Source organism: Streptomyces sp. NPDC051217, from assembly GCF_044455465.1.
Taxonomy (GTDB): domain Bacteria; phylum Actinomycetota; class Actinomycetes; order Streptomycetales; family Streptomycetaceae; genus Streptomyces.
The window spans coordinates 57,672-109,486 of record NZ_JBITEV010000022.1 but is presented as its reverse complement, the minus strand read 5'-3'; the positions used below and the strand labels follow the sequence as shown (position 1 = coordinate 109,486).

44 protein-coding genes, 1 tRNA gene and 1 other RNA gene (1 of these 46 only partly in view) are annotated in these 51,815 nt (G+C 70.8%); 11 read left to right on the top strand and 35 right to left on the bottom strand.

Going from position 1 to position 51,815, the window contains the following annotated elements:
- Window positions 1-48: 48 nt before the first annotated feature.
- The 4 genes from ACIBBB_RS33940 to hppD form a co-directional block, all read right to left on the bottom strand.
- Window positions 49-3,876, bottom strand: a complete 3,828-nt coding sequence (locus ACIBBB_RS33940) for a CHAT domain-containing protein (RefSeq protein WP_398988904.1) — start codon at window positions 3,874-3,876, stop codon at window positions 49-51.
- Window positions 3,873-5,108 carry a hypothetical protein gene (locus tag ACIBBB_RS33935; protein WP_398988902.1) on the bottom strand — a complete coding sequence of 412 codons (1,236 nt, stop codon included), beginning with the start codon at window positions 5,106-5,108 and terminating at the stop codon, window positions 3,873-3,875. Before ACIBBB_RS33935 ends, ACIBBB_RS33940 begins: the two co-directional genes overlap by 4 nt.
- Before the next feature lie 2 nt (window positions 5,109-5,110).
- A complete protein-coding gene (locus ACIBBB_RS33930; RefSeq protein ID WP_398988900.1) occupies window positions 5,111-5,380 on the bottom strand; it encodes a hypothetical protein in 270 nt (89 codons plus the stop codon).
- A gap of 123 nt (window positions 5,381-5,503) precedes the next feature.
- Window positions 5,504-6,658: a 4-hydroxyphenylpyruvate dioxygenase gene (hppD, locus tag ACIBBB_RS33925; RefSeq protein WP_398988898.1), complete on the bottom strand. Its 1,155-nt coding sequence runs from the start codon at window positions 6,656-6,658 to the stop codon at window positions 5,504-5,506.
- A 132-nt stretch (window positions 6,659-6,790) separates the two neighbouring features.
- Between hppD and ACIBBB_RS33920 the strand changes: the two genes are divergently transcribed.
- The 8 genes from ACIBBB_RS33920 to ACIBBB_RS33885 all read left to right on the top strand — a co-directional run bounded on the left by ACIBBB_RS33920 (window position 6,791) and on the right by ACIBBB_RS33885 (window position 13,412).
- Window positions 6,791-7,294 (top strand): Lrp/AsnC family transcriptional regulator, encoded by a 504-nt coding sequence (locus tag ACIBBB_RS33920; RefSeq protein ID WP_398988896.1) that lies wholly within the window; start codon window positions 6,791-6,793, stop codon window positions 7,292-7,294.
- A 30-nt stretch (window positions 7,295-7,324) separates the two neighbouring features.
- On the top strand, window positions 7,325-7,972 hold the full coding sequence (locus ACIBBB_RS33915; protein WP_398988894.1) for an ABC transporter permease: 648 nt from the start codon (window positions 7,325-7,327) through the stop codon (window positions 7,970-7,972).
- Between the two features lie 139 nt (window positions 7,973-8,111).
- Window positions 8,112-9,311 (top strand): ABC transporter ATP-binding protein, encoded by a 1,200-nt coding sequence (locus ACIBBB_RS33910; RefSeq protein WP_398988916.1) that lies wholly within the window; start codon window positions 8,112-8,114, stop codon window positions 9,309-9,311.
- Entirely contained in the window at window positions 9,308-10,150 is an 843-nt protein-coding gene (locus ACIBBB_RS33905; protein WP_398988891.1) for an ABC transporter permease, read from the top strand. The genes ACIBBB_RS33910 and ACIBBB_RS33905 overlap by 4 nt, the downstream gene beginning before the upstream one ends.
- Before the next feature lie 23 nt (window positions 10,151-10,173).
- Window positions 10,174-11,136 (top strand): glycine betaine ABC transporter substrate-binding protein, encoded by a 963-nt coding sequence (locus ACIBBB_RS33900; RefSeq protein ID WP_398988914.1) that lies wholly within the window; start codon window positions 10,174-10,176, stop codon window positions 11,134-11,136.
- Window positions 11,137-11,221: 85 nt separating this feature from the next.
- A complete protein-coding gene (locus ACIBBB_RS33895) occupies window positions 11,222-11,845 on the top strand; it encodes an ArsR/SmtB family transcription factor (protein ID WP_398988889.1) in 624 nt (207 codons plus the stop codon).
- Between the two features lie 50 nt (window positions 11,846-11,895).
- Window positions 11,896-12,081 carry a hypothetical protein gene (locus ACIBBB_RS33890; RefSeq protein WP_398988887.1) on the top strand — a complete coding sequence of 62 codons (186 nt, stop codon included), beginning with the start codon at window positions 11,896-11,898 and terminating at the stop codon, window positions 12,079-12,081.
- Window positions 12,078-13,412, top strand: a complete 1,335-nt coding sequence (locus ACIBBB_RS33885) for an MFS transporter (protein ID WP_398988885.1) — start codon at window positions 12,078-12,080, stop codon at window positions 13,410-13,412. The genes ACIBBB_RS33890 and ACIBBB_RS33885 overlap by 4 nt, the downstream gene beginning before the upstream one ends.
- Here ACIBBB_RS33885 and ACIBBB_RS33880 read toward each other — a convergent pair.
- The 4 genes from ACIBBB_RS33880 to ACIBBB_RS33865 all read right to left on the bottom strand — a co-directional run bounded on the left by ACIBBB_RS33880 (window position 13,342) and on the right by ACIBBB_RS33865 (window position 18,605).
- Complete coding sequence (locus ACIBBB_RS33880) at window positions 13,342-14,139, bottom strand: S16 family serine protease (protein WP_398988883.1); 798 nt, start codon at window positions 14,137-14,139, stop codon at window positions 13,342-13,344. The genes ACIBBB_RS33885 and ACIBBB_RS33880 overlap by 71 nt on opposite strands.
- Window positions 14,140-14,206: 67 nt before the next feature.
- Window positions 14,207-14,848 carry an IclR family transcriptional regulator gene (locus ACIBBB_RS33875; RefSeq protein ID WP_398988881.1) on the bottom strand — a complete coding sequence of 214 codons (642 nt, stop codon included), beginning with the start codon at window positions 14,846-14,848 and terminating at the stop codon, window positions 14,207-14,209.
- Between the two features lie 365 nt (window positions 14,849-15,213).
- On the bottom strand, window positions 15,214-16,998 hold the full coding sequence (locus tag ACIBBB_RS33870; protein WP_398988912.1) for a DEAD/DEAH box helicase: 1,785 nt from the start codon (window positions 16,996-16,998) through the stop codon (window positions 15,214-15,216).
- Window positions 16,999-17,135: 137 nt separating this feature from the next.
- Complete coding sequence (locus tag ACIBBB_RS33865) at window positions 17,136-18,605, bottom strand: MFS transporter (RefSeq protein WP_398988879.1); 1,470 nt, start codon at window positions 18,603-18,605, stop codon at window positions 17,136-17,138.
- A 169-nt stretch (window positions 18,606-18,774) separates the two neighbouring features.
- On the opposite strand from ACIBBB_RS33865, the gene ACIBBB_RS33860 reads away from it, so the two are divergent.
- Window positions 18,775-18,846: transfer RNA gene (locus tag ACIBBB_RS33860), tRNA-Cys, on the top strand.
- 66 nt (window positions 18,847-18,912) lie between these two features.
- Here the strand turns inward: ACIBBB_RS33860 and ACIBBB_RS33855 are convergent.
- The 6 genes from ACIBBB_RS33855 to ACIBBB_RS33830 all read right to left on the bottom strand — a co-directional run bounded on the left by ACIBBB_RS33855 (window position 18,913) and on the right by ACIBBB_RS33830 (window position 26,784).
- Window positions 18,913-21,219, bottom strand: a complete 2,307-nt coding sequence (locus ACIBBB_RS33855; protein ID WP_398988876.1) for a xanthine dehydrogenase family protein molybdopterin-binding subunit — start codon at window positions 21,217-21,219, stop codon at window positions 18,913-18,915.
- Entirely contained in the window at window positions 21,216-22,691 is a 1,476-nt protein-coding gene (locus tag ACIBBB_RS33850) for a 2Fe-2S iron-sulfur cluster-binding protein (protein ID WP_398988874.1), read from the bottom strand. Before ACIBBB_RS33850 ends, ACIBBB_RS33855 begins: the two co-directional genes overlap by 4 nt.
- Window positions 22,688-23,584 carry an FAD binding domain-containing protein gene (locus tag ACIBBB_RS33845; RefSeq protein WP_398988872.1) on the bottom strand — a complete coding sequence of 299 codons (897 nt, stop codon included), beginning with the start codon at window positions 23,582-23,584 and terminating at the stop codon, window positions 22,688-22,690. The genes ACIBBB_RS33850 and ACIBBB_RS33845 overlap by 4 nt, the downstream gene beginning before the upstream one ends.
- Before the next feature lie 254 nt (window positions 23,585-23,838).
- Entirely contained in the window at window positions 23,839-25,485 is a 1,647-nt protein-coding gene (locus ACIBBB_RS33840) for a beta-N-acetylhexosaminidase (RefSeq protein WP_398988871.1), read from the bottom strand.
- Between the two features lie 346 nt (window positions 25,486-25,831).
- Window positions 25,832-26,134 carry a DUF3039 domain-containing protein gene (locus ACIBBB_RS33835; protein WP_189106896.1) on the bottom strand — a complete coding sequence of 101 codons (303 nt, stop codon included), beginning with the start codon at window positions 26,132-26,134 and terminating at the stop codon, window positions 25,832-25,834.
- Window positions 26,135-26,223: 89 nt separating this feature from the next.
- Window positions 26,224-26,784, bottom strand: a complete 561-nt coding sequence (locus ACIBBB_RS33830) for a YqgE/AlgH family protein (protein WP_189106895.1) — start codon at window positions 26,782-26,784, stop codon at window positions 26,224-26,226.
- Between the two features lie 284 nt (window positions 26,785-27,068).
- Between ACIBBB_RS33830 and murA the strand changes: the two genes are divergently transcribed.
- Window positions 27,069-28,409, top strand: a complete 1,341-nt coding sequence (gene murA, locus ACIBBB_RS33825) for a UDP-N-acetylglucosamine 1-carboxyvinyltransferase (protein ID WP_398988869.1) — start codon at window positions 27,069-27,071, stop codon at window positions 28,407-28,409.
- A 69-nt stretch (window positions 28,410-28,478) separates the two neighbouring features.
- Here murA and ACIBBB_RS33820 read toward each other — a convergent pair whose 3' ends face one another.
- The 18 genes from ACIBBB_RS33820 to ftsE all read right to left on the bottom strand — a co-directional run bounded on the left by ACIBBB_RS33820 (window position 28,479) and on the right by ftsE (window position 48,779).
- Window positions 28,479-28,760 carry an HU family DNA-binding protein gene (locus ACIBBB_RS33820; RefSeq protein ID WP_003954777.1) on the bottom strand — a complete coding sequence of 94 codons (282 nt, stop codon included), beginning with the start codon at window positions 28,758-28,760 and terminating at the stop codon, window positions 28,479-28,481.
- A gap of 270 nt (window positions 28,761-29,030) precedes the next feature.
- Window positions 29,031-30,464, bottom strand: a complete 1,434-nt coding sequence (locus ACIBBB_RS33815; protein ID WP_398988867.1) for an NAD-dependent malic enzyme — start codon at window positions 30,462-30,464, stop codon at window positions 29,031-29,033.
- 362 nt (window positions 30,465-30,826) lie between these two features.
- On the bottom strand, window positions 30,827-33,388 hold the full coding sequence (locus ACIBBB_RS33810; RefSeq protein WP_398988865.1) for a HelD family protein: 2,562 nt from the start codon (window positions 33,386-33,388) through the stop codon (window positions 30,827-30,829).
- 61 nt (window positions 33,389-33,449) lie between these two features.
- Entirely contained in the window at window positions 33,450-34,331 is an 882-nt protein-coding gene (locus ACIBBB_RS33805) for an anti-sigma factor family protein (RefSeq protein ID WP_398988863.1), read from the bottom strand.
- Complete coding sequence (locus tag ACIBBB_RS33800; RefSeq protein ID WP_398988861.1) at window positions 34,328-34,960, bottom strand: sigma-70 family RNA polymerase sigma factor; 633 nt, start codon at window positions 34,958-34,960, stop codon at window positions 34,328-34,330. Before ACIBBB_RS33800 ends, ACIBBB_RS33805 begins: the two co-directional genes overlap by 4 nt.
- 113 nt (window positions 34,961-35,073) lie before the next feature.
- The gene (locus ACIBBB_RS33795) at window positions 35,074-35,676 is read right to left on the bottom strand and encodes a CGNR zinc finger domain-containing protein (RefSeq protein ID WP_398988859.1); all 603 of its coding nucleotides are present in this window, start codon (window positions 35,674-35,676) and stop codon (window positions 35,074-35,076) included.
- A 201-nt stretch (window positions 35,677-35,877) separates the two neighbouring features.
- Window positions 35,878-36,405 (bottom strand): GNAT family N-acetyltransferase, encoded by a 528-nt coding sequence (locus tag ACIBBB_RS33790; protein ID WP_398988857.1) that lies wholly within the window; start codon window positions 36,403-36,405, stop codon window positions 35,878-35,880.
- A 93-nt stretch (window positions 36,406-36,498) separates the two neighbouring features.
- Entirely contained in the window at window positions 36,499-37,641 is a 1,143-nt protein-coding gene (locus tag ACIBBB_RS33785; protein WP_398988855.1) for a uroporphyrinogen-III synthase, read from the bottom strand.
- A 50-nt stretch (window positions 37,642-37,691) separates the two neighbouring features.
- Window positions 37,692-39,098, bottom strand: a complete 1,407-nt coding sequence (locus ACIBBB_RS33780; protein WP_398988853.1) for a nitrate/nitrite transporter — start codon at window positions 39,096-39,098, stop codon at window positions 37,692-37,694.
- 141 nt (window positions 39,099-39,239) lie between these two features.
- Window positions 39,240-40,157, bottom strand: coding sequence for an MBL fold metallo-hydrolase (locus ACIBBB_RS33775; protein WP_398988851.1), 918 nt, complete (start codon window positions 40,155-40,157; stop codon window positions 39,240-39,242).
- A 233-nt stretch (window positions 40,158-40,390) separates the two neighbouring features.
- Entirely contained in the window at window positions 40,391-41,638 is a 1,248-nt protein-coding gene (locus tag ACIBBB_RS33770; protein ID WP_398988849.1) for an acyltransferase, read from the bottom strand.
- Window positions 41,635-43,755, bottom strand: a complete 2,121-nt coding sequence (locus tag ACIBBB_RS33765; protein WP_398988910.1) for a glycosyltransferase — start codon at window positions 43,753-43,755, stop codon at window positions 41,635-41,637. The genes ACIBBB_RS33770 and ACIBBB_RS33765 overlap by 4 nt, the downstream gene beginning before the upstream one ends.
- A gap of 89 nt (window positions 43,756-43,844) precedes the next feature.
- A complete protein-coding gene (locus tag ACIBBB_RS33760; RefSeq protein WP_398988847.1) occupies window positions 43,845-44,528 on the bottom strand; it encodes a hypothetical protein in 684 nt (227 codons plus the stop codon).
- A gap of 341 nt (window positions 44,529-44,869) precedes the next feature.
- Window positions 44,870-45,256, bottom strand: a transfer-messenger RNA (tmRNA) gene (gene ssrA, locus ACIBBB_RS33755).
- Window positions 45,257-45,371: 115 nt separating this feature from the next.
- A complete protein-coding gene (gene smpB / locus ACIBBB_RS33750) occupies window positions 45,372-45,857 on the bottom strand; it encodes an SsrA-binding protein SmpB (protein WP_078077082.1) in 486 nt (161 codons plus the stop codon).
- 18 nt (window positions 45,858-45,875) lie between these two features.
- Window positions 45,876-47,069, bottom strand: a complete 1,194-nt coding sequence (locus tag ACIBBB_RS33745) for a S41 family peptidase (protein WP_398988844.1) — start codon at window positions 47,067-47,069, stop codon at window positions 45,876-45,878.
- A 67-nt stretch (window positions 47,070-47,136) separates the two neighbouring features.
- A complete protein-coding gene (gene ftsX, locus ACIBBB_RS33740) occupies window positions 47,137-48,054 on the bottom strand; it encodes a permease-like cell division protein FtsX (protein WP_398988842.1) in 918 nt (305 codons plus the stop codon).
- Window positions 48,055-48,089: 35 nt separating this feature from the next.
- The gene (gene ftsE, locus ACIBBB_RS33735; protein ID WP_078077079.1) at window positions 48,090-48,779 is read right to left on the bottom strand and encodes a cell division ATP-binding protein FtsE; all 690 of its coding nucleotides are present in this window, start codon (window positions 48,777-48,779) and stop codon (window positions 48,090-48,092) included.
- 269 nt (window positions 48,780-49,048) lie between these two features.
- On the opposite strand from ftsE, the gene ACIBBB_RS33730 reads away from it, so the two are divergent.
- Window positions 49,049-49,246, top strand: a complete 198-nt coding sequence (locus tag ACIBBB_RS33730; protein ID WP_398988840.1) for a hypothetical protein — start codon at window positions 49,049-49,051, stop codon at window positions 49,244-49,246.
- An 87-nt stretch (window positions 49,247-49,333) separates the two neighbouring features.
- Here the strand turns inward: ACIBBB_RS33730 and ACIBBB_RS33725 are convergent, their stop codons facing one another.
- From ACIBBB_RS33725 to ACIBBB_RS33715, 3 genes are all read right to left on the bottom strand, one after another.
- Window positions 49,334-50,182 (bottom strand): hypothetical protein, encoded by an 849-nt coding sequence (locus tag ACIBBB_RS33725; RefSeq protein ID WP_398988838.1) that lies wholly within the window; start codon window positions 50,180-50,182, stop codon window positions 49,334-49,336.
- Window positions 50,183-50,505: 323 nt separating this feature from the next.
- A complete protein-coding gene (prfB, locus tag ACIBBB_RS33720; RefSeq protein ID WP_398988836.1) occupies window positions 50,506-51,612 on the bottom strand; it encodes a peptide chain release factor 2 in 1,107 nt (368 codons plus the stop codon).
- An 87-nt stretch (window positions 51,613-51,699) separates the two neighbouring features.
- Window positions 51,700-51,815: the end of a protein kinase gene (locus ACIBBB_RS33715; protein WP_398988834.1), read on the bottom strand. 1,135 nt of this gene lie beyond the right edge of the window; the window shows 116 of its 1,251 coding nt (coding positions 1,136-1,251); the start codon falls outside the window, past its right edge; its stop codon occupies window positions 51,700-51,702.

The window sequence follows — 51,815 nt, the reverse complement described above, 5'->3', positions numbered from 1 at the left end:
AATCGTAAGAGCGTCCAGTAGTTAAAGACAGTTACACGATGTGTAGATCTATGTGGTCGACGTATCATAAAAAAAGAATAGGGGGGTTTGGGGGGGGGGGGGGGGGGGGGGGGTTGGTGTGGGGGGGGGGGGGGGGGGGGGGGGGGGGGGGGGGGGCGCGGCGGCCCCCCCCCCCCCCCCCGCCACCAGACCGGCCCAGAGCGCCGGGTCGGCCGGGTCGCGGCCCGCCTTGAAGAGAGCGCCGAGCAGTTTGTCCGCCAGCGGGCGTACGGTCTCCGGGAACGCGGCCTCCACGCTCCGGGCCGGATCGATCATCCACAGCTGGGCGTTTCGCAGGGCGTGCGCGGGCGCGTCGCCCTCCCGCAGCCGGTGGTGGAACAACAGGTCGAGCAGCGCGGTCGCGTGGAGCCGTACGGGCCACAGCGAGCCCAGCACGAACGAGGCACCGCCCGCCAGGAACGCGGCGGCCATGGTGAAGGACTCGTCGTGGTGCCGGCGCGGCAGGCTGTTGATGCACGAGGCCAGCGAGACGCAGAGCCCCGGTCCGGCGGCCGGCACGGTGAACCGCTGGGCGGCGATGGTCTGCACGGACAGCCGGTCGAAACCCGCGCCGGGGGCGGTACCGGTTCCGGCGGAGGACCCGGTGTCGCCGAAGGCCAGATGGCTGCGCCAGCTGTCCGACGGGTCCGGCATCAGATGGGCCGAGATGTCCACGATCCCGTGCTCGTCGCAGGCGGACTGGATCTCGGCGAGGATGGTCGCGGGCCGGGTGTTCCACTCCCGGCCCCCGTCGGGGGCCAGCAGGCGCCGGCGGCCGTACAGCAGGTTCAGCCCCCGGCTCGACGAGACCTGGCCCTCCTCCCCCATCAGGCCGAGCACCAGCAGAGCCGAGTCGGCGGCGCGTACGGAAGGCCGGGCCGCCGCGGCGGCGAACATACGGGCGGACGGCGCCGACGACAGGACGAGGGTGTCGACCGCGAGCCGGCGGCGGCCGGTGGTACGACCGGTGGTACGACCGGTGGTACGGGCCGCGGTCCAGGGGACGGCCGACAGCCGGCCGAGCGGCACAAGCACCAGGTGCGGCACGCCGTCCGGCCCCGCGCCGGGCCCCAGCTGCCGGGTCAGCGGCTCGATCACGGCCGGTCCGGCCCACGCGCACAACTCCCGGAGCCTCGCCTGCCATTCCTCCGGCGCGTCCCGTGAACCGGGCTGGGCGAGCAGCGACTCCAGCGCGGTGAGGTACGCGTCCAGGTAGGAGGTGGTGACCAGTTCCGGGAGCGCGCTCCACCGGACCCTGCCGTCGCGGCCGACGCGCAGCGCGCCACCGGAGTCCGCGCCGGACCCGGCCGGCAGCAGATACACCAGTTCGTCCGCCCCGGCGCGCCGCAGCGCGGCCGCGACGTCCGGCACCGACGGCGGACCGAGCAACTCCTCGATGACGCCGTGCTGTTCGAGCACGTCGCGTACCCGGACGCCGAGCTGGTCCGGCAGGGGGTGTTCGACGTACGAGTCCCAAGGGGTTCCGGGTGTGCCTGGGGTTCCCGTCGTGCCGCGGGTGCCGGGCGCCGCCGGGTCCGGGGCGCGGGAGTCCGTGCGCCAGGCATGCCACTGCTCGGCCAGTTCGGCGTGCCCCAACTCGGCCAGCCGCGCCCGTACATCGGCTCCCGCCATCTCGGTGTGCAGCGCGAGTGCCCGGCCCCGTTCCAGGACCGCGACCGCCTCCTCGTACATCCCGTCCTGGACGCACCATCCGGCGATCTCGCGCGACAGGGCGCCGGCCCGCTCGGCGGTGAGTACGGCGTCGGCGGCCACGCCCTGCACGAGCGCGCGACGTGCCAGCATGCCGAGCACCTCGGTGCCCAGCTCCCTCGCGCGGCGCCGGTCGGCGCCGCCGGCACGCCTCCCGGGCGCCACGTGCCCCCGCACCGCCGTGAGCAGGGCACCGAGCGGACCGGCCGAGGCCGACGCTTCGTCGTCGGTGCGGTAGACGCGCGCCAGATGCATGCGCACCTCCACCGCCGCCGCGTGCACGGCGTGCGGATGTGCGGCGCGGCGCGCCTCAAGTGCCCGCAGCTGCTCGGCGCGTGAGAGGGCCGCTCCCGCACCCGTACCCGCGCCCGAGGCGTAGGAGTGCGCCGAGCGGACGATCTCCTGGAGCGTCGGGCGGGCCACCACGTCGGGGCGCTCCGCGAGCAGCGCCAGCGCCTCGATGTGCTCACGGGCGGCGCCTTCGCCGCCGGGTCCGTTCCGCGCCTCCGTCAGCGCGGCGATGCGGAAGTACAGTTCCCGGCCCGCCCAGTTGGGCGATTCCCGGGCCGTACGCGCCAGCGAGTCGGCCATCACCTGCCGGGCCTCGCCCACCAGGTCGTAACGCGCGGCGCCCCGGTGCGGACCGGCGCCGGGCCCGTCGGGGTAAGTGGCGGCGAGCAGCAGGGACCCGCCGAGCATCTGGAGGATCAGGGCCAGCACCTCGTCCGCGTGATCCTTGCGCTCGGCGGCCAGGGTCCGCGCCTCGTCCGCGTAGAGGCGCAACTGCTGGTGCGTACGCGCCGAGTGACCGGTGCGATGCTCCGCCGGGCCCGCCTCGTCCTCGGTGCCCGTGCAGTCCGCGTCGTCGGATCCGGCGTGGAAGTGGAAACGCAGATGCGTGGAGGCGAACGCGGAGTCGACGTACAACCGGTGCAGCGGGTCCGTCAGTTGCTCCGCCCGGACCCGGCGCAGCAGCGTGAGCGCGGAGCGGATGTCGCTGAGTGAGCCGGTGTGATCGGCTCGGGAGGTGAGCAACTGGCCGAGCGCGAGCAGCAGGTTGATCATGTGCTCGTGCTCGGGCGGCAGCAGGGCGCGGGCGGCGTCGAGCTGTCTCAGCGCCTCGTCCACCTCACGGTCCGCCGACACGCCGATGGCGACGGACTGCGCGTACGCGAGGGCCCGTACGGTCAGCAGCTCGGGAAGTTCCGGGAAGCCGGAGTCCATGTCGTGTACGGCGGAGTCGAACGCGGCGAGGGCGTCCGCCAGGCCCAGCCCGTCGACGGGTATGCCCAGTTGGACCGCGCGGAACAGCTCGCCCCCGAACCGGGCGGCGGCCAGGGGATTGCCGGGTGCCGCGAGCCAGTTCGCCCGGTGGTCGAGGACGTCCTGGGCCAGGCCCGTCGTACGGCTCGGGTCTCCGCCCGTGTGGATGTACGTGGTGAGACTCGACGCGATCTCGCGCAGTTGTTGGCGTACGTCGTCGTCCAGCACGCTGCCCGCCCGCCGCAACTCCTGTGCCTCCGCGTGCGCGCGGACCAGTTCGGTGCGGCTCGCCGCGTCGTACTCGGCGAGCCGCTGGGTGAGGAAGGCGTTGACGTACCGCCACTGGTCCCGGCGCGCGTCGTCCTTCCGCAGGAGTCCCAGACAGAGCCGGACGACGCGCTGGTGGGCCGATCTGGCGCCCACCATGCGCTCAAGGGTTCGCGCGGGCGGGATTCCGTCGTGCCGGGCGACCAGCGTGCGCAGGCACCGGTCGGTCTCCTCGTGCACGTCGCAGAGCGTGCCCAGATAGGCGACGCAGTCCTCGTACGGGTCCTGGTCCCGCACACCGGGGATCCGGCCGCGGTCGTCCAGCAGCCGCCGGTAGGGGTCGAAACAGCGCGTGGCCAGCGCGAGCCACCTCTCCAGGGCGTCGGCCAGGGGAACGGTCGGCGGACCCTGCCGGCCGGCGAACGCGTCGGAGGCGGCCCGCACCTCGCCGAGCGACCACTGGAGGGCGTCCAGCACACGCATGTTGTCCGGGGAGCCGAGGAATTCCTCCGCGCGTGCGGAGGAGGTACGCAGAACGGCGGCGAGTTCGTCCTCGTCCGGTGCCGGGTGCCGTCCGGGACGGTTCTGGTCGATCACTGGGCGGAGCCTTCCTGCTGGGGCGGAAGCCGAGGAACGGGCTGCGGGGTGGACGGGGGCGGCTGCGGCGGGAAGGGCTCCGGTGGCGGCGGGCGCTCGAAGGTGACCTGTGGCCGTGCCCGGCCGACGCGGCTGAGGTAGGCGGTGAGTTCGGCGCCGGTGAGCCGTGCCGCCTCGGAGTCCGCCGGGAGCGGCCAGCGGGCCGCCTCGTACAGCGCGTCCTGGTGGCGCAGGACGGCCGCCTCCACCGTGTCCGTGTACTCGTCCACGCTGTTGCCGAGGCCGACGAGGAGCAGGAGGGCGATCACGCATCCGGTCCCCGCGACGAGCCCGGCCGGCAGGTCGTGGACCCGGCCGAGGAAGGCGGCCGGGACGGTGACGAGCACCGTGAGCACCGCCCAGAGAAGATTGCGGACGCGGCTCAGGACCTGGTCCGAGCCCCGTTCGAGCTGCCGGCGCGCCGCGTCGTCGAAGAGCTGTTCCAGGAGGGGCCAGCTCAGGCTCGGGTCGATCCCGTGCCGTCCGAGGACGCGTCCGTTCATGGCGGCGAAGCTGTTGCCGATCCGGGTGGGCAGCATCAGGTCGTCATGGACGGGCAGACGGAACAGCTTCCGACGGGCGCGGGCGGCGCGGGTCGCGGTCTGCGCGCGGCGTGCGGCGTCCGCCGGAGTCGGCTGCCCGCGGGCGTCGGGCGGGCCCGCGTGCGCTGTGCCCGCGTCGGTCGTGGCCGCGACGGCCGGGACCGCGACGGCGGGGTCCGCATCGGTATCCGGGCCCGCGACGGCCGATCCCGCGTCAGCCGTACCCGCGTCGGCCGCCGGTGCCGCCGTGTCCGCCTCCGCCAGCACGGTCAGCCGGCGCTTCACCGCGTACCGCCGCCGTAACGCCAGCCGGACCAGCGGCGCGAGGAGGACACCACGCGTGGGCAGCGAGGTGCCCGCGAGCAGCCGGAGAACCGGCGCCGCCAGCGCCGCGACGACGAGGGAGAGGCCGCTGGCCGCGACCACGGCCAGGACGCCGAGGGCGGTCACCGCCGGCGGTCCCCCGTCGGCGAGGTCGGCGAGATCGCATGTCGCGGCGCGCAGTCCGTCTCCCGCACAGGCCGTGGCGGCCGGGGCCGCCCATGGGCGCAGCAGCAGGACGACGACGGCGAGAAAGGCGTACGCTCCCCCGCTGATCAGTGCCGTCCAGCGCTTCGCGGGCCCGGACGCGAGCGCTTGGATGACCCCCACGGTCAACCGCGGTCGCGGAGACGGTAGACGAGCCTGCCGTGCTCGCAGGTGCCGTCGCCGGACTGCGGGAAGTCCATGCTGCCCGGGACGTCCACGGAGCAGGGATTCACCCTGTCCCGACACTGCCAGCTGTACGGGGAACTGCCGGTGCCTCCGGAGGCCACCGGAGTGAGCGCGGCGGTGTTCTCGGCGGACGCGACGTCGATGGGTGTCTCGTCCCGGAAGTAGCGGTCCTGGTCACGGCTGTCCTGGTTCTGCTCGTGCTGTGCCATGTGCCCCAGTCTGACGGAGAGGCGCCCACATGGCCCATGAAGCGAAGAAAGCGCGGCCCCACGGTGAACTCCCGTGGGGCCGCGCCGTGTTCAACCTGCCGGACGACGTGTCGAACGGACCTCTCAGAGGTTGCCGCGCCTCTCCTGCTCCCGCTCGATCGCCTCGAACAGGGCCTTGAAGTTGCCCTTGCCGAAGCCCATCGAGCCATGACGCTCGATCATCTCGAAGAAGACCGTCGGCCGGTCCTGGACCGGCTTGGTGAAGATCTGGAGCAGATAGCCGTCCTCGTCACGGTCCACGAGGATCTTCAGCTCGCGCAGGGTCTCCACGGGCACCCGGGTCTCGCCCGCCCACTCGCCGAGGGTGTCGTAGTACGAGTCGGGGGTGTCGAGGAACTGGACACCGGCCGCCCGCATCGTGCGTACGGAGCTGACGATGTCGTTCGTCGCGAGCGCGATGTGCTGGACGCCCGCGCCGCCGTAGAACTCCAGGTACTCGTCGATCTGCGACTTCTTCTTCGCGACCGCCGGCTCGTTGATGGGGAACTTCACCTTGAGGGTGCCGTCGGCCACGACCTTCGACATCAGGGCGGAGTACTCGGTGGCGATGTCGTCACCCACGAACTCCTTCATGTTCGTGAAGCCCATGACCTTGTTGTAGAACGCCACCCATTCGTTCATCCGGCCCAGTTCGACGTTGCCCACGCAGTGGTCGATGGCCTGGAAGGTCCGCTTCGCGGGGGCGGCGGCCACCGGCTCGGCGGCGGCGAAGCCCGGCAGGTAGGGGCCCTCGTACCCGGTCCGCTCGACCAGGGTGTGGCGGGTGTCGCCGTAGGTGGCGATGGCGGCGAGCACGACCGTGCCGCTGTCGTCCTTGAGCTCGTACGGCTCCTGGAGGCCGGTCGCGCCGTTCGCGGTGGCGTAGGCGTACGCGGCACGCGCGTCCGGCACCTCGATGGCGAGGTCGACCACGCCGTCGCCGTGCTCGGCGACGTGGTCGACGAGGAAGCGCCCCCACTCGGTGGACGCCTTGATGACGGAGGTGAGGACGAAGCGGGCCGAGCCGTTCGTGAGCACATAGCTCGCGGTCTCGCGGCTCCCGTTCTCGGGGCCCGAGTAGGCGACCAGCTTCATGCCGAACGCCGTCGAGTAGTAGTGGGCCGCCTGCTTGGCGTTGCCGACGGCGAAGACGACGGCGTCCATTCCCCTGACCGGGAAGGGGTCTGCGTCGCGCGCGGTGGACGGGGCGGAGTCGAGGTTCACCGAGGTGTCTGCCATGACGGCAGCGTCTCGCCGTTCCGCAAGGTGCGCAACAGTTCGCGCATTCGCTGGGCAGTCTGTACAGCCGGGGACGAGGATGACCGGACCATCTGCACAGGATGACCACCGCGAACCGCCTCGGGAGGCGCCATGGGTATCGACGGGCTCGACGGCAGGCTCATCGCCCTGCTGGCACGGGAGCCGCGCATCGGGGTGCTGGAGGCGTCGCGCCGGCTGGGGGTGGCGCGCGGCACCGTGCAGGCGCGGCTGGACCGACTTCAGGCGAACGGCGTCATCCGGGGGTTCGGTCCGGACGTCGATCCGGCCGCTCTCGGCTACCCAGTTACGGCCTTCGCAACCCTGGAGATCAAGCAGGGTCAAGGTTCGGATGTTCGAGCACATTTGAGTGGCGTTCCAGAGGTTCTCGAACTGCATACCACCACCGGAACCGGGGATATGCTCTGCCGACTCGTCGCTCGTTCGAACGCCGATCTCCAACGGGTGATCGACCGGGTTGTCGGTTTCGCCGGTATTCAGCGGGCCTCCACGGCGATCGTCATGGAGAACCCCGTTCCGCTGCGGATCATCCCGCTGGTGGAGCAGGCCGCCCAGGACACCGACGGGGACCGGCCGGACGACCGGCCGGACGACTGAACCGACTCCGACCCACCAGAGAGGAGCGCCGTGGACTTCTGGGACTATCTGGCCAATCGCCACCAGCAGTTGCTCACCGACTCGTTCCAGCACGCCAGCGCCGTCTTCCAGTGCATGGTGATCGCCACCGTCCTGGGTGTCGTCATCGGCGTACTGACCTACCGCAGCCCCTGGGGCGGCAATCTGGCGATCCTCTCCACCGCCGCCATCCTGACCATTCCCTCGCTGGCGGCCATCGGTCTGCTCATCCCGCTGGTCGGTCTCGGCGTCGCGCCCACGGTGATCGTGCTGACGCTTTACGGGCTGCTGCCCATCGTCCGTAACGCGGTCGTCGGACTGCGCGGCGTGGACCCGGACCTGGTGGACGCGGCCAAGGGCATCGGCATGTCACGTACCGCCCGGCTGCTCAAGGTCGAGCTGCCGCTCGCCTGGCCGCCGATCCTCACCGGCATCCGGGTCTCCACCCAGATGCTGATGGGCATCGCCGCCATCGCCGCGTACGCGTCGGGGCCCGGCCTCGGCAACGAGATCTTCCGTGGCATCGCCTCGCTGGGCAGCGCCAACGCGATCAACCAGGTACTCGCCGGAACGATCGGCATCGTCATTCTCGCCCTGCTCTTCGACGCCGCGTACGTCCTGCTCGGCCGACTCACCATCCCGAGGGGGATCCGTGTCTGAGACCGCTGACCCGACGCCGGCCGGGGCCGCGGACGAGGCCCCGAACGGTGCCAGGGCCGAGGCCACGGCCCGCGCCACGGCCGAGGCCGCGTCCACGAACACCACCACCGGCGGCACCGCCTCCACGAGCGGCGCCACCATCCAGCTCGACGGACTCACCAAGCGCTATCCGGGCAGTGCCAACCCGGCCGTCGAGAACGTCTCGATGGAGATCAAGGCGGGCGAGACCGTCATCCTCGTCGGCCCCTCCGGCTGCGGTAAGTCGACCACCCTGAAGATGATCAACCGGCTGATCGAGCCCTCCTCCGGACGGATCAGGATCGGCGACGAGGACGTCACCGACATGGACCCGGTGAAGCTGCGCCGGCAGATCGGCTACGCGATCCAGTCCTCCGGTCTCTTCCCGCACATGACGGTCGGCGAGAACATCGCGCTCGTACCGAAGATGGTCGGCTGGTCCAAGTCGAAGGTGAAGGGCCGGGTCGAGGAGATGCTCGACCTGGTGGGGCTCGACCCCCGCGAGTTCCACGGCCGTTACCCGCGCCAGCTCTCCGGCGGCCAGCAGCAGCGCGTGGGCGTGGCGCGGGCGCTCGCCGCCGACCCGCCGGTGCTGCTGATGGACGAGCCGTTCGGCGCCGTCGACCCGATCACGCGCGACCATCTCCAGGACGAACTGATCCGGCTCCAGCACGAGTTGCACAAGACGATCGTGTTCGTGACGCACGACTTCGACGAGGCGATCAAGCTCGGCGACCGCATCGCGATCCTGCGGGAGCGCTCGCACATAGCCCAGTTCGACACCCCCGAGGCGATCCTCACCAACCCCGCCGACGACTTCGTGTCCGGCTTCGTGGGCGCGGGGGCCGCGCTGAAGCGGCTGAACCTCACGCGTGTACGGGAGGTGGAGATCGCCGACTTCCCGTCGGTGACGGTCGAGGACCCGCTCCAGTCGATCTTCAACAGGCTGAGCAGCGGCCCGCACAACGAGCTGCTGATGCTGGACCGGAAGAACCGCCCGTACAAGTGGCTGCGCCGCGGCGACCTGTCGCGAGCCAAGGGCTCGCTCGCCAACGCCGGGCAGCTGGTGCACCACACGGTGACCAGGGACGCCACCCTGCACGACGCGCTGGAGGCGGTCCTGACCGAGAGCGGCGGCCGGGTCGCGGTGACCGGCAGGCGCGGCGAGTACATCGGTGTCGTCGACATGGAGACGCTGATGACGTCCGTCCAGGAAATGCTGGAGGCGGACCGGCTCACCGCCTTCGAGCACCAGCACGAGCTGGCGGAGCGGCGCCGGCAGCGGACCGGCCAGGAGCTGGAGGGCGGTGCGGACGCATGACCTCTCCCGCGCGGAACCAGCGCCCACCGGGCGAGTACGACGTCAAGGGCCACGCCTTCCGGGACGAGGAGTCGCGGCCTGCCCCGCCGCCCCCCGCGCCGAAGCGCCGGATAACCCGGGCCAAGCTGCTGACGGTGCCCGCCGTGGTCGCGGTCGTCCTGCTGGCGACCTTCGCCTGGATCACGAACGTCTCGCTCGACTCGATCGCCACGAACTCGCTCGCCAACGGAAATGTACGGCTGCGGCTGTGGCAGCACATCGAACTGACCGCGGTCTCCACCTTCTGGGTGCTGATCATCGCGATCCCGCTGGGCATCGCGCTGACCCGGCGCGGGCTGTCCAGGGCGGCGCCGGCCGTGACCGCGCTCGCCAACATCGGGCAGGCGACCCCCGCCCTCGGACTGCTGGCGCTGCTGGTGATCTGGCTGGGCATCGGCCCGTCGACGGCGATCATCGGCATGGTCATCTACGCGGTGCTGCCGGTGCTCGCCAACACCGTGGCGGGTCTCAAGGCCATCGACCCGCAGTTGGTCGAGGCGTCGCGCGGCATCGGGATGTCGCCGCTCGGGACGCTGGGCAGGGTCGAACTCCCGCTGGCCGTACCGCTGATCCTGGCGGGCGTACGGACGGCACTGGTACTCAACGTGGGTACGGCGACACTGGCGACCTTCGGCGGTGGCGGCGGGCTCGGTGACCTGATCACCTCGGGCATCCAGACGCAGCGCATGCCGGTCCTGATCCTGGGCTCGGTGCTCACGGTGACGCTGGCGCTGCTGATCGACTGGCTGGCGTCGCTGGTCGAAGTGGTCCTCACCCCGCGCGGACTGGAGGAGCGCTGATGCGGTACGTCAACCGAAGGCTAATGACGGGCGGGGTCGCGCTGCTGCTGAGCGCCGCCACCCTCAGCGGATGCGGCCTCAAGAGCGGCTCCCCGCTCGTGGACGACGTCGCCCCCGGCTCGGTCGGCCAGGGTGAACCCCTCAAGGGCGCCTCGCTGACGGTGACTTCGAAGAACTTCAGCGAGAACATCATCCTCGGCCAGATGATCGGCCTGATCTTCAAGGCGGCGGGCGCGGAGGTCCTGGACCGGACGAATCTGCCGGGCTCGATCAGCGCGCGCGAGGCGATAGTCAAGGGCGACGCCGACGCGATGTACGAGTACACGGGCACGGCCTGGATCACCTACCTCGGCAACGAGAAGCCGATCGTCGGCTCGCGGGACCAGTGGACGGCCGTACGGGACGCGGACCGCTCGCACGACGTCAGCTGGCTGGCGCCGTCCACGCTCAACAACACCTACTCGCTGGGCATCAGCAAGAAGAACAACGCCAAGTACAAGCTCAAGACGATGTCGGACGTCGCCGCGCTGTCGAAGAAGCAGCCGGGCGGGGTCACGATCTGTGTGGAGAACGAGTTCGCGTCGCGGGACGACGGGCTGCCGGGGATGGTGAAGGCGTACGGGATGAAGATCCCGGCCTCCAGCGTGAAGAAGATGGACGCCGGGATCATCTACACGCAGGCCTCCAAGTCCAACTCCTGCCTGGTGGGTGAGGTGTTCACGACGGACGGCCGGATCAAGGCGATGAATCTGGACACGGTCGCCGACGACAAGCACTTCTTCCCGAACTACAACGCGGCGCCGGTGATCCACAGTGCGACGTACGAGAAGTACCCGGAGATCGCCGGTCTGCTCGATCCGCTGAGCGAGCGGCTGAACACCGGGATCGCGCAGGAGCTGAACGCCAAGGTGGACGTGGACGGCCAGGATCCGCACGAGGTGGCGAAGGACTGGCTGATCGAGGAGGGCTTCATCAAGGAGGGCTGAGCACTCGGCCTCCGGCCCGGACTTGCAAAGAAGTAGTTGCAAAGCAACCCTTGCAACTACTTCTTTGCATCTCTACGCTGAGGCCATGCCCGAGAACCCCGACGCCCCCGCACCAGAAGTCCCCGTGCAGGATGTCCGCACCCTGGACCCGCGCTCGCTGCGCGGTCTCGCCCATCCCCTGCGGATGCGGCTGCTGACCGCCCTGCGCCACGACGGCCCGGCCACCGCGTCCCAGCTCGCCGACCGGCTTGGCGAGTCGAGCGGCGCCACCAGCTACCACCTGCGCCAGCTCGCCGAACACGGGTTCGTCGTGGACGACCCGGGCCGCGGCAAGGGCCGGGAGCGCTGGTGGAATGCGGCGGACAAGGGGATCAGGGTCAACAACACGCTGCACCAGGACCCCAATCCCGAGGTACGCGGAGCGCTGCACACCTTCATGCACGAGGTCGCCTCCATCCACGACCGGGAGGTGAGCACCTGGCTGGGCACCATGCACGACTGGCCGGAGGCCTGGTCGGCGAAGGTCGACCTCAGTGACTACACCCTGCGACTCACGCCGGAGCTGCTGGCCGAGCTGGGGAGCCGGATGCACGACCTGATCTCCAGCTACGAGGACCGCGCGGTGCCCGAGGGCGAGGAGTCCGTGGCACAGGTCCGGATCCATCTGCACGCGCTCCCCCAGAAGCAGCTCAACGACCCGAACGCCTGACCCGCCCCGCCTCCTCCCCTCATTCCTGAAGCGCGAAGGGCCGATTTGTCATGCCATTTTCTGATGTGCACCTCCAGCTCCACTCCATACGCGCGACCGAACTGCGAGCCGAAGCCGCCGCGTACCGCTCGCCCTCCCCCGCCCCGCGATGGCAGACCCGGCTCGGCTGGCTCCTCGTCGAGTACGGCCTGCGCCTGGTCAACCGCCCCGCGCGGGTCCGTCTCAGCCCCGTATGAGCACCGGGCCGGTACGGCGGTGGCCACTCACCGCCGTCCTGACCGCCAACGCGATATCCGCCCTGGGCCGGACCCTGAGCCTGATCGGCATCCCCTGGTTCGTCCTCCAGACCACCGGCAGTGCGGGCCGCGCGGGCGTGGTGGCCTTCTGCGCCACCCTCCCTGTCGTGCTCTCCGCGCTCATCGGCGGCCCCGTCATCGACCGGATCGGCCGGCGCCGCGTCTCGATCGCGTCGGACGTGCTGTGCGCGCTCTCCCTCGGGGCGATCCCCCTGCTGCACCGCGCCGATGCGCTCCCGTTCTGGGCGCTCTGCGCACTGGTGGCGCTCCACGGCCTCGCCTACACGCCCGGCGACACGGCCCGCTACGTCCTCGTACCGGATCTCGCCGCACACGCGGGCACCACGCTCATCCGCGCCGCGAGCCTCTTCGACGCGGTCGAGCGCGGCGCCCGGATGCTCGGCGCGGCGCTCGCGGGCCTGGTGATCGCACTGCTCGGCGCCGAAGTCGCCCTGTTCTTCGACGCGTTGACGTATCTGCTGTCGGCGCTGCTGGTCGGCGCGGGGCTGCGGGGCGTACGGGGAGCGCAGCCGGTCAAGGACATGCCTCCGGTCTCGCCGCGTACGTACGCCGCCGAACTGCGCGAGGGTTACGCCTACTTGGCGCGCACCCGGCTGCTGGCGGCGGTCGTCCTCATGGCGATGTTCATGAACGGCGTAGACCAGGGCTGGAACGGGGTCCTGCTCCCCGTCCACGCCGACCGCAACCTCGGCGGCGGCGCCGAACTGGGCCTGCTCACCGCGGTGTTCGGGGCCGGAGGCCTGCTGGGCGCGCTGCTGTACGGCGCGGCGGGCCACCGCTTCACCCGCCGGGCGGTCCTCGCCGCCGCCGTCCTGCTCTGCGGCGCACCACGCTTCGCGGTGGCGGGGCTCACCGACTCCACGGTGGCACTCGCGGTGACCATGGCCGCGGCGGGAGTGGCGGGCGGCATGATCAACCCGATCCTGACGACGGTGACGTACGAACGCGTCCCGGACGAACTCCGCAGCCGGGTGGCGGGCGCGATGACGGCCGGCTGCGAGCTCACGATGCCCCTGGGCGCCCTGACGGCGGGCCTCCTGGTCGAGGGCACCGGCCTGACACCCGCCCTGCTGCTGATGGGCGGCATCTACCTCCTGGCAACGCTGAGCCCGTCCCTGCTCCCGGTCTGGCGCGGCCTGGACACGGTGAGCCCGGCGGCCGGGGACGCCGGCGACGGCGTCAGCAGTCCGGGACCTTGCCGCCCTGTTCCAGCGCCCGCAGCGACGACACCGCGTCCTTCAGAGTCCTGACCGGGATCAGGCGCATTCCGGAGGGGAGTTCGGACTGGGCGTCCGCGCACTCCGCCTCCGGGACCAGGAAGACCGTCGCGCCGTCGCGGCCCGCCGCCTGGGTCTTGAGGGAGACGCCGCCCACCGCGCCCACGTCACCGTTCGGGCTGATCGTGCCGGTGCCCGCGATGGCGCGGCCGCCGGTGAGGTCGCCGCCCGAGCCGTCGCCGTCCAGCATGTCCACGATGCCGAGGGCGAAGAGGAGGCCCGCGCTGGGGCCGCCGACGTCGGCGAGGTGGAGGGTGACATCGACGGAGTCCGGCTTCCGGCCGAGCTGGGCGAGGGCCGCGTCGACGGCGACGTTCTGCGACTTCACCATCTCCTCGGTGTTGTGCCGCTCGATCTCCTTGTCGGACTGGCCCGCCGGGTACACGGAGTTACGCGGCAGCACGGCGCGGTCGGTCCGGATCCAGCCGTCGAGCACGTCCCCGAAGTCGACGTCGGCGGAGGGTCCCGTCGCCAGGATCGTCGTCATCCGGAGCTCCCCCTGCGGCTCTCGGGTCTCCGCGCCCTTGATCGAGATGACGGGCTCGCCCTCGTAGGCGCCGAGAACGTTCGCGGTCAGGCCCGGCTGGGCCACCGCGTACGGCAGCGGGGCGACCCCGACGACGACGAGCAGCGCGACGACGGGGACCGCCGAGAGGGCGAGGGAGCGGGGGCGCGAGAGGCCGGAGAGACGAGAAAGCACAGCGCCAATCTATCGGCCGGTCCGCCGGCCCGGTCCAGAGCCCGTCCCGGGGCCCTCGGTGGCCGCCTCAGCGCAGTGCGTCGGCCACCTCGCGCGCGGCGTCGACCACGCGTGGGCCCACCCGCTCCGGTACCGCGTCGGCGAGCATCACCACACCCACGCTGCCCTCGATGCCGGTCACCCCGACGAGCGCGGCGGCGGCGCCGCTCGCGCCCGCCTCCAGTTCGCCGTGGGTGAGAGTGCATCTCGCCTCGGTGTACGAGCCCTGCCGGGCGGCCAGGATCGCCTTGCCCGCGGCGCCCCGGTCCAGCGGGTGCCGGAAGCCGGCGCGGTAGGCGACGTGGTAGTCCGTCCAGGTCGGCTCGACGACCGCGACGGCCAGCGCCTCGGCGCCGTCCACGAGGGTGAGGTGCGCGGTGGCCCCGATGTCCTCGGCGAGCGAACGCAGGGCGGGCAGCGCGGCTTCCCGTACGAGCGGATGCACCTGGCGGCCCAGGCGCAGCACCCCCAGGCCCACCCTGGCGCGTCCGCCCAGATCGCGGCGGACCAGCGCGTGCTGTTCGAGAGTGGCGAGGAGTCGGTAGACCACGGTGCGGTTGACGCCGAGTTTGTTGGACAACTCGGTGACGGTCAGCCCGTGGTCGGTGTCGGCGAGCAGTTTGAGGACGCGCAGTCCCCGGTCGAGCGTCTGGGAGGTCTCCGCGGTCACGACGCCCTCTCCTTCGGAGTATCGGAGTGAGTGACGACGGCACTCTCACGGAGCCCGCGGCGCCGGTCCCAGCGGCGACACGGAGAGAGGCCGCCGGCAGGCCATGGCGCACCGGCTGCGCTCCGCGGCGGCGCTGCCACGGCGCGTATGTGATGACGGGACATTAGCGATCCGTACCGCTCAGCGGAAGACCTCGTCCAGAATCCGGTCATGGACGGGCAGTTGCTCCCTGTTCGGGTCGGAACAGGCACCGAAAAGGGAATCGCTCTGACCAATCGCATGATTTCCCATGAATGGACGCGCGTAGAAACGCCTCTTCAGACGCTGCGGTGACATCTGAAAAGGCGGAAAACAACCCTTCGCGCTCAGCGCATCCGGGTCGCCCACTCCTGAACTTTTCTGATCCGCTCCCGGAGTTGGCCCCCGGTCGCCTCCGCGCTGGGGGGTCCGCCGCACACGCGGCGCAGCTCGGTATGGATCACTCCGTGCGGTTTGCCGCTCTGGTGGACGTACGCGCCGACCATCGTGTTGAGCTGCTTGCGCAGCTCCAGCAGCTCCTTGTGGGAGACCACCGGGCGCCGGGCGGCCGGCAGCTCCAGCAGATCCGCCTCGGAGTCGGGCTTCTTGCGGCTGTGCGCGATCTGCCGGGCCTGCCGCTTCTGGAGCAGCATCTGCACCTGGTCGGGCTCCAGGAGGCCGGGGATACCGAGGTAGTCCTGCTCCTCCTCGCTGCCCGGGTGCGCCTGCATGCCGAACTCGGCGCCGTCGTACAGCACCCGGTCGAAGACCGCGTCGGACTCCAGCGCCTCGAAGGGCAGCATGTCCTGCTCGCCGGTGTCCTCGTCGAGTTCGCGCTCGGCCTCCGCCATCTCCTTCTCGGACTCGGCGTACGGGTCCTCCTCGCTCTCCTTCTTGGGCTTGTCGAGGACGTGGTCGCGCTCCAGCTCCATCTCGTTGGCGAAGCCGAGGAGGTTGGGGATGGTGGGCAGGAAGACGGACGCGGTCTCGCCGCGCCGCCGGGAGCGGACGAAACGGCCGACGGCCTGGGCGAAGAACAGGGGCGTGGAGATGGTGGTGGCGTACACGCCGACGGCGAGGCGCGGCACGTCGACACCCTCCGACACCATGCGGACGGCGACCATCCAGCGCTCGTCGCTCGCGCTGAAGTCGTCGATACGCCGCGAGGCGGCGGCCTCGTCGGAGAGCACGACGGTCGCCTTCGCGCCGGTGATCTCGCGGATGAGCTTGGCGTACGCGCGAGCCTGGTCCTGGTCGGTGGCGATGACCAGACCGCCGGCGTCCGGGATGGACTTGCGTACCTCGCTCAGCCGCTGGTCGGCGGCGCGCAGCACATTGGGCATCCAGTCGCCGCGCGGGTCGAGCGCGGTGCGCCACGCCTGCGAGATCGCGTCCTTGGTCATCGGCTCGCCGAGCTTGGCGGCGACCTCGTCACCGGCCTTGGTGCGCCAGCGCATGTTGCCGCTGTAGCTGAGGAAGATGACGGGGCGCACGACGCCGTCGCCGAGCGCGTTGCCGTAGCCGTAGGTGTAGTCGGCGGAGGAGCGGCGGATACCGTCCTTGCCCTCCTCGTACGCCACGAACGGGATCGGGTTGGTGTCCGACCTGAAGGGCGTCCCGGTCAGCGCGAGGCGCCTGGCGGCCGGCTCGAAGGCCTCAAGACACGCCTCGCCCCAGGACTTGGAGTCACCGGCGTGGTGGATCTCGTCGAGGATCACCAGGGTCTTGCGCTGTTCGCAGCGGTTGCGGTGGAGCATGGGGCGTACGCCGACGCCCGCGTACGTCACGGCGACGCCGTGGTACTCCTTGCTCAGCGGTCCCGCGCTGTACTCCGGGTCGAGCTTGATCCCTGTCCGCGCGGCGGCGTCCGCCCACTGCTTCTTCAGATGCTCGGTCGGCGCGACGACGGTGATCTGCTGCACGACGTGGTGGTGCAGCAGCCAGGACGCGAGGGTCAGCGCGAAGGTGGTCTTCCCGGCGCCGGGGGTCGCGACGGCGAGGAAGTCACGTGGCTGCTCCTGGAGATAGCGCTCCAGCGCCTTCTCCTGCCAGGCGCGCAGCTTGTTGGCCGTGCCCCAGGGGGCGCGGCCGGGAAAGGCGGGTGAGAGGTGGTGGGAGGCGGTAGTAGTCACGGTCTCCGCTTCGCGGACGCTCGGGTACTCGGGCTGGACGACGATACGCGGGCTCGGATACGACAACCGGGCCACCCTACCGGCGGCCCGGCCCGATCCTCGTACGAACACCTGTCCCCCACCGGTTGGGACGGGGATCACACCCCGCCGTGCGCGGTCCGCACCCGCGTGGCCACCCATACCCCCGCCAGCGCCACCGCCGCCATCGGGAGGAACACCGCCGCGAAGGCCGCCGGGTGGGAGGCGTCCGCCGCGGAGAGGTCGTGGGCGCCCACCGCGCCGCCGCCCAGGGCCGCGAACGCCGCGCCGCCCGCCGAGAGCAGCAGGACGTTCGAGAGGCCGTCGGAGATCTGGAGCGCCGCGGAGTTGGTGCCCGCCTCCTCGGGAGGCGAGAGCTTCAGCAGCAGCACGCTCGTGGACGCGATCACCGCGCCCATGCCGAGGCAGCCGACCGCCCAGGCGACGCCCACGATCCAGACCGGGACCGAGTCGATCAGCACGCTCGGCGCGGCGGCGATGGCCGCCGCGACCAGCACCATGCCGCCCATCAGCAGCCGTTCGCGGTGCGGCTCCACGCGGGGGCGGGACTGGATGTACGAGCCGAGCGCCCAGGTCGCGCCGCCGACGGCCAGCGAGAGGCCCGCCAGCGTCGGGGACAGGCCCCGCTGGGTGACGAGCATCAGGGGGACGAAGCTCTCCGCCGCGATGAAGGAGCCCGCCGCCACGCCGCGCAGCAGAACGACCGACGGCAGACCGCGGGCGGCGCGGTAGGTGCCGCGTGGCAGCAGGCCGAGGACGGCGGGCACGATCAGCGCGGCGCCGGCCGCGCCGGGGAGCAGCGACCACCAGTTCAGGTCCTGGCCCGCGTACTGGAGCAGGCCCGCGCCGAGCGAGATCGCCAGTGCCAGCCGGATCCGGCGCCGGTCGAAGGCCGGTACGGGCCCCGAGGGGTCGGCGGGCCCGCTCGCCATCGCGCGTATCGCGGGCAGCGCGGTCGCCAGCGGCAGCACCACCAGCACCGGGATGCCGACGAACACCCAGCGCCAGCCGAGGTGTTCGGTGACCGTCCCGGAGGCGAGCGGTCCGACCACCGAGGGGATCACCCAACTCGCGGCGAACGCGGCCATGATCGCGGGCCGCAGCCGCTCCGAGTAGGCGCGGCTGACCACCACGTACAGCGCGACGATCACCAGCCCGCCGCCGAGCCCCTGGACCGCCCGGCCCACGATGAAGAGCCACATGGCGCCGGCGGTGCCGGAGAGCAGCAGTCCGGCCGCGAACGCGCTGATCCCGGTGACGAGCGGGCGGAGCGGGCCGCTGCGGTCCGCCCACTGCCCGGAGAGCACCATCGCGAAGAGGCTGGTGGTGAAGTACGCGGAGAAGGCGAACGCGTACAGCGAGACGCCCCGCAACTCCCGCGCGGCGACCGGCATCGCCGTGCCGACCGCCGTCGCCTCGAAGGCGATCAGCAGGACAACGCAGACGATGCCGACGCTGAGCGCCCGGTGGGTCTTGCCGAGGATGCCGTCCTGGCCCGAGTCGAAGGGGCCAGGCAGCGGGGCGGCTTCGGCGGCGACGTCGGCGTCGCTCGGTTCCAGGGCGGTCATGGGCTCAGAGTAAGGGGCGTAGACCCGGTTGAGCCCTGTCGCTGGTCGGTGTGGGCCTCGTCCCTTGGTCGTACGACCATGAACGGCGTATGGCAGTCGCGTTGCGGGGTGCCAGGCGCCCTTGAGGGCCGTACGCCGCCCCGCTTACGGTCGAGTCATCAGCACGCACGGCCGTGTGCCCGAGTGGTTCAGGGGCTCGACTGCAAATCGAGTTACGTGGGTTCGATTCCCGCCACGGCCTCTTCAAGAAGTTCCTGAGAAGTCCCTTTCGAAGCCCTCACCGAAGTTCTTTCGGGGAGGGCTTCGTTCATCCCGCCGTCACCACGGCCGACTGCGGCCTGATCGGCAGCCGGTTGACCGGTCGGCCCGTCGCCGCGCGTACCGCCGCCGCGACCGCCGCCGGGGACGTCACGACCGGCACCGCGCTCGCGGGCTTCGCCCCGAACGGCGCCACCACGTCCCGCTCCTCGACCAGTTTGACGATACGGATGTCCGCCGCGTCCAGCGACGTCGGCAGCGCGTAGCCGGTGAGGTCGGGACGGCGTACCAGACCGCGGGTCGTACGGAGGTTCTCCGTCAGGGCCGTACCGATGCCCTGCGTGACACCGGCCTCGATACGGGTCGCGAGCTGCGCCGGGTTGAGGACCCGGCCGACGTCCTGCGCGACCGCCATCTCCACGACGCGGATCGACCCGAGTTCGATGTCGACGTCCACGACCGCGCGGATCGCGCAGAACGCGAGCCCCACGAACGCGTCACCCTGACCCGCCTCGTCCAGCGGCTCGGTGGGGTGCGGGCGGCACTGGGCCGTGGCCCACAGTTCCTTGCCGTCCATCGCCTCGGTGACGGTGGTCGACAGCACCCCGTCGTAGGAGGTGATCTTGCCGTCGGTGATCTGGAGCAGCTCCGTCGACATGCCGAACTGGTGCGCCAGCGGCTGGAGGAGCTGTGTACGGACCATCTTCGCCGCCCGCTCGACCGCGCCGCCCGAGACCCAGGTGTGGCGGCCGTGCGTGGCGGGGCCCGCCGGAGGCTGGTCGGTGTCGACCGACGCGACGTGCACCTCCTCGATGCCGAGCGTCTCCTGGACGATCTGGCGGGCGAGGGTGGAGAAGCCCTGGCCGGTCTCGACGGCGGCGCAGATGACCGTGGCGACGCCGTCGTGGACCTTGACCGTGGCCGTGGAGACCTCGTCGGCGCCCTCGGCGCCGAGCATGTGGACCATGCCGAGCGCGTAGCCGACGCCGCGGCGTACGGCGCCGGGCTCGCCCGCGCCCTCCGGGCCGCCCGGCAGCAGCCAGGACGACTCGGGGACGTCCTTGGGGAGCGCGGGGAGCGGGAAGTCGCGTACGGCGCGCAGCAGTTCGGCGACGGGCGCCGGGCAGGTCACGGTCTGCCCGGTGGGCAGGATGTCGCCGGTCGCCAGCGCGTTGCGCAGGCGCAGTTCGGCCGGGTCGATGCCGAGCTTGGCCGCCAGCTTGTCCATCTGGCCCTCGTACGCGGCGCAGACCTGCATCGCGCCCTCGCCCCTGACATGGCCGGAGGGCGGGTTGTTGGTGCGTACGGCCCAGCCTTCGATGAAGGCGTGCGGGACGATGTACGGCCCGCAGGCGAACGCGACGGCTGCCGCGAGGGATTCGGCCGAGGCGTCCGCGTACGCGCCCGCGTCGAGCAGGATCTGCGCCTCGACCTTGACGAGCCGGCCCTCGCTGTCGGCGTGGTGCCGGTAGCGCAGCAGCGTCGGGTGCCGGTGGGCGTGGCCGAGGAAGGACTCCTCGCGGGTCGCGGCCAGCTTCACCGGGCAGCCGGTCTGTAGCGCGAGCAGGCCGAGCGGGATCTGGAAGCCGGGGTCCTCGCGGTCGCCGGTGGCGCCGGGGACGCCGGTGACGACGACCTTCACCTGGTCGGGTTCGAGACCGAAGCAGGCGGCGGCCAGATCGCGGTCGGTGTGCGGGTCGGTGGAGCCGGTGTAGATCTCCACGCCGCCGTCGGGACGCGGTACGGCGAGTCCGGCCTCGGCACCGATGGGGGCCGGGTCCTGGCGGCCGATGCGGTACAGGCCCTCGACGACCACCTCGCCCATGAGGTCGGGGTCGCCGTAGCGCAGCGGGATGTGGCGGATCAGATTGCCGTCGGGGTGGAGCGGCTCGGCCTCGAAGGCCTTCTCCGGATCGGTGACCGGGTCGAGGACCTCGTACTCGACGGCGATGGCGGCGGCGGCCAGCCGGGCGGTGTCGGGGTGGTCGGCCGCGACGGCGGCGATGGCCTCCCCGTGGTGACGTACGACCTCGGAGGCGAAGACGGGACGGTCGGCGACGAGCCGCCCGTAGGAGGGGTCGCCGAGTACGTCGAGATGGGTCACCACGGCCCGTACGCCGGGCATTTCGGAGGCGGCCGACGTGTCGATCGACAGGATGCGCGCGTGCGGGTGCGGTGAGCGCAGCAGCGCCGCCCAGAGCAGTCCTTCGGCCCAGAGGTCGGCGGCGTACGGGAACGTGCCCTCGGTCTTGGCGCGGGCGTCGGCCGGTGGGAGAGAAGCGCCGAGACCCAGCGCGGGCGGCTCCTGCTGGGGGCCGTCGAGTGCCTGGGTCTCGGTGGCCGCGTCGTTGCTCACGCCATGCCTCCGTCGTGCGGGTCGAGAGGTGCGGGGTGGGCGCCGCCGGCGCCCGGTGGTGCCTGGTGCGGGATGCGGGCCTCGTCGGCGGCGGCCTCGGCGCTCGCCGCGCGTTCGGCGACGACCTCGCCGACGGCGTCGAGCACACCCCGGTATCCGGAGCAGCGGCAGAGGTTGCCGCACAGCGCCTGGCGGGTCTCCAGCTCGCTGGGGTCGTGGTTGCCTTCGAGAAGGTCGTGGACGGTCATGGCCATGCCGGGGATACAGAAACCGCACTGCACGGCGCCGCAGTTGGCCAGCGCGCGCTGGACGTCGGACGGTTCGCCGTCGGAGGCCAGACCCTCGACCGTACGGACCTCGGAGCCGGCCGCCGTGGCCGCCGGGACGAGGCAGGAGGCGACGAGACGGCCGTCGACCTGGACGTTGCAGGCGCCGCACTCGCCCTGCGAGCAGCCGTCCTTGGCGCCGGCGAGGCCGAGGCGCTCGCGCAGGACGTAGAGCAGGGACTCGCCGATCCAGGCGTCGGTGACGGGGCGGTCGCCGCCGTTGACGCGCAGGACGTAGGAGTTGGCGGGGTGTTCGGCGCTGTCGTTGCTGCTGGTGAGGGGGGCGGGTTCGGGCTCGGGCTCGGGCTCCGGTGCCTGTTCCGGGTCGGCCGCGGGCTCGGGCGCGAGTTCCGCTTCCGCTTCCGGTACGGCTACCGCCCCGGTCACCCCGGCCGGTGGGGCGGACTCGGACTCGCCGTCCGTCTCGTGCGCGGGCGCGGCGGGCGCCGGTACGTCCACGGCCTCGGGCCGCTGTTCCGCCACGGGCTCCGGAAGCGGTTCCGGTTCCGGAGCCCACGGAGCGCGAGCACCACCCGGAAGGGTGGCCGGCGGGGCACCGCCCGACCACTGTGACGTGGTGGGCATCGAGGTGGTGAACTCGCCCGATTCGTCAGGAAGCTCCTCCCCGATGACCGGGATCACCCACTGGCCGGTGAGCTGCGACGGAGCGGTCGGCGCCGGCTCCGTACGGGGGTCGGCGGCGGCGCCGTCCGCGTCGGCGAAGGACCACTGACCGGTCGCCCGCGGATCGTGCGACACCCCCGGCGCGCCCGGCCCGACGTCCTGGCTCGCGCCGTACCCCTGAGGGTGCCCCTGCCCGTGACCCGACCCGTAGCCGTACGGATCGGGCTGCGCCTGCGGCGTCCCCGCCGCCCATTGACCGGCGGCCGCCGGACCCGCGGGACCGGCACCCCCGTCCGGCTGCCGCTGGTCGATCGTCGGTGGTACGTACCCGTGCCCGCGTGCCGCGAGCGGCGCGTCCGCCCTGTCCTCGGGCGGCAGTTGGACGAACGCGGTCGCCTCGGCGTCGTACTCGCCACCCTGCGGGATCGGCTGCCAGGCGCCACGCCCCCGCGGGTGCCCGTGCGAAGGGTCCTGTCGACGCCCCTCCGGAGTCCCGGAGTTCTCGTTCTCGTCGGTGGTCACGGCAGCGCCCTCCCCAGTGCTCGTCGAGCCAGAGTGGCGACGGTACGCCTCAGGTGCAGCACGGCGGGCGGCAGGGCGGGCGGCTCGCTCCCGTCGGCCGCCGGAGCCGGATCGGGGATGCAGGCCGCGGCGACGTACTCGCCGAAGGCCGTCAGGGCCTCGGGCGCCAGCCCGCGGTCCGCGTCCCAGTCGATCAGCGAGGCGATCCAGCGCTCGGCCTCCATCGGGCGCAGCGGCATCGGCGCGATGGCGCCGACCGCGCAGCGCACGCCGCGGCGGGCCGGGTCGAGCACGACGGCGACGGACGCGGTGGCCCGGCCGGGGCCGGTGCGGCCGGTCGCCTTGAGGTAGACCTGCGGGGCGTGCAGCAGCGGGACCCGTACGAAGCCGATGAGTTCGGCGGGCGCCAGCATCTCGCGGCCGGCCAGCAGATGGGCGACGGGGATCTCGCGGCGGGTGCCCCCGGGGCCGGCGACGACGAGGTCCGCCTCCAGGGCCGCCAGCACGGGCAGCGAGTCGCCGGTGGGCGCCGCGGTGGCGATGTTCCCGCCGAGCGTGCCGGCGTTACGGATCTGGGGCGGCCCGGCGGCGCGCGAGGACGCGGCCAGCGCGGGGATGAGGGCGGCGAAGTCGGGCCGCCCCATCCGCGCGTGGGTGAGTCCGGCGCCCAGCAGGGCGTGTCCGTCCTGGTAGTGCCAGCCGCGCAGTTCGCTGATCCGGCCGAGGCCGACCAGGCCGGCCGGTCTGAGCAGGCCCTTGTTGACAGCGGCCATCAGATCGGTTCCACCCGCGACGGGCACGGCGGCAGGCATGGCGCTCAGCGCCGCCACGGCCTCGTCGAGCGAGGCCGGCAGCGTCACGGACTGCGCCGTCTGCGGTGCGTGCGTGGTCAACCCAGCTGCCCCTTCCCGGTGTCCCGGCTGTCCGTCTGTGTTGGCCGTACCGTACGTGCTCACAGGCCGGACGAGGCAACTCTGGCACATCTTCCGGGCCTACCGGTCCGAGGGTCCATGAAGCACGCATCCGCCCCTGAACGAGGGGAAGGTCCGTTTTCACGCCTCTTCACCGACACATACGGAATGCCAGCATTCGGTACTCCATGTACGACTTATTCGTACGGAGGGCCCGGGGAGCCCGGTCGGGGGGATCACACGTTCGGGGGCGCTCCCTCGATCGGACGTCCGAGAACGGCCGAGTCCCCGTTCGGCCCCGGGCGCTTCTGCCAGGGCAACGGGCCCCCGGGCGGCCGGTAATCGACCCCGAGGGCGTCGAGGCGCTTGTAGTGCACGGCCATTCGCCGTTCGAAATCCGTGAAGGCGCGGTCCGGGGACGCGGGCAGGGCGGACCAGGCGACCTCGGCGAAGGCGCAGAGGCGCGGGAAGAGCTGGTAGTCGACACGGGAGCGGTCCTGCATCACCTCGGTCCACACATTGGCCTGGGTGCCGAGGACATGGGCGGCGTCGGCGCCGGTGAGCTCCGGCGGTACGGGTTCGAAGCGGTAGACGTCCTCCAGCGTGCGGACGTATCCGATGGGCATCGGCTCGTCCTCGCCCGCCGCCTGACGGTGGTCCAGATACACCTGCTGCTCGGGGCACATGACCACGTCGTGGCCGGCCTTGGCCGCCGCGATCCCGCCCGCGTAACCGCGCCACGAGGAGACGGCGGCGCCGGGGGCCAGCCCGCCCTCCAGGATCTCGTCCCAGCCGATGAGACGCCGGCCGCGTGCGGAGAGCCAGCCGTCGAAGTGCCGGATGAACCAGGACTGGAGTTCGTCCTCGTCGGCCAGGCCGAGTTCACGGATCCGCTCCTGGGCGGCGGGCGACCGTTTCCACTGGTCCTTGGGGCACTCGTCGCCGCCGATGTGGATGAACGGCGAGGTGGCGGCGGGGAAGAGGTCCAGCAGCTCCTCGAAGACGCCCTCGAAGAAGCGCAGGGTGTTGTCGCTGGGGGCGAGCACGTTCGGGTTGACGCCCCAGGTGTCCCAGACGTCCAGCGCCGAGGTGTCGACGACATCGGTGTTGCCCAGTTCCGGGTAGGCGGCGATGGCGGCCTGCGAGTGGCCGGGGATGTCGATCTCGGGGACGACGGAGATGTGCCGCTCGGCGGCGTACGCGACGATCTCGCGGATGTCGTCCTGGGTGTAGAAACCGCCGTGCGGCTTCTCGTCCCACATGTCCGAGAACCGGTGGCCGTACTTGGTCCGCGACCGCCACGCGCCGACCTCGGTCAGCTTCGGGTGACGCTTGATCTGGACGCGCCAGCCCTGGTCGTCGGTGAGGTGGAAGTGGAAGACGTTGAGCTTGTGCGCGGCCATCAGATCCAGGAAGCGCAGGACGCCGTCCTTGGGCATGAAGTGGCGTGACACGTCAAGCATGACGCCGCGCCAGCCGAAGCGGGGCTGGTCCTCGATGACCTGACGGGGGATCTCCTGCCGTACGCCGGGGGACAGCGGCGCGCGACGGAATGCCTTGGGGCCGAGGAGCTGACGGAGCGTCTGGGCGCCCCAGAAGACGCCGGCCGCGCTGCCGCCGTGTATCTCGGCGCCCCATTCGGCGGTGATGTCCAGCCGGTACGCCTCGGGGGCCATGGACTCGTCGATGCTCAGCGAGACCGCGTTGCTGCCGCCCGCGGGGCCGGGGGCCAGCGGCAGCCCCAGCGCGGCCCCGAGGGTGGCGCGCAGCCAGCGCTCGGTGGTCTCGGTCCCGGGCGCCGCCCAGAGGGTGGTGGCCGAGTCGGGGACGAAGCCACCGCTCTGTGGGCCTTCGACACTGACAGGCGCCGGGATCAGGTCCATCACGTCAGTCCTCAGTCCTCGTTCGGCTGGCATATGCCGGAGTCAATGGGTCGTTGGAGCGTGCACGTGGACACTAGGCCCGGCCCTGACGAACGGACAAGCGGTCTCAACCATTCGGTGATCAGGCACACGTGAGCGTTCCCTGGCACGTCTGTGCGCCCGGTCCGTCCGTGCACCTCCGACCTACCCGCTCACGCGCCCGCCGACGCGAAAGGCTCCGGGGCGCGCGAGTGCGCGCCCCGGAGCCGTCCGGCGCTCGACGAAGAACGACGGGCTCCGGGCCGTGTGGTGAGAGTCCCGTCCGGCTCCCGCCCTGCGGGCGGACGACGGTACTTTCAGAACACGCCTAGTTCTTACCCTTGCCGCTCTTGTCCTTGCCGCCCTTGTCCTTGTCCCCGCCGGGGCCCATGGACTCGTAGATCTCCTTGCACATCGGACAGACCGGGTACTTCTTGGGGTCGCGCCCCGGTACCCAGACCTTTCCGCACAGTGCCACCACAGGAGTGCCGTCGAGGGCACTCGCCATGATCTTGTCCTTCTGGACGTAGTGGGCGAAGCGCTCGTGGTCGCCGTCGCCGTGCGACACCTTCGGTGTCGGCTCCACGAGGGTGCCCGTACCTGCCCCGCGCTCGGGCTCAAGAGTGCTCATAACCGCCAAGGGTACCCACGCTCGCGCCATCCTGAGGGCTCCGGGCCCAGGGGCGGTGTCCGAACACTCCGCAGCCGCCCGCTCACGCGTCAGTTGAGCGAGGGGTCGTCCGGATAGGTCGCCACCATGGCCAGTTCGCTGCGCTGTCTGCGCAGCACCGCGCGCCACAGGCTCTCCGGCCGCGGCGACGACACGTCGCCGGGCTCCGACTCGACCACGTACCAGGCGCCTTCGCTCAGCTCGTCCTCCAGCTGGCCCGGCCCCCAGCCCGCGTAACCGGCGAAGATCCGCAGCGAGCCGAGGGCCCGCGCGAGCAGTTCGGGCGGCGTCTCCAGATCGACCAGGCCGATCGCGCCGTGCACCCGCCGCCAGCCGAGGGGCCCTTCGTCACCGGGGATGACCGCGAGCCCGAGCGCCGAGTCGAGGGATACCGGTCCGCCCTGGAAGACCACACCCGGGTCGCCGGCCAGCCCGCCCCAGGACTCCAGGATGTCCCCGACGTCCACGGGCGTGGGCCGGTTGAGGACCACGCCGAGTGACCCCTCCTCGTCATGGTCGAGCAGGAGCACCACCGCGCGGTCGAAATTCGGATCCGCCAGGGCCGGAGTCGCGACGAGCAGCCGCCCTGTGAGCGAGGACACCTCGGTCATGCGAGACATGATCCCGCACATTCGCCTTCCGCGGGGGCCGCGCGGCAGAGTGCGCGTGATCGCAGCTCAGGCGCACGGCGGCACGGGGAGCGCAAGGAACCGCCGCACCCTGGACCGAAGCGGACACGGCAAGAAGGGTGACTCTCCGCAAGGGACGGCGGACGGAAAGTGTCCGGCCGTCTTCTCTGCGGCTTCGGCCTGTCCGATGCCTTACGGCACAGGGGTGCGAGCCCCTTACTCTTTTGCTTTGGCCCCCTGTCCGACGACACCGGAACGCGAGATTCATGACCGGCACAGCTGATGTAATGCTTGTCCACGGCGGAACCCCGCTGGAGGGTGAGATCCGCGTCCGAGGCGCGAAGAACCTGGTGCCGAAGGCCATGGTCGCCGCCCTTCTCGGCAGCGGGCCAAGCAGACTGCGCAACGTGCCCGACATCCGTGACGTACGGGTGGTCAGGGGGCTGCTCCAGCTGCACGGCGTGACCGTGCGCCCCGGTGAGGAACCGGGCGAGCTGATCCTCGACCCCTCGCACGTCGAGAGCGCCAACGTCGCGGACATCGACGCCCACGCGGGCTCGTCGCGCATCCCGATCCTGTTCTGCGGCCCGCTGCTGCACCGCCTCGGCCACGCCTTCATCCCCGGCCTCGGCGGCTGCGACATCGGCGGCCGGCCCATCGACTTCCACTTCGAGGTGCTGCGCCAGTTCGGCGCGACGATCGAGAAGCGCGCGGACGGGCAGTATCTGGAGGCCCCGCAGCGGCTGCGCGGCACGAAGATCCGGCTGCCGTACCCCTCGGTCGGCTCGACGGAGCAGGTGCTGCTGACGGCCGTTCTGGCCGAGGGCGTCACCGAGTTGTCGAACGCCGCGGTGGAGCCGGAGATCGAGGACCTGATCTGCGTGCTCCAGAAGATGGGCGCGATCATCTCGATGGACACCGACCGGACGATCCGGATCACCGGGGTCGACACGCTCGGCGGCTACAACCACCGCGCCCTGCCGGACCGGCTGGAGGCCGCGTCCTGGGCGTCGGCCGCGCTGGCGACCGAGGGCAACATCTACGTACGCGGCGCGCAGCAGCGGTCGATGATGACCTTCCTGAACACCTTCCGCAAGGTCGGCGGGGCCTTCGAGATCGACGACAAGGGCATCCGCTTCTGGCACCCGGGCGGCCCGCTCAACGCGATCGCCCTGGAGACCGACGTACACCCCGGTTTCCAGACCGACTGGCAGCAGCCGCTGGTGGTGGCGCTGACGCAGGCGGCGGGCCTGTCCATCGTCCACGAGACGGTGTACGAGTCGCGGCTCGGCTTCACCTCCGCGCTCAACCAGATGGGCGCCCACATCCAGTTGTACCGGGAGTGCCTGGGCGGCTCGGACTGCCGCTTCGGCCAGCGCAACTTCCTTCACTCCGCGGTCGTGTCGGGCCCCACGAAGCTCCAGGGCGCCGACCTGGTCATCCCCGACCTGCGGGGCGGCTTCTCGTATCTGATCGCGGCTCTGGCGGCGCAGGGCACCTCGCGGGTGCACGGCATCGACCTGATCAACCGCGGCTACGAGAACTTCATGGAGAAGCTGGTCGAGCTGGGCGCGAAGGTCGAACTCCCGGGCGGCTCCGTCGTCTGACACCTCGTCCTCGAACGCCAAGGGCGGTCACCCCGACCGGGGTGACCGCCCTTGTGCCGTGCCTGAGGGTTACTTGCCCTTGGCGGCTTCCTTGAGCTTGGAGCCCGCGGAGACCTTCACGCTGTAACCGGCCGGGATCTGGATCGGGTCGCCGGTCTGCGGGTTACGAGCGGTGCGAGCGGCACGGTGGGTGCGCTCGAAGGTCAGGAAGCCGGGGATGGTGACCTTCTCGTCGCCCTTGGCGACGATCTCGCCGACCGTCTCGGCGAGGGCGGCCAGCACGGCGTCGGCATCCTTGCGAGTCACCTCGGCGCGGTCGGCCAGGGCGGCCACCAGCTCACTGCGGTTCATGTTGTTACTCCCGTGTTCTTCTTGCGTGTGAGGCGTGAGATCGAAGCCGATGCTGCCAGGACCCTCTGACAGTCCCGTCGAGCGGGTCTGTTTTTCAGGTCTTCGCGCCCCAGTGGGGTATCCCCTGGACATAGTCCTTGAGAAAGCATCCTGCCCCCACCAGCGGCGGGAAAGCCAATCCGGGCCCTGAAACCCCCTTGGAGCAGCGGGCTCATGGTCCGTCACCCTAGAGGTGGGTTCACGGTGCCGCGAATCGCGACGCGCCGGGCGTCAGACGGACGTGGCGCCTGTCACAACGGCGCCGGCGGCCTTGGCGGCGGTCCGTACGGCACCCGCCACAGCGCCCGCGACCTTGTCGTTGAAGACCGACGGAACGATGTAGTTCGGGTTGAGTTCGTCACCCGTGACAACGTCCGCGAGGGCCGTCGCGGCGGCGAGCATCATCTCCGTGTTGACGGTGCGTGACTGCGCGTCGAGAAGACCGCGGAAGACGCCGGGGAAGACCAGGACGTTGTTGATCTGGTTGGGGAAGTCGGAGCGGCCGGTGGCCACAACTGCCGCTGTCTCGCGGGCGATTGCCGGGTCGACCTCGGGGTCGGGGTTGGCCAGCGCGAAGACGATCGCGCCGTCCGCCATGGCCGCGACGTCCTCGCCGTTCAGGACGTTCGGGGCGGAGACACCGATGAAGACGTCGGCGTCGACGACGGCCTCCTTGAGGGTGCCGGTGACGCCCTCCGGGTTGGTGTTGTCGGCGATCCAGCGCAGGGGCGATTCGGCCGCCGCGGAGACCAGGTCGGCGCGGTCGGCGTGCACCACCCCATGGATGTCGGCCACGACCGTGTGCTTGACGCCGGCCGCGATAAGAAGTTTCAGAATCGCTGTACCGGCGGCACCCGCGCCCGACATGACGACCCGTACGTCACCGATCTCCTTGCCGACCACGCGCAGCGCGTTGGTCAGCGCGGCGAGCACCACGATGGCCGTGCCGTGCTGGTCGTCGTGGAAGACCGGGATGTCCAGGGCCTCGCGCAGCCGCGCCTCGATCTCGAAGCAGCGGGGGGCGGAGATGTCCTCCAGATTGATTCCGGCGAAGCCGGGCGCGATCGCCTTGACGATGGCGACGATCTCGTCGGTGTCCTGGGTGTCCAGGCAGATCGGCCAGGCGTCGATCCCGGCGAAGCGCTTGAACAGGGCCGCCTTGCCCTCCATGACGGGCAGCGCGGCCATCGGGCCGATGTTGCCGAGACCCAGCACCGCGGAGCCGTCGGTGACGACCGCGACGGAGTTGCGCTTGATGGTGAGCCTGCGGGCGTCCTCGGGGTTCTCGGCGATCGCCATGCAGACCCGTGCCACACCCGGCGTGTAGACCATCGAGAGGTCGTCACGGTTGCGGATGGGGTGCTTGGACTGCATCTCGATCTTGCCGCCGAGGTGCATCAGGAACGTACGGTCGGAGACCTTGCCGAGGGTGACGCCCTCGATGCCCCGCAGTTCCTCGACGATCTCGTCCGCGTGGCTGGTGGAGCTGGCGGCGATCGTGACGTCGATCCGCAGCTTCTCGTGGCCGGACGCGGTGACGTCCAGACCGGTCACCGAGCCGCCGGAGGATTCCACGGCCGTGGTCAGCTGGGACACCGCGGTACCGCTCGCGGGTACTTCCAGCCGGACCGTCATCGAGTACGAGACGCTTGGCGCCGTTGCCATGACCGTGTTCCTCTGCTTTCCCTGGCTTCACTTGCCGCACCGCCTCGCCCCTGGGGTCCGGCGGAACTTTCCGATCGTCGCACCTACCTGCTGGTAGGCGGTAACGGGGGGCGGGCCGGGAAATCAGGAGCGGGTCCGCGTCAGTGTGTGACGCGGACCCGCTCCTGTGAAGACGTATTCCGGTGAATGTCCGTGAACACTAAGAAGAAAAAGATGGCACCGACCCGCCATGCTCGCCTCGCGGCAAGTGGTCGCTCGAAGCGACGAAGGTTGGGCCCGGGGGCTTGGATCGAGTCGGTGCCAGTGTCAGGCTAACAAAGCCACCCCGGAAAGTGATTCCCGTAGCTGGGTTGACTTGACGATCATTCTCTGAGGAGGTCGGGAACTCCCTGCTCGTCGGGGTCGTCGCGGTCCGCCGAGACGACCGTCAGCTGCTGCGTCGCGCGGGTGAGGGCCACGTACAGCACCCGCAGTCCGGCCGGGGACTCGTCGGCGATCTCGGCCGGCGAGACGACCACCGTGGCGTCGTACTCCAGCCCCTTCGCCTCCAGGCTGCCGAGCGCCACCACCCGGTCGCCGAGCCCCGCCAGCCAGCTTGCCGCCTGTTCCCTGCGGCTCATGGCCACGACCACGCCGATCGTCCCGTCGACGCGGTCCAGGAGGCGCGCTGCCTCCTCCCGTACGGTCCGGGCCAGGTCACCGCCGCGTACGGCGCTGAAGCGCGGCTCGACGCCCGTGGAGCGGACGGCGGCCGGGGACTCCATGCCCGGCATCGCGAGGGCCAGCACCCTGGCGGCGAGGGCGGCGATCTCGGCCGGGTTGCGGTAGTTCACGGTGAGGGTGAAGTGGCGGCGCGGGCGGTTTCCCAGGGCCTCGTCGCGCGCCTCCGCCGCCTCGTCCGGGTCCGACCAGGACGACTGGGCGGCGTCGCCGACCACCGTCCAGGTGGCATGCCGGCCACGGCGGCCGACCATCCGCCACTGCATCGGGGTGAGGTCCTGCGCCTCGTCCACGATGACGTGGGCGTACTCCGTACGCTCCGCCGCGAGTCGTTCCGCGCGCTCCCGCTGCGACTCCTCGCGCTGCGGCATCAGCTCTTCGAGCCCGGTCAGCTGGTCCAGCGGGTCCAGCTCGCGGCGCTTGCGCCGGCGGGGCGGTGAGCCGAGCAGCTGCTCCAGCTCGTCGAGGATCGCCACATCGTGCACGGACAGCGGCCCCGTGCCGTCGGGACCGGCGCGCCGCAGGGAGCGGGCGACCTTCCTGGTCTCGGTCGGGTTCAGGATACGGCGGGCCCAGCGGCCGAGCCGGCGCTCGTCGGCCATCGCGGCGAGCACTCCGCGCGCGGTGAGTTCGGGCCACCAGGCGTCCAGGAACTCGATGAAGTTGTCCTCGGACGCCACGTCCTCGTCGAAGCCGCCGCGCAGTTCGGCGGCCAGCTGGGCGTCGCCCGCGGCCATGTGGTCCCCGGCCCGGGACGCCGCGCCGGACTTCGCCCAGAGCGCGTCGAGCAGCAGCTTCCTGGCGCGCGGGCGCAGCAGGTTGACGGGGGCGGTGCCGGTGAGGGCGGACTGCCTGATGCGGTACAGCTCGTCTGACTCCAGCTCCAGGCGGCGGCCGAGCGCGACCACCCGCAGCCGGGTGGGTGTCACGCCGCGCCCGGATGTCGGGGACGTACCGCCGCGCGACGAGTCGAAATCGCCGCTGCCGCCGTCCCCGAAGGAGAGCTGGCCGGCTCCCTGACCGGCCGCCGGACGGCCGCCGCGCCCACCGCGGCCCCCGGCGGGCGCCCTGTCCCCTTCCAGAGCCCCGCGCGCCGCCTTGCGCAGCACCTTGAGCATGCGTGCCGAGCCCTTGACGCGGGACACGGCGGGTTCGTCGTACGCGGTGGCCTCCGCGCCGTCCACGAGCGACCCGACCGCGCGGATCGCGACCTGCCCCTCCTCGCCCAGGGACGGCAGCACACCTTCCGTGTACGCGACGAGCAGCGGCGTCGGCGAGACGACGAGGATGCCGCCCGCGTACCGCCGCCTGTCCTGATAGAGCAGGTACGCGGCGCGGTGCAGCGCGACGGCGGTCTTGCCGGTGCCGGGACCGCCGGACACCTCGGTGACGGACGCGGCGGGCGCCCGGATCACCAGGTCCTGCTCGGCCTGGATGGAGGAGACGATGTCCCGCATGGTGTGGCTGCGGGCCTGGCCGAGGGCCGCCATGAGCGCGCCGTCGCCGATGACGGGGAGCGCCGCGCCGTTCAGCGTGGCGGTCAGCTCCGGGCGCATCAGGTCGTCCTCGACGCCGAGGACCTTGCGGCCCTTGGAGCGGATGACACGGCGCCGTACGACCCGGCCGGGGTCGACCGGTGTCGAGCGGTAGAACGGCGCCGCGGCCGGAGCGCGCCAGTCGATGACCAGCGGCGAGTAGTCGGAGTCCAGGACTCCGATCCGGCCGATGTGCAGCGTCTCGGCGATGTCGGCGGTGTCGTCGTCGCGTACGGCGTCGTCGGCGGGCTCGACGGAGGTGTACGCGCCGTCCGGGCCCTTCTTGCCGTCCTTGCCGGGCAGCAGGTCGACCCGCCCGAAGAGGAAGTCCTCGAATTCGTTGTTGAGCCGGTTGAGATGGATTCCGGCCCGGAACACCTGCGCGTCGCGTTCGGCGAGCGCGCCCGGTGTGCCGACCTGACCGCGCTTGGCGGCGTCGTTCATCAGGAATTCCGCCTCGTCGATCTTCTCTTCGAGGCGGCGGTAGACCTGATCGAGATGTTCCTGCTCGACACCGATCTCGCGGTCGCGCACGGAGTCGGCCCCCGCGGGGCTCGCGGGGTCCTTCCCCGTCGCGTACACGGGGTCGCTTATGGCGTCGTTTCCCTTGTCCCGTACGGGATCGACAACCGATCCGGCGGATTCAACAGCGGCATCCTGCGCGGCCACCGAGGCCCCCTTCTGACGTGCACTGGGCAGCCGTCAACCGTACGCGAAGGGGGCGGGTATGTCAGGCCTCGACCTCCACCAGACGCTTGCCGTCAAATGTCCGGACCTCGAAGTGGTCGATGTCGTTCCGCTCCATGGCCGAGCCGCCGTGCACGTACAGCGGGTTCTTCGCCACGTCGTGCGTGCTGTCCGGGATGCCGTAACCCCACTTCGGCACGGCCCAGGAGGTGACTATCTCCTCCTCGCCGGTCTTGGACACGGCGATGAGGCTGCACTTCAGCGGCCCCTTGACGTTCTTCAGCTCCAGGACGGCATGCGTCCCCCAGCCCTTGGGCTCCATGCCGACGGTCGCGCTGACCTTCGTCGTGGGGTCCGTCGCCTCGACCTTCTCCGGCATGTGCTCGAAGAAGGCGTCCTCGGCGGGGCTGGTGGGGTGCGGGTCCGCGGCCTGGTTGCTCGTGCCACCGTCGCCGGAGGTGGCGACGACCGCCACGGCGGGACCGCCGATGACCAGCGCGGCGGCCGCGGCCACCAGATACATCGAGCGGCGCCTGCGCTTGGCGCGCTTGACCGCGACCTCGTCGACGAGCCGGTCGAGCAGCCGCGGGCTGGGCTGCACGGTGACGGCGGGCGCCGTCGGCGGCGCGGGCGCGGCGGCGCGCCCGAACGGGGAGGCCGAGGGGACCGCGGCGGGCTGGGCGAAGGGGTCGGACCTGCCGAACGGCGAGGACCGCCCGACCGGGTCCGGATTGTCCGCCAGCATGGCCAGCATCGGCTCCATCCCGGCGAACTCCTCCAGATGGAGCGCGCAGATGTGGCAGCCGGCGAGGTGCGCCTCGAAGGCGGTGGCGTCGGCCTCGTCCAGAATGCCGAGCACGTACGCCGCCGCCGCGTCGTGCGCGGTCGTGCCGTCGCCCTGCCCGGACTGCTCGTACGTCGTCATGCCGAGACCCCCCTCTCCTCCAGCGCGAGCTTCATGGACCGCAGTGCGTAGAACACACGCGAACGCACGGTCCCACTGGGTATACCAAGCGTCTCGGCGGCCTCGTTGACCGTGCGTCCCTTGAAGTACGTCTCCACCAGAACTTCCCGGTGGGCGGGGGTCAAATCATCGAGGGCATCAGAGAGCGTCATCAGCCACAACGCCTTGTCGATCTCGTCCTCCGCGGGCATGACCTCCAGCGGCGACGGGTCGACCTCCTGCGGCCGGGCCTGCCGGCTGCGGTGACCGTCGATGACGATGCGTCGGGCGACCGTCACCAGCCAGGGTCGGACAGAGCCGGTCGCCCGATTGAGCTGACCGGCGTTCTTCCAGGCACGGATGAGCGTCTCCTGCACGACATCCTCGGCCCGTTGCCGGTCACCCGCGACGAGGCGCAGGACGTAGGCGAGCAGCGGTCCGGCGTGTTCCCGGTAGAGGGCTCGCATCAGCTCCTCGTCGGGGACGGAGGTGTTGGTGCGCTGTGCCTCGCTCCGGTGCCGGGCCCGGTGAGGTCGGTCATCGGCCACGGCCGCATCCTCGCGCACCTGAACCTCCCGGGTCGAGACCTTGAGACGGCTGCTTGTTCCCATCACGGTGACTTACGGACCGGTGGGAAGATCTGCTCAACGGCGCAGCGGAAATCTTTCAAGATCTTTTACGGGGGTGCCGGGGGCCGGTGCCGGGGGCCGGACCGGGGCAGGGGTCAGGCGCGGGCGAGCGCCGCCCGGCGCCGGTGTCTCGCGACCCGCTCCCTGTTGCCGCACACCTCGCTGGAGCACCAGCGCCGCCGCCGCCCGCGCGAGGTGTCCAGATACACCCGCCGGCAGCTGTCGCCCTCGCACTGCCGCAGCCGCGCCCGTGCGACGGGGTCGGTCAGCAGGTCCACGGTGTCCCTGGCCACCGCCGCGAGCAGCGCGCCGCATTCGGGCTCGTCGCTCAGCGTCCGGACGAGGCCTCCGCCCGGCTCACGTACGGCCCGGATCCCGGGCGGCGCACCGGCCGCGATCGCGTTGACGCGGTCCAGGGCGGCTGCCGCGTACCGCCCGTCGATCTCGGCGCGCACCAACTGGCCGACGCAGTCGCGCAGTTCGGCGAAGCGCTGGACCCAGCCGGTGTCGACGCCGACGAGCGGGGTACCGGGGGGTACGAGGCCCGAGCCGGTGAGCCAGCTGCCGAGGAGTCCCGTGTCGTCGGCCCGTGGCCCTTCGTCGAACCCCTTCGGGTCCGGCTCGCCGGTGGCCACCAGATCCAGGCAGACGCGCCCGGAGTCGAATCTCCACTCGTACGAGCCCACGCCCGTAGTCATGTGCCTGTCACCGCCTCGGTACCGTACTGCCGCCTACTCCCCAGAGTGCATGCCCCGGCACGTCTCCGGCACCCCTCCGGAAGCAACTCACTTCAACCTCGGCCGGTGAATTCTGGGCGCGGGGCGGAACCCCGGCCCCCGAAAGCGCCCTCTTACGGTTTTACGGTGCGGCCGGTTTCAGGGCGAGGTGCTCCAGCCGCCCTACAGCGCGGTGTTCGGCGGCCCGTCATGCAGGATCCGCTGGAAGAGAAGGTGGTCGCGCCAGGCCCCGTCGATGTGCAGATAGCACGGCGCCGTCCCGATCAGCTCGAACCCGCACTTGCCCAGGACCCGTTGCGAGCCGATGTTGGACGGCATCGTGCTCGCCTCGATCCGGTGCAGCCCCAGATCCTCCAGAGCGGCCCGGCAGACCTCCTCGACGGCACGGGTGGCCAGTCCGCGCCCGGTGTACGCGGCGTCGACCCAGTAGCCGAGGCCGGCGCTGCGGAACGGCCCGAGAACGAGGGTGGAGAGGGTGGCCTGGCCCACGACATCGGCCCCGTCGACGAAGAGCCAGCGGAGGGCGGAGGGGTCGGCCAGCAGGGTGGCCTGCGCCTCGGGGGTGAAGAAGTCGGCCGGGCGGTACGGCGACCAGGGACCCATGTGATCCCTGTTGCGCAGGAGCGCCTCGGCGAGAGCACCGGCGTCCTCCGCTCGCGCGGGCCGGAACTGAGGAGAGTCGTTGACCATCCGATTAAAATAGACGCCCCGGTTCCGGTTCGGTACCGCAGCGGTGACCTCGATCGACGGACGGTCATGCGCCCCTGGTCACGGCGGCTGCCGTCACGCGCCCCCGTACTTCGTGCCGGCCGCCGGGTCCAGCGCCAGCCGGTAGCCGCGCTTGACCACCGTCTGGATCAGTTCCGGCGCCCCGAGCGCCGTACGGAGCCGGGCCATGGCCGTCTCGACGGCGTGCTCGTCGCTGCCCGCCCCCGGCAGGGCCCGCAGCAGATCGGCCCGCGAGACGACCCAGCCCGGCCGCTTGGCGAGCGCGTTCACCAGGGCCATTCCGGCGGGCGGTACGGGCCTCAACCCATCGTCCATCAGGACCGCGTGGCCACGTATCTCAAAACGGCGGCCCGCGACCGTCAAGGTCCGGGTACGGCCCGGCAGTTCGAGGCAGAGGACCTGAACGAGCGGGCCCAGGCGGAAGCGTTCGGGCTGGACGGTGTCGATGCCCTGCTCCTGGAGCGGCAGGGCGGTGACGGGCCCGACACAGGCGGCGAGCACGTCGTGGTGGAGCGCGTCGACCAGACCGGCCAGCAGACCGCGCTCCCTGGCCCGGGAGAACAGGGAGGCGGCGGCGGGCGCGCTGGTGAAGGTGACCGCGTCCAGGGTGCGCGCGACGGTCGCCTCGATGAGCCGGTCGACGGGCGCGATGTCCTCGGGCGGCATCCAGCGGTAGACGGGTACGACGACGACCTCGGCGCCCCCGGCCCGCAGCGCCTCCACGAATCCGGGCAGCGGCTCACCGTGCAGCTGGAGCGCCACCCGCCGCCCCTCGACGCCCTCGGTCAGCAGCCGGTCCAGCACCTCGGCCATGGACTCGGACTCCGGCGACCACTCCTCGGTCAGCCCGGCGGCGCGGATCGCGCCCTTCACCTTCGGCCCGCGCGCCAGCAGTTCGGTGCCGCGCAGGGTGTCGAGCAGGTCCTGGCCGTGGCCCCAGCCGTCGGCCGCCTCCACCCAGCCGCGGAAGCCGATGGCCGTCGTGGCGATCACCACATGGGGCGGGGTGGCGATCAACTCCTTGGTGGCGGCGAGGAGTTCGGTGTCGTCGGAGACCGGCACGATGCGCAGCGCGGGGGCGTGCACGACGACGGCGCCGCGCCGCGTGAGCAGCGCCCCCAGTTCGTCCGCGCGCCTGGCGGCGGTGACCCCGACGGTGAATCCGGCGAGTGGGCCGTGCTGCTGCTGTTCGGACATGGTCTGGTGTCCCGCTCTCTCGTCCGTACGGCTCCGACGCGGAGCCGGGCTCACACCTCCGCGTAATCGAGACCACGCCGCATGCCGCCCCCGGCTCCGGTGTCCGCCTCCGTCGCCGGTCCGGCCGCCTGCTTCCGAAGGTATACCGCCCAGGTGAGCGCCGAGCACACCGCGTAGAAGCCGAGGAAGGCGACGAACGCGGCGGTGCCCGTCCCCCCCGACTGCTGGAAGGACCCCCGGAAGGCGAGGTTGACCCCGAGCCCGCCGAGGGCGCCGACGGCACCGATGATCCCCATGGAGGCGCCGGAGAGCCTGCGTCCGTACCGCGCCGCCTCCTCCCCCGTCATGCCCCTGGCCAGGGCCTTCGTCTGGAAGATGCCGGGGATCATCTTGTACGTCGAGCCGTTGCCGAGGCCGCTGAGCAGGAACAGCGCGGTGAAGCCGACGAGGAAGACGGGCAACGACCCGGTCATCGAGGCGAAGATCACCACGACGGTCGCCGCCGCCATCCCGGCGAAGTTCCACAGGGTGATGCGGGCGCCGCCGTGCCGGTCGGCGAGCCGGCCGCCGACGGGCCGTACCAGCGAGCCGAGCAGCGGGCCGGCGAAGGTCAGGGAAGCCGCCTCCAGCGGCGTACGCCCGAACTGCGTCTGGAGCACCAGCCCGAAGGCGAAGCTGTAGCCGATGAAGGAGCCGAACGTCCCGATGTAGAGCACGGCCATGATCCAGGTGTGCCGGTCGCGTACGGCCTCCTTGGCGGCCCCGGTGTCGTTGCGCACCGGTGCCAGGTTGTCCATGAACAGCGCCGCGCAGACGGCGGCGGCGACGATCAGCGGCAGATACACCGCGAGCACGATCCGGGGATGCGTGGCGCCCGCCGTCCCGATCACGAGCAGGCCGACGAGCTGCACGACCGGTACGCCGACGTTGCCGCCGCCCGCGTTGAGGCCGAGCGCCCAGCCCTTCTCACGGAGCGGGAAGAAGGAGTTGATGTTGGTCATGGAGGAGGCGAAGTTGCCGCCGCCGAGGCCGGTGAGCGCGGCGACGGCCATGAAGGTGGTGTACGAGGTCCCCGGCTCCATCACCGCGTAGGCGGCGCCTGTCGGCAGAAGCAGCAGGAGGGCGCTGACGACGGTCCAGTTACGTCCGCCGAAGCGGGCGACGGCGAAGGTGTACGGGATCCGTACGAGCGCGCCGACGAAGGTGGCCATGCCGATGAGGAAGAACTTCCCGGCCGGGTCGACGCCGTACTCGGGCCCCATGAACAGCACCATCACCGACCAGAGGGTCCAGATGGAGAATCCGATGTGCTCGGACAGCACGGAGAAGAGCAGATTGCGACGGGCGGTCCTGCGGCCCGTCCGCTCCCAGAAGGCGGGGTCCTCCGGATCCCACCGCTCGATCCATCGTCCTCTTTCGGCGCCGGGCGCCGCATCGGTGATCGTCGGGCCGGTCATCGCGCCTCCACTGACGGTGCGGTTCGAAGACTCCCGACCGTAGGGACGCCGCGTTTCGCCGGGGTGCCCCGAGATGACCGGCACGCAACCTTGCTCTCACCCGGGGGCGGGCGCGGCTGTGAGCCCGCCCCCCGGACGCGTTCACCAGCGCGTCACCGTGAAGTCGACCGGCCGGGGGCGCAGGGCCGCGGTGCGGATCGCCAGGGCCCGCATACGACGGTCCGCCTCGGCGGCCGTCAGGTGGTTGCGGTCGCCGTGGCCGGGGAGCAGCCACTCGAAGCGGAAGGCATCGACGCCGACGGTACGGGCGAGGGAGGCGGCCAGTTCCTCGATGGAGTACCAGGTGACGTTCTCGACCACCTCGATGTCACCGGTGGTGCGGGACCAGTAGAAGCTGTCGCCGCTGAAGCAGTACCGCTCGTCGGCGACGTACACCACGCTGCCGCGCGTGTGGCCGGGCAGCGGATGGGCGACGACCCCGTCGGTGATCTCGACGGCCCCGGTGCCCCGCAGCACCTGGTCGGCGTCGGGCGCGGCGTCGAGGTCGCCCTCGTGGATCCAGAGCCGGGCACCGAACCGGTCGGCGTACGCGCGGCCGTGCGCCGCGTGGTCCCGGTGGGTGAGCAGGACGTCGGAGACGGGGCCGAGCGCCTCGAACCGGACCGCGAGTGCCTCGCTCCAGCGCGGGGTGTCCACCATGACCTGGCTCCCGGACGGACGCCGGACCAGGTAGGAGTTGGCGGCGGCGGTCGTGGGGGCGTTGTGTCCGCAGAGGCGCACGGTGGCGTCGAGCGGCATCGGGTACGGGTCGAGCTCCGGATCGAGCCGGCGGCCCGGCGGCGGGCGGACGGAGCGGGTGTGGCAGGCGAAGGCGGCGGCGTGCAGCCGCTGTTCGTCCGCCGCGTCGCGCGGCTGGCGGACGACGGCGGACCGGCCGCCGACGGCGGCGATCAGACCCGGCGCGAGCTGGCGGGACACGTCGCAGTCCGTGCAGCGCTCGTCCACGTGCCATTCGGCGCCGGTGGTGGGAGTGTCCGGGTCGGTGGAGGTGTCGGTCACGGTGTCGCTCCTGTGCGGCTCGTCCCGGTCCCGTATCGGTCGCGTACGGGACGGCGTACCGGCCGCGTACGAAGAGGACGTACCGGCCGGACAGGTACGAGACTCCCCTTCCGCCGGGGGAAAGCGGAAGGGGGTCCCGGCCTTGTTTCTCGCCTCCGGAGGCCATCTCGGGGACGGGCGCGGCGCGCTTTTGGTGCGTACATGACACAGCCGCCCACCAGCGGAGCCGACGGTCAGCGGCGGTCCGGCGAGCCCGCGTGCGCGGGCGGCGCTTGGCGCCCGGACGTAGCCGGATCGGAGCGGTGCGACCCCTTCGACCCGCCTGGGCCGCCGGAAGTGCCCGAGCCGCCCCGGCCGTTCGGCCAGAGCCTCGGCCGCCGTTTCGCCGCGATGTCCTCGACCCACCCGAAGGCGAGGATCGCGAGGGCCAGCAACGGCCAGATCAGGACCAGCGGCAGCACCGGATACAGCAGGTCCACCAGGTCACCGTGGGCGGACAGGACAGGGGCGTCGTAGAGCAGGTCGATGACCGGGAAGGTCGCCATGATCAGCAGGTTGTGCCAGAGATAGACCGTCACGGCACGGTTGTTGGCGAGCGTGATCGTGGAGTCGAACCGCGCCAGTCTTCCGGGCAGTTGCCGCCAGGAGGGCGCGTACTGGAGCAGGATCGCGCAGAAGCCGAGCGACCAGGTGGCCTGGGCCAGCGGGATCTCGTCCAGATTCCAGCCCTCCTCGGTGAGATGCCCGGAGGCCCACCAGATCCCGAAGACCATGGCGAAGGAGGCCAGCGAGACCGTGATGTACCGCGGCAGCCGCTTGAACAGGCCCTCGTGATGGACGAAGCCGAGAATCCAGCACGCGCCGTAGACCGCGAAGTCCGTGAGCGCCTCGCCCGTCTCGCCGGGGATCTCCACCCAACCGGTGCCGATGACCGCCGTCAGCGCGAGGGGCGCGAGCAGCGTCGCCCACGGCGCCCGCCGGAAGGCCCACATCAGCAGCGGCGAGGCCAGTACGAACCAGAGATAGGTACGGATGTACCAGAGCGGACCCACCGCCTGGTCGGCCCAGTCCTGTTCGAGCAGCCCCCCGGCATCGCCGCTCTCCGCCGGGAACGGCGGCGCCCCGACCGGGAACAGGTAGTTGGCCGACTTGAGGAACCACCAGAGGCCCTCCTCGCCGGCCCCCCGCCAGCCCATCACGAACATCAACGGGACGACGACCAGCCCGAACACCCACATCGGCGGCAGCAGCCGGCGCATCCGGCCCCGGACGACGTCCGACGTCGGCCGGCCGCCGAGCGAGCGGGCCATCAGCGAGCCCGCCAGCGCGAACATCACACCCATGGACGGGAAGAGGACCGTCAGCCAGGCCCAGCCGAAGATGTGGTAGATCACCACCCGGCCCAGTGCCACCGTACGCAGAAGGTCGAGATAGCGGTCACGCCCGGACGGGCGCTCGCCTTCGGCGGAGCTCCCGCTCATGCCACCGGCCCCCGGACGTCGTCGCGCCGCCGGCCGGCCGTGGACCCCGGCGCCTCCACGGCGCCCGTGCGGCGCAGCTTCTGCCAGCGGAGCCGGCCGCCGGTGAGGGCGGTGATCCAGGACTGGAGCAGCACCACGTACATCAGCTGCCGGTAGAGGATCTGCTGGAGTGGCAGCGAGATCAGATGGATCATGCGCTCGCGGTCGAGCCGGAAGGCGTACGCGGCGCAGACCGCCTGTACGGCCAGCACACCCAGCCACGCGATGACGGTGTTCCTCGTGGGGCCGAAGACCAGGCCGTACAGCAGGAACACGTCGATGAGCGGCGCCAGCAGCGGGAACAGCACCATGAACAGCGAGACCAGCGGCAGTCCGACGCGGCCGAAGCGCCCCGAGGGCCCCCGCTCGACGACCGCGCGGCGGTGCTTCCAGATCGCCTGCATCGTGCCGTAGCTCCAGCGGTAGCGCTGGGACCACAGCTGCTGCACGGACTCGGGCGCCTCGGTCCACGCACGGGCCCGCTCCGCGTACACCACCCGCCAGCCGTCACGATGCAGGGCCATGGTGATGTCGGTGTCCTCGGCGAGGGTGTCCTCGCTCATCCCGCCGACCCGCTCCAGGGCCTGGCGGCGGAAGGCCCCGACGGCGCCCGGGATGGTGGGCATGCAGCCCATCAGGTCGTACATACGGCGGTCCAGATTGAAGCCCATCACATACTCGATGTGCTGCCAGGCACCGATGAGGGTGTCGCGGTTGCCGACCTTGGCGTTGCCGGCGACGGCCCCGACCCTCGGATCGCCGAACGGCTGGACCAGCTCACGCACGGTGGACGGCTCGAAGACGGTGTCGCCGTCCATCATCACGACGATGTCGTGACCGGCGTGCGCGATGCCGTTGTTGAGGGCGGCGGGCTTGCCTCCGTTGACCTGCCGTACGACATGTACGTTCGGGAGCCACATGGCCTCGACGATGTCCGCCGTCCCGTCCGTCGAGCCGTCGTCGATGACGATGACCTCGATGGGATGGTCGCTCTCCATCAGGGAGCGGACCGTGTTGGCTATGCACTCGCGTTCGTTGTAGGCGGGCACGAGCACCGTCACCGGTTCGGTGACCGGCTCGCCCCAACTGAAGCCGCGTCTGCGCACCTTGCGCGCGTGCGCGAAGGAGAGCACCAGCATCAGTCCGAACCGTGCGATGACCAGCACGCCGATCACGGCGAGCCCGGCGACCAGCGCGCTGGTGGTGGCCTCGGAGACCGCGACGGCGCCGACGAATGCCTTGCCCTGGAGGAGTTCGACACCGGAGACGCGCGTATGGGCGCTCGGGGCGCCCAACGCCTCGGTGAGGTTGGCGAACTCGTACCCCTTGTCCTGCATCTTCGGCAGGAGGTGACCCAGTGCGGCGACGGTCTGCGAGCGGTCGCCGCCGGAGTCGTGCATCAGCACGATCGCGCCCCGCGGGCTCTTCGGCGTGGCGTTACGACTGATCACACCGACGCCCGGTCGCTTCCAGTCCTCGCTGTCCGTGTTGTTGAGCACGGTGATGTAGCCGAGGCCCCCGATGTACTCGGTGACCGGCCAGGACCTGTTGTCCATCGCGTCGGCGAAGGAGGAGTACGGCGGCCGGAACAGGGACGTGCGGATACCGGCCGCGCCCGCGAGGACCAGCTGGTTCTGGGTCAGCTCCCACTCGATCCGGGACTCGGACTGGTACGCGAGGTCAGGGTGGTTGAAGGTGTGCAGCCCGATCTCGTGGCCCTCGTCGACCATCCGCCGCACCAGGTCCGGATGGCGCGAGGCCATCGTGCCGGTGACGAAGAAGACGGCGTGCGCGTCGTACTCCTTGAGCTTGTCGAGGACCTTGGGCGTCCACTCCGGGTCGGGTCCGTCGTCGAAGGTCAGCACGAGCTTGCGGTCGGGAATCCTGAGCGCCTTGGCCGTGGTCGTCCCGCGCGCGTCTATGACCGGGCCGCCGCCCAGTATCCGGTCCGGCACCTGGTTGGTCGGGGCCGGCGGGCGTACGCGATGGTCCGCGAGGATCTCGCTGTGCACATACCCGCGGAGCATCAGCATCGCGAGCAGGGCCACGAGAAGCAGCGAGGGCAGCAGATAGCGCATGGGCAGTCTGCGTCTGGCGACGCGCCCCGGCTTCCGCTTGGTCTGGCCGTGCTTGTGGGACGGGGCCCGTCTGCCAGAAGGGTTCATTTCTACTGGGCGCCTTCCGCGACTGCCTGTTGGCCGTCCTGATCAACGGGTGGATCGACGGGCGCTGAGTCCGTCGGGCTGGGGTCGGGATCGGGATCCGGACCGGGATCGACCGGCCCCGGGTCGGACTCACCGGGGTCGGGATCGGGGTCGGGGTCGGGCTTCGGATCCGGATCGCCGGGGTCCGGCTTCGGATCGGGCTTACCGGGATCCGGGTCCGGGTCGGGCTTCCCGGAGGGCGAGCCGGACGGGTCCGGCCCGTCCGAGGCTCCGGTGCTCGCGCCGCTCGGCGCCCGCGAGCCTGCGACGGATTCCGTCGGGCTTGGGTCGAGGCCCCCGGCACCCGGCGTGGCCACCACGGTGGGCCGGTCCTTCGGGGGCGGCTGTATCTCGACCTTGTCCGAGTCGCGCTTGTCACTGACGCCGGGTATCTGGAGCCAGGGAGCGCTGGAATTGCCGCCCATCAGGGAGGCGACCAGGGCGACGGCGTAACAGGCGCTGGCTATCGCCAACACCCAGCCGAGACGCCGGAGTTTCTTGCTCCGCCGACCGCTGGCGTCGACGAAGACGGGACCGTCGGAGCTGTCCGCGGCGCGCGCCGCGGATCCGCCGTCGGCCTCGGTGGCCGGGCCGGGCAGCTCGGAGAGCTGCCGTCCCAGACCGTCGAGCTCGACGGTGACATCCATCGGCTCATGCGTATGCCCCTTTTGGGCATCTTCTCGCCAATTGTTCACTGCTGTACGCACATCCCCCACACCGGATCACTGGGTGCGTCCATGAAATCTGGCCGGAATACGGCCGTCGGCCGGGCCCCCACCCGAACCGAGCGCCCCCACCACTTGCACCCGGACCCAGAATGTAGCGTACGGCGACCACACCCGTGCGCCTACTTCAGCAGTTGTTAGGCGTCTGTACGACTTCGTTGCCGAACGGCCAATCTTGAGGGAAAAATTCCCTCTGCCCGTTCGGGCGCACGGCGAAGGCCCCGCTGCCACCAGGGCAGCGGGGCCTTCGCCTCACATGGGAACTGTGGAGATGGCGGGAATCGAACCCGCGTCCAACGGTGCGGAACCAGGGCTTCTCCGAGTGCAGTTCGCTGCGCTTTTCTCGGCCCCGGAGATCACACGAACAAGTCTCCGACGGGCTCAGTCACTGTTTGATTTCCCACCGTGCCCCGTGACCGAACACGGTGGTTTAGTTCCCTGAGTGATGCCAGGATCCGGGTCGGGAACACTCCCGGGCTGACACTCCACGGAGTCTTCGCTAGCTGCTAATTAAGCAGCGAGAGCGAAGGTGGAGGAATCGCGCTTGGAATTGGCGATTATTGTTTGCGACATATGGTTAACGAGATCATTGCCGCTTCCTCGACTCGCTTCCCCTGCCTCGACATCCGCTGTCGAAACCGATCATCCCCATGTTGATTTTTCAAACGCCGTCCCTGCTGTGCGGGACACCGTCCATCGTACGTGACCAACGCCGGGCACTGCCACCTTATTCCGCCCGTGGTGCGATCAGGCCCGCTGGGGCGGTCAGGCCCGCTGACGGCGGCGCACGGCCGAGACCGCGCGCTCCGTCTCACGCCGGTCCTGCTTCTCACGCAGGGTCTGGCGCTTGTCGTACTCCTTCTTGCCCTTCGCCAGCGCGATCTCGATCTTGGCCCGGCCGCCCTTGAAGTAGAGGGCCAGCGGCACGATCGTGTGACCGGACTCGTTCGACTTCTGCTCCAGCTTGTCGATCTCGATGCGGTGCATCAGCAGCTTCCGCTTGCGCCGCGCCGAGTGGTTGGTCCAGGTGCCCTGGGTGTACTCGGGCACGTGCACGTTGTGCAGCCATGCCTCGTGGTCGTCGATCTGTACGAAGCCGTCCGCCAGGGAGGCGCGTCCCTGGCGCAACGACTTGACCTCGGTCCCTGTCAGCACGAGACCGCACTCGTAGGTGTCCAGAATGAGGTAGTCGTGCCGCGCCTTCTTGTTCTGCGCGACCAGCTTGCGCCCTGTGTCCTTTTCCTTTGCCATAGTGCGTCCATTTTCGCACTACGACCCGCCTCCGAGGCCACTCAATACTGTGCGGGCCCGTTCCTGGGCTTCCTCGGCCACCACCAGGTCGGGTGTGATGCCCTTGTCGTCGACCTTGTGACCGGCCGGTGTCCGGTAGTGCCCGACTGTGAGCTCGGCCACGGAACCGTCCGGCAGCCGGCTCGGCATCTGCACGGAACCCTTGCCGAAGGTGGGAGAACCGACCGTGATCGCCCGGCCACGGTCCTGGAGTGCGCCGGTGACCAGCTCGGCGGCGCTCATCGTGCCGCCGTCGACGAGCGCCACCACGGGCCGCTCGGTGTCGCCGCCCGGGTCCGCGTACAGGGAGCGCTGCTCGCCCTGGACGTCGTACGTGGCGACGAGGCCGCCGTCGAGGAAGGCGGAGGCCGCCTGGACGGCCTCGGTGACCAGCCCGCCCGCGTTCCCCCTCAGGTCGAGCAGGACGCCCGCGCCCCTGGGTGCCTCCAGGACGGCGTCCCTGACCTGCTTGCCGCTGCCCTTGGTGAAGGCCGCGACCTTGATCACGAGCGCCCCGTCGGGGTCGGTGTCGAACGTGACGGCGTCGGTACTGAGGCTGGCCCGGCGCAGCGTCTCGGTCCACTCGTGTCCGCCGCGCGAGAGCCCGAGGACGACGGTGGTGCCCTCGGACGCGTCCTGGGACCGGCCGGTGTCCCGGTCCGTACCGTCCCCGCGCAGCAGCGCGACGACCTCGGTCACGGGACGGGTGCCCACCGGCTCGCCGTCGATCGTACGGAGGATGTCACCGGCCCTTATGCCGGCCCGTGCGGCGGGGCCGCCCGGCTGGACCTTGCTCGCGGCGATCCGGCCATCCGCCAGCCGCTTGGCCGAGAGGCCCACCCCGGTGTACTTGCCGTCGAGGGCCTGCTCGAATTCCTCGTACTCACCCTTGTCGTAGACCGCGCCCCAGCGGTCACCGCTGCGGCTGACGACGTCCTCGGCGGCCTCGGTGGCGGACTTCCCGTCGGCCATGGCTTCGGCGGCGGCCCTCGCGACTTCGTCCTTGTCGGCCGTGGAGGCGACGGAGCGGGTGCTTATGCGGGCGGCTTCCTCGTCGGCCCGAGGCAGCGAGTCGGTGGCCGCGGCGGTGGCGAGCACGCTCGCGAAGAGCAAGGTCAGGGCCGCCCCGCGGTAGAAACCGTGGGGCCTGAGGCGATTTTCGTGGCCCGGCATGGCGACGAGTGTAGGACAACCCCCGGCGCCGCAGAGCGGCTTGGCGAGACGACGCCAGGGGCGATTGTCACACCTTGAGGTACTTGCGCAACGCGACCGAAGCCGCAACTGCCGGCATGAGCAGACCGATGACCAACACCAGTGGCAGGACGGCCAGTACGGCGTCCCAGCCGATGAAGTTGACGAGCTGCATCTTGTCCTCAAGTGCGATGCCGCCGTCGATCAGGAAGTAACGCCCGGCCAGGAGCAGGACGCAGGCGACGACGCCGCCGATCAGCCCCGCGAACGCGGCCTCCATGATGAACGGCATCTGGATGTAGAAGCTCGACGCTCCCACCAGCCGCATGATGCCGGTCTCCCGGCGTCTGCTGAACGCGGACACCCGGACGGTGTTCACGATCAGCATCAGGGCAATGACAAGCATCAGCGCCATCACTCCGAGCGCGGCGACATTCATGCCCTGCATCAGATTGAAGAGGTTCTCCAGGATGTTGCGCTGGTCCGCGACGGACTGCACACCGTCCCTGCCCTCGAAGGCGGTTGCCACCACCTTGTACTTCTCCGGGTCCTTCAGCTTGACCCGGAACGACTCCTGCATCTGGTCCGGGGTGATCATCCCGGCGATGGGCGTCTCGCCGTACTGCTCGCGGTAGTGCTTGTACGCCTCGTCGGCCGTCTCGTGGTAGACCTCGTCGACGATCTCCATCTTGCCGAGGTCGGTCTCGATGGTCTTCCGCTGATCCGCGGTGACCGGGCCCTTCTCGCACTTGTCGGTGGTCTCGGCGTCTCCCTTGTTGCACAGGAAGATCGAGACGTTGACCTTGTCGTACCAGAAGTCCTTCATCACGCTGACCTGCTCGCGCATGAGCAGTGCGCCGCCGAAGAGCGCGAGCGAGAGGGCTACGGAAATGATGACGGCGAACGTCATCGTCAGATTTCGGCGGAGACCGACGCCGATCTCCGACAGGACGAACTGGGCGCGCATGGCGTCCTTTCAGCTTTCGATGCTCTTCGCGATGCTCAGTGCTGGTAGCCGTAGACGCCTCGCGCCTGGTCTCGCACGAGACGGCCCTTTTCGAGCTCGATCACACGCTTTCGCATCTGGTCGACGATGTTCTGGTCGTGTGTCGCCATCACCACAGTCGTGCCGGTGCGGTTGATGCGGTCCAGCAGCTTCATGATGCCGACGGACGTCTGCGGGTCGAGGTTGCCGGTCGGCTCGTCCGCGATCAGCAGCATGGGGCGGTTGACGAAGGCCCGCGCGATCGCGACGCGCTGCTGCTCACCACCGGAGAGTTCACCGGGCATCCGGTCCTCCTTGCCGCCCAGTCCGACGAGATCGAGGACCTGGGGAACGGATTTACGGGTCTCGCCGCGGGACTTGCCGATGACTTCCTGAGCGAAGGCGACATTCTGCGCGACGGTCTTGTTCGGCAGGAGGCGGAAGTCCTGGAAGACCGTGCCGAGTTGACGGCGCATGCTCGGTACCTTCCAGTTCGACAGCCGCGCGAGGTCCTTGCCGAGGACGTGCACCATGCCGTGGCTGGCGCGCTCCTCACGCAGGACGAGGCGCAGGAAGGTCGACTTGCCGGAGCCCGACGAGCCCACCAGGAAGACGAATTCCCCCTTCTCGATATCGAGGGAGACATCGCGCAGAGCAGGTCGGTTCTGCTTCGGATAGGTCTTGGAGACGTTGTCGAATCGGATCACGGGTGCACCACGGTCGGCCGGGAGTAGGTGAGCGAGACCTTACGCGAACCGGCGAGGGGCGCGCAGTCGGCCGCCGGGGTTGGTCCGGGCATGGGTGATTTATCACGGATGCCGACCGGCCGCCCGCGGGGACGGACCGGGTGCAATCCGACGGGGCGCGCCGAAATGAGCGGGAGCTGGCACAGTGGTACCGGGAACGGTGGTGTTTCCCGGAGCGTTGAGCGGAGCGAGCGTGCCCGCGGCTCCGCGGCGCGGGAGGAGGAGAGCGCATGACCTTTGATCGGCTGGTGTGCGCCAACTGCGCGGGACCCGTCAGCGAGGGCCGGTGCCGTGTCTGCCGTGCCAACAGGCAGCGGCTGGAGCAGGCGGGCCCCCTCGGCGGTCTGAGCCCGGTGGCGCTGCTGACTCTGCTGGTGGTGCTGATAGCGGCGGTGGCGCTGGTGGCGGTGGGGCATCAGACGGCCTGAGCCGTCTCCGGACCATACGGAAGGGCCCGGACACCGATCGGTGTCCGGGCCCTTCCGTGCGTGCGGGACGCCTCAGGCCGTGCTGGTTCAGGCGGCCGTGGCGCGGCTGCCGACCAGACGCGGGAGCATCCGGAAGCCGATACCGCCGGCGATCATGGTCGCGGCGCCGATGATCAGGAACGTGGTCTCGGCGGCGCCGGTCTCCGCCAGCTCCTCCTTGGCCTCGCCCTGCTCGACCGGCTGGGAGCCGGCGTTGTCGGTGTCGGGGCCGGCGGTGACGTCGGTGCCGCCACCGATCTGACCCTCGTCGGTGCCACCGCTCTGGCCCTCGGTGGCGCCTTCGGAGGTGCTGCCCTCGCTGGTGCCCTCCGAGGTGCCCTCGGACGTACCTTCGGAGGTGCCCTCCGAGGTGCCCTCGCTGGTGCCCTCGGACGTACCCTCGCTGGTGCCTTCCGAGGTGCCCTCGGACGTACCCTCGCTGGTGCCCTCGGACGTGCCCTCCGAGGTGCCTTCGCTGGTGCCCTCGGAGGTGCCCTCGCTGGTGCCTTCCGAGGTGCCCTCGGACGTACCCTCGCTGGTCCCTTCGGAGGTGCCCTCGGACGTACCCTCGGAGGTGCCCTCCGAGGTCCCTTCGGACGTACCCTCGCTGGTGCCCTCGGACGTACCCTCCGAGGTGCCTTCCGTGGTGCCGACGACGGTGTTGCCACCGTCGGTGCCCTCGGTGCCGCCCTCCGTGGCGCCCTCGGTGTCGCGAGCGCCGAGGCCCAGGCCGACGTCCAGGCCCTCCTCGTTGACATCCGCGTTGGCGCTGAGGCCACCGACATTGACATCGATGCCGACGGCCGAAGCGGCGCCCGCGGCGGTCAGCGAAGCACCGGCGGCGATCACGGCGCCGGCGGCTATCCGCGCTACGCGGATCCGCGTCTTCTTGGTCATGTGCTTGCTACCCCCAGTAGCTAATCGTGAGTGGTGCAGCGGTCCGGGGCCGGCCGTCGGAGGTCCGTGCGTGCAGGTCCCCCGTTCGCACGCGCCCCAGAAATACGCATGCCGCGCGTCACCATTCCGAGTTTTCGAAGGAGCGTCAAGGTCGTTGCGCGCGCGATGCCCGGATTCACGTCAGTTGTCCGCCACGCGCGGGGTAACTGTGACATAAACGGGAACTGCCGCCTCATGGGCGGCAGTTACTTTGTCGATAAAGCGAGTCCCTTGTGAGGGGCCCCTGTTGGGCTCTGACCTTGGCGGAAGGCGTACGAAGTGGCTTAGCGTTCCTGCTGCTTGCGCCACCGGATCCCGGCCTCCAGGAAACCGTCGATCTCGCCGTCGAGCACGCCCTGCGGATTGCCCACCTCGAACTCCGTACGGAGGTCCTTGACCATCTGGTACGGGTGCAGGACGTACGAACGCATCTGATTGCCCCACGAGTTGCCGCCGTCGCCCTTGAGGGCGTCCATCTTGGCCTGCTCCTCCTGGCGGCGGCGTTCGAGCAGCTTCGCCTGGAGGACGTTCATGGCGCTGGCCTTGTTCTGGATCTGCGAGCGCTCGTTCTGGCACGAGACGACGATGCCGGTGGGGATGTGCGTGATCCGGACCGCGGAGTCGGTGGTGTTGACGCCCTGGCCGCCGGGACCGGACGCGCGGTAGACGTCCACGCGCAGCTCGGTCTCGTCGATCTCGACGTGGTCGCTGGACTCGACGACGGGCAGCACCTCGACGCCCGCGAACGAGGTCTGACGGCGGCCCTGGTTGTCGAACGGCGAGATACGGACCAGCCGGTGGGTGCCCTGCTCGACGGAGAGCGTGCCGTAGGCGTACGGCGCCTTGACGACGAAGATGGTCGACTTGATGCCGGCCTCCTCCGCGTACGACGTCTCGTATACCTCGGTCGGGTAGTTGTGCCGCTCGGCCCAGCGGATGTACATGCGCTGGAGTTGCTCGGCGAAGTCCGCCGCGTCGACGCCGCCGGCCTCGGCCCGGATGTTGACGAGCGCCTGGCGCTCGTCGTACTCGCCGGACAGGAGGGTGCGGACCTCCATCTCGTCGAGCGCCTTCTTCACCGAGGCGAGTTCGGACTCGGCCTCGTGACGGGCGTCGGCGTCGCCCTCGCTCTCGGCGAGCTCGAAGAGCACCTCGACGTCGTCGATCCGGCTCCTGAGCGCCTCGGTCTTGCGCAGCTCGGCCTGGAGGTGAGACAGCTTGCTGGTGATCTTCTGCGCCGCCTCCGGATCGTCCCAGAGGGACGGCGCCGCGGCCTGGTCCTCCAGGACGGCGATCTCGGCCCTCATGTTGTCGAGGTCAAGGACGGCCTCGATCGACCCCATGGTCGAGGAAAGGGACTTCAGCTCTTCGGATACATCGACGACTGCCACGCACCCAGCCTAACGGCTGAGCGCCGAAACCCCGCCGCCGCTCCCGGAGCCCGTCCCCGCGGGACCCGGCGGCGGGCGGTGAGCGGGCTACGGAACCGGTGACGCCGACCGCGTCGAGCCCCCGGGGTCGGACTCCGCGCCGTCGCTGCTCGTCGCCAGCCAGCCGCCGACGCCGAGGACGGCGACCAGCAGGACGGCCGTCA

Coding starts and splice junctions, on each gene's coding strand:
- ACIBBB_RS33745 (WP_398988844.1), bottom strand. CDS start 47,069: ATGCCGGGCCACGAAAATCGCCTCAGGCCCCACGGTTTCTACCGCGGG.
- ACIBBB_RS33930 (WP_398988900.1), bottom strand. CDS start 5,380: ATGGCACAGCACGAGCAGAACCAGGACAGCCGTGACCAGGACCGCTAC.
- ACIBBB_RS33800 (WP_398988861.1), bottom strand. CDS start 34,960: ATGGGAACAAGCAGCCGTCTCAAGGTCTCGACCCGGGAGGTTCAGGTG.
- hppD (WP_398988898.1), bottom strand. CDS start 6,658: ATGGCAGACACCTCGGTGAACCTCGACTCCGCCCCGTCCACCGCGCGC.
- ACIBBB_RS33920 (WP_398988896.1), top strand. CDS start 6,791: ATGGGTATCGACGGGCTCGACGGCAGGCTCATCGCCCTGCTGGCACGG.
- ACIBBB_RS33900 (WP_398988914.1), top strand. CDS start 10,174: ATGACGGGCGGGGTCGCGCTGCTGCTGAGCGCCGCCACCCTCAGCGGA.
- ACIBBB_RS33790 (WP_398988857.1), bottom strand. CDS start 36,405: ATGGTCAACGACTCTCCTCAGTTCCGGCCCGCGCGAGCGGAGGACGCC.
- ACIBBB_RS33890 (WP_398988887.1), top strand. CDS start 11,896: ATGCCATTTTCTGATGTGCACCTCCAGCTCCACTCCATACGCGCGACC.
- ACIBBB_RS33830 (WP_189106895.1), bottom strand. CDS start 26,784: ATGACCGAGGTGTCCTCGCTCACAGGGCGGCTGCTCGTCGCGACTCCG.
- ACIBBB_RS33770 (WP_398988849.1), bottom strand. CDS start 41,638: ATGAGCGGGAGCTCCGCCGAAGGCGAGCGCCCGTCCGGGCGTGACCGC.
- ACIBBB_RS33865 (WP_398988879.1), bottom strand. CDS start 18,605: ATGACCGCCCTGGAACCGAGCGACGCCGACGTCGCCGCCGAAGCCGCC.
- ACIBBB_RS33795 (WP_398988859.1), bottom strand. CDS start 35,676: ATGACTACGGGCGTGGGCTCGTACGAGTGGAGATTCGACTCCGGGCGC.
- ACIBBB_RS33780 (WP_398988853.1), bottom strand. CDS start 39,098: ATGACCGGCCCGACGATCACCGATGCGGCGCCCGGCGCCGAAAGAGGA.
- ACIBBB_RS33765 (WP_398988910.1), bottom strand. CDS start 43,755: ATGCGCTATCTGCTGCCCTCGCTGCTTCTCGTGGCCCTGCTCGCGATG.
- ACIBBB_RS33895 (WP_398988889.1), top strand. CDS start 11,222: ATGCCCGAGAACCCCGACGCCCCCGCACCAGAAGTCCCCGTGCAGGAT.
- ACIBBB_RS33725 (WP_398988838.1), bottom strand. CDS start 50,182: ATGACCAAGAAGACGCGGATCCGCGTAGCGCGGATAGCCGCCGGCGCC.
- ftsX (WP_398988842.1), bottom strand. CDS start 48,054: ATGCGCGCCCAGTTCGTCCTGTCGGAGATCGGCGTCGGTCTCCGCCGA.
- ACIBBB_RS33785 (WP_398988855.1), bottom strand. CDS start 37,641: ATGTCCGAACAGCAGCAGCACGGCCCACTCGCCGGATTCACCGTCGGG.
- ACIBBB_RS33835 (WP_189106896.1), bottom strand. CDS start 26,134: ATGAGCACTCTTGAGCCCGAGCGCGGGGCAGGTACGGGCACCCTCGTG.
- ACIBBB_RS33905 (WP_398988891.1), top strand. CDS start 9,308: ATGACCTCTCCCGCGCGGAACCAGCGCCCACCGGGCGAGTACGACGTC.
- murA (WP_398988869.1), top strand. CDS start 27,069: ATGACCGGCACAGCTGATGTAATGCTTGTCCACGGCGGAACCCCGCTG.
- ACIBBB_RS33760 (WP_398988847.1), bottom strand. CDS start 44,528: ATGGATGTCACCGTCGAGCTCGACGGTCTGGGACGGCAGCTCTCCGAG.
- ACIBBB_RS33820 (WP_003954777.1), bottom strand. CDS start 28,760: ATGAACCGCAGTGAGCTGGTGGCCGCCCTGGCCGACCGCGCCGAGGTG.
- ACIBBB_RS33815 (WP_398988867.1), bottom strand. CDS start 30,464: ATGGCAACGGCGCCAAGCGTCTCGTACTCGATGACGGTCCGGCTGGAA.
- ACIBBB_RS33840 (WP_398988871.1), bottom strand. CDS start 25,485: ATGGACCTGATCCCGGCGCCTGTCAGTGTCGAAGGCCCACAGAGCGGT.
- ACIBBB_RS33730 (WP_398988840.1), top strand. CDS start 49,049: ATGACCTTTGATCGGCTGGTGTGCGCCAACTGCGCGGGACCCGTCAGC.
- ACIBBB_RS33805 (WP_398988863.1), bottom strand. CDS start 34,331: ATGACGACGTACGAGCAGTCCGGGCAGGGCGACGGCACGACCGCGCAC.
- smpB (WP_078077082.1), bottom strand. CDS start 45,857: ATGGCAAAGGAAAAGGACACAGGGCGCAAGCTGGTCGCGCAGAACAAG.
- ACIBBB_RS33885 (WP_398988885.1), top strand. CDS start 12,078: ATGAGCACCGGGCCGGTACGGCGGTGGCCACTCACCGCCGTCCTGACC.